The following is a 57,501-nucleotide window of genomic DNA, read 5'->3' as shown; positions in this document are numbered from 1 at the left end:
CGATCTGGTGCCGATTCGCGAGGAGCGCTCGACGGACGTCGTGTTTGCCGGGGTGAAAAAGCCGGCGCTCAGCGCAGAAGGCCGCGTCAGCGCGCAAAAGCTGATTGAGACCGCCACCTCGCTGCTCGCCCACGGCAACCCAAACCTGTTCGGCGAGTGGTGCATTGCCGACGCCGACCTGGCGCTGATGCTCAACCGCCTGATCCTCAACGGCGATGCGGTGCCGCAGCTGCTGGTGGATTATGCCGCGTTCCAGTGGCAGCGCGCCTCCGTGCAGCGCTATGTGGCACTCTCGGCCAAGCGCGCGGGCTGATAAGCCCCGACGCTTCAGGTATGATGGGGGCAGTCTGTTTTCCCGAGGAGTGACTGATGAAACTGATGTTTGCGTCGGATATCCATGGATCCCTGCCCGCGACCGAGCGCGTCCTCTCCCTGTTTGTACAAAGCGGCGCGCAGTGGCTGATTATTCTGGGGGATGTGCTCAATCATGGCCCGCGTAACGCGCTGCCGGAGGGCTACGCGCCTGCGCAGGTGGCGGAAAAGCTTAACCCGTTTGCCTCGCGCATTATCGCCGTTCGCGGCAACTGCGACAGCGAAGTGGACCAGATGCTGCTGCATTTCCCCCTTACCGCGCCGTGGCAACAGGTGCTGCTCGAACAACACCGGCTGTTTCTGACCCATGGGCACCTTTATAGCCCGGATAATCTCCCGCCCCTCGCGGCTGGCGATGTCCTGGTTTACGGTCATACTCATATTCCGGTTGCGGAAAAACGCGGTGAGATTTATCACTTTAATCCGGGCTCCGTCAGTATCCCGAAGGGGGGCTATCCTGCGAGCTACGGCATGCTGGATGAAAATACCCTGAGCGTTTTCGCACTTAATGATCAGCAAGTTATTGCGCAGATAGCGATTAATCCGTAAGTTACACCACAACTGCAAACGCGCCGAAAGAGCGCTTAGAAGAGAAGGTTTCCCGATGGTGGAGCAGAGTCATTTGGCAAGTACAGAGTGGGTTGACATTGTCAGCGAAGAGAATGAAGTGATCGCGCAGGCCAGCCGCGAACAAATGCGGGCGGAGCGCCTGCGTCACCGCGCAACGTACATCGTCGTGCATGACGGTATGGGCAAAATTCTGGTGCAGCGCCGCACGGACACCAAAGATTTTCTCCCGGGGATGCTGGATGCCACCGCGGGCGGCGTCGTCCAGGCGGATGAAGTGCTGCTGGATTCCGCCCGGCGTGAAGCGGAAGAAGAGTTAGGCATTGCCGGCGTGCCGTTTGCCGAGCACGGGCAGTTCTACTTCGAGGATGAACACTGCCGCGTCTGGGGCGGGCTGTTTAGCTGCGTTTCCCACGGCCCGTTCGCCCTGCAGGAAGAAGAGGTGAGTGAAGTCAGCTGGATGACGCCGGAAGAGATCACCGCGCGCTGCGACGAGTTCACGCCGGATTCATTAAAAGCGCTGGCGCTGTGGATGACCCGCAACGCCAAAAACGAATCGACTAAATCAGAGAAAGAGGAAGAGGCCGAGTAAGCCTCAGCAACTCTCCCTCAGACACAGACTGGACGCGATGGGCTTTTGATCGCGCCAGTCTCCGCCATTCAGGCGCTCCAGCAGCGCTTTCCCGGCCTCAATACCAATCTTGCGGTGCGGTACCGCCATCGTCGTCAGCGGCGGCTGACAGACGCTGCTCACATCGCTATCGCCAAAGCCAACCACCGCCAGATCGTCCGGCACTTTGATTCGCCTGCGCTGGCACTCGTACAGCGCGCCGCAGGCCAGCTCGTCGGAGACGCACACCAGCGCATCCAGCTCCGGCCACGCCAGCAGGAACTCGGGCAGCTGCGCCGCGCCGGTTGAGAAGCTCGGCGGCATCGCCGCGTTAATGACCCGGTTCGGCGACATATGGTGGCGAAGCATGGCTTTGTACCAGCCCTGCAGATGCTGCTGGAAAATCCACTGCTCCTGGTTGGCGCACAGCAGGCCTATATTTTGATAGCCGCGCTTAATGACCATTTCCGTGAGCTCATACATCGCCGCCACGTTATCAATCCCGATATTCATATCAATCGGATCGGCGCGCATGGCGCCCATCTCCATCACCGGAATAGAGGCATTTTTCAGCCAGTGGCGAACGGTGTCGGTATGTTCAACGCTGAGCAGGATTGCGGCCGCAATGTTCGACGCCAGCAGCGTCTCCAGCAGCTTTTCCTCCTGCTCCAGACGGTGCTGGGATTCAGCCAGCATGATCTGGTATCCGGCAGGCTGCAGCACCTGCTGTAGCCCGGCGAACATCTCCGAGCAGCCGGCTTCGGAGAGGTTGGGCACGACCATGGCTATCGTCCATGACGAGGCCGAGGCCAGCGCGCTGGCGGCAAGATTAGGCATATAGCCCAGCGCCTGCACGGCAGCGTCAATTTTTTCACGTAGTTTATCGGAAACCTGTTCGGGCGTGCGGAGTGCACGGGACACGGTCATCGTGCCCACACCGGCAAGCTGTGCGACATCGGCGAGTGTCACTTTACCGGTACTGCGCCGTTTTCGGGTTAGAGACATACACCTTCCTGCTGACCAGACGCGTTCTTCTTTTCCTTCGCTTCACGTGACAGGCAGTATACGCCTTAAATCCCTTTTTTTGCTGTGATTTAGCAACGTGATTGCAATTTGATAGCGCTATCACATTTCTGCATGTTAAGCATTGGTAGCGCTATCTTTGTGATCGCGATCGCAGTCAATCATCGACGCGTTGAATAAAGTTTGCTCATCTTAAGCGTGTCGCGGGAGTGAAAAGTGCTCAAAAAATGGATATATGATACAACCATCACGCTGCAGGAGAGCGTGGAAGACTGGCCGCAGGCGCTGGAGCTGTGCGCGAAGCCGCTGCTGGATCTGCAGGTGATTGCGCCTGAATACGTCACGGCCATTATCCAGCAGCACCACGCGTTAGGACCCTATTATGTGCTGGCACCAGGGCTGGCGATGCCGCACGCGCGGCCGGAGGAAGGTGCCAAAGGACTGGGGCTGTCGTTATTAAAACTAAAACAGGGCGTCTCGTTTGGTGCCGGTGAGTTTGACCCTGTCGACGTCATTGTTATGCTCGCGGCACCCGACAAAAATAGCCATATCGAGATGATCTCATCGCTGGCTGAATTATTTTCCAGCGACGAAGATATGGAAAAACTGCATCAGGCGAATACCCTGGAGGAAATTAAAACGATTATTGACCGCTTCTGATTTAATTCTTTAATCCGATTATTCACAACATTACGCGTCGGCGTGATGGGGCGTGCTCTACTCAAAATAAGGGGACAACAATGAAAATCATGGCTATTTGCGGCTCCGGCCTGGGCAGCAGTTTTATGGTCGAAATGAATATTAAAAAGGTGCTCAAAAAGCTGGAGATTAGCGCAGAGGTTGAACATTCCGATCTCTCCTCGGCCACGCCGGGCGCGGCGGATCTGTTCGTGATGGCAAAAGACATTGCGGCCAGCGCCAGCGTCCCGGAAAGCCAGCTGGTGGTGATCAACAACATCATCGACATCAACGAGCTTGAAGCGCAGCTGCGCGCCTGGTTCGAAAGACAATAACCCTGATAAGGCGAGGTGGATATGTTTATCCTTGAAACGCTGAATTTCGTTGTTGATATTTTAAAAGTCCCTTCGGTGCTGGTCGGTTTAATTGCGCTTATTGGACTGGTTGCGCAGAAAAAAGCTTTTTCGGACGTCGTGAAGGGAACCATTAAAACCATTCTGGGCTTTATTGTGCTGGGCGGCGGTGCCACGGTACTGGTGGGGTCGTTAAATCCTTTGGGTGGCATGTTTGAGCACGCCTTTACGATTCAGGGCATTATTCCAAACAATGAAGCGATTGTGTCCATCGCGCTGGAAAAATACGGTGCAGCGACCGCGCTGATTATGGCCTTCGGCATGGTGGCGAATATTATCGTCGCGCGCTTTACCCGCCTGAAGTACATCTTCCTCACCGGGCACCACACGTTTTATATGGCGTGCATGATTGGCGTGATCCTGACGGTCGCGGGCTTTGAGGGCGTGGGGCTGGTCTTTACCGGCTCGCTGATCCTCGGCCTGATCATGGCCTTCTTCCCGGCAATTGCGCAGCGCTATATGAAGCGCATTACCGGCAACGATGAAATTGCCTTCGGCCACTTCGGCACGCTGGGCTACGTGCTCTCCGGCTGGATTGGCAGCAAGGTCGGCAAAGGCTCTCGCTCAACCGAAGAGATGAACCTGCCGAAAAACCTGAGCTTCCTGCGCGACAGCTCGATCTCCATCTCCCTGACCATGATGATTATCTACCTGATCATGGCGGTGAGCGCCGGGCGCGAGTACGTTGAAGCCACCTTCAGCGGCGGCCAGAACTACCTCGTCTACGCCATCATCATGGCGATCACCTTCGCGGCAGGCGTCTTCATCATCCTGCAGGGCGTGCGCCTGATTCTGGCAGAAATCGTTCCGGCCTTTACCGGATTCTCGGAAAAGCTGGTGCCCAATGCGCGTCCCGCGCTGGACTGCCCGGTGGTGTATCCGTATGCGCCGAACGCGGTGCTGATTGGCTTCCTGTTCAGCTTCCTCGGCGGAATTGTGGGGCTGTTCATCTGCGGTCAGTTTAGCTGGGTGCTGATCCTCCCGGGCGTGGTGCCGCACTTCTTCACCGGCGCAACGGCGGGCGTATTCGGTAACGCCACCGGCGGACGTCGCGGGGCCATGATTGGCGCCTTTGCTAACGGCCTGCTGATCACCTTCCTGCCCGTTCTGCTGCTGCCGGTGCTGGGCGCCATTGGCTTTGCCAACACCACCTTCTCGGACGCCGACTTCGGCGCGGTCGGGATTGTCCTTGGCAACCTGGCGCGCTTCCTGTCGCCGCTGGCCATCACCGGGCTGGTTGTGGCGTTGTTCGTGCTGCTGGTGGCGTACAACGTCTTCGCAAAAAACAAACCTGCTGGCGGTAACGCGCAGGAAAACACCGGAGCCAAATTATGAATGAGAAAGAGATAACCGAACTCGCGCGACAGATCCGCCTTGAGACGCTGAAATCGCTCACGCAGCTCGGCTTTGGCCACTACGGCGGCAGTATGTCGGTGGTTGAAACCCTGGCCGTGCTGTACGGCGCGGTGATGAAGATCGACCCGGCGGATCCGGACTGGCCGGAGCGAGACAACTTCGTCCTGTCGAAAGGCCATGCGGGCCCGGCACTGTACAGCACGCTGGCGATCAAGGGCTATTTCCCGGTGGAGGAGCTGAGCACCCTGAATCAGAACGGGACGCGTCTGCCGAGCCACCCGGACCGCCTGAAAACGCGCGGCGTGGATGCCACCACCGGTTCGCTGGGGCAGGGGATCTCCATTGCCGGCGGGATGGCGCTCTCGCACAGGCTGGCAGGAAGGCCGAATCGGGTATTTTGCATCGTCGGTGACGGCGAGCTGAACGAGGGGCAGTGCTGGGAGGCATTTCAGTTTATCGCCCACCATCGTCTGAACAACCTGACGGTGTTTGTGGACTGGAACAAACAGCAGCTCGACGGCGAGCTGGACGAGATCATCAGCGCGTTTGACCTGGAGGGGAAATTCCGCGCCTTTGGCTATGACGTCGCCACGGTGAAGGGGGATGACATCCCGACGCTGCTGGCGGTGACGTCCCGCGTGCCCGAAGCCGATGCGCGCCCGCTGGTGGTGATCCTCGACAGCATCAAAGGGCAGGGGGTGCCGTACCTGGAACAGCTCAGCAATTCGCACCACCTGCGGTTAACCCCGGAGAGCAAAGCGGCCCTCAACGAGACGATTCGCCAATTGGAGGCTTCACATGATTAAGGTTGCACCGGCAGGACAGAAAGACGCCGTTGAGATGCGTAAGGTGTACGCGGGCTTCGTGGCAAAACAGATTGAGGCCGGAAGCGAGATTATCGCCCTGGAAGCGGATCTGATGAGCTCGATGGCGATGGACGGCGTGGCGCGCGATTATCCGCAGCACGTGATCAACTGCGGCATTATGGAGGCCAACGTCATCGGCACCGCGGCGGGGCTGTCGCTGACCGGACGTAAGCCCTTTGTTCACACCTTCACCGCCTTTGCCAGCCGCCGCTGCTTCGACCAGCTGTTTATGTCCCTGGACTATCAGCGCAACAACGTGAAGGTGATCGCGTCGGATGCGGGCGTGACGGCCTGCCACAACGGCGGGACGCATATGTCGTTTGAGGATATGGGCATCGTGCGCGGCCTGGCGCACTCGGTAGTGCTGGAGGTTACCGACGCGGTAATGTTCGAAGACGTGCTGCGCCAGCTTATCGACCTCGAAGGTTTCTACTGGGTACGCACCATCCGTAAGCAGGCGCCGAGCGTGTATGCGCCAGGCTCCACCTTCACCATTGGTAAAGGCAACGTGCTGCGCGAAGGCTCCGATATTACCCTGATTGCCAACGGCATCATGGTGGCGGAAGCGCTGGAAGCGGCGCGACAGCTGGAGCAGGAGGGGGTCAGCGCGGCGGTCATCGACATGTTTACCCTCAAGCCCATCGACCGGATGCTGGTGAAAAACTACGCCGAGAAAACCGGGCGCATCGTGACCTGCGAAAACCACAGCATTCACAACGGGCTGGGATCGGCGGTGGCGGAAGTGCTGGTGGAAACCTGCCCGGTGCCGATGCGGCGGGTCGGGGTCAAGGAGCGTTACGGCCAGGTGGGAACGCAGGATTTTCTGCAGAAAGAGTATGGCCTGACGGCACATGACATTGTGTCGGCGGCGAGAGAGCTGCTGTAAATAAAAAAGGCGACCCTTTGTGGTCGCCTTTTTGTTGCCCGGTGGCGCTCACGCTTACCGGGCCTACGGTCCTGTAGGCCGGATAAGCGAAGCGCCATCCGGCAAGACCTTACAATTACTGCTGCTGCGAAGACTGGATCGCCGTCAGCGCGATGGTGTAGACGATATCGTCTACCAGTGCGCCACGAGACAGGTCGTTCACAGGTTTGCGCATGCCCTGCAGCATCGGCCCGATGGAGATCAGGTCGGCAGAACGCTGTACCGCTTTGTAGGTGGTGTTACCGGTGTTCAGATCCGGGAAGATGAACACGGTAGCGCGACCCGCAACCGGCGAGTTCGGCGCTTTGGATTTCGCAACGTCAGCCATAACCGCGGCGTCGTACTGCAGCGGGCCGTCGATCATCAGGTCAGGACGTTTTTCCTGCGCAATACGAGTCGCTTCACGCACTTTCTCTACGTCGCTACCTGCACCCGAGGTGCCGGTGGAGTAGGAGAGCATCGCAACGCGCGGCTCGATACCGAAAGCGGTGGCCGAGTCTGCGGACTGGATAGCGATTTCAGCCAGCTGTTCAGCGGTTGGATCCGGGTTGATCGCGCAGTCGCCGTAAACGTAAACCTGTTCAGGCAGCAGCATGAAGAACACGGATGAAACCAGAGAGCTGCCCGGTGCGGTTTTGATCAGCTGAAGCGGTGGACGAATGGTGTTTGCGGTGGTGTGAACCGCACCGGAAACCAGACCGTCAACTTCGTCCTGCTCGAGCATCAGCGTGCCGAGAACCACGTTGTCTTCCAACTGCTCGCGCGCAACGGCTTCGGTCATGCCTTTGCTCTTACGCAGCTCAACCAGACGGGCAACGTAGCTTTCGCGAACCACTTCAGGGTCAACGATTTCGATGCCCGCGCCCAGCTCCACGCCCTGAGACGCCGCCACGCGGTTGATCTCGTCCGGGTTACCCAGCAGTACGCAGGTCGCGATGCCGCGCTCTGCACAGATAGCGGCCGCTTTAACGGTACGCGGTTCGTCGCCTTCTGGCAGAACAACGCGTTTGCCCGCTTTACGCGCCAGCTCGGTCAGCTGGTAGCGGAAGGCTGGAGGCGACAGACGACGGCTACGCTCGGAGGTCGCGGTCAGGGATTCGATCCAGTCTGCGTTGATGTAGCCCGCAACGTATTCCTGAACTTTCTCGATACGCTCGTGGTCATCAACCGGCACTTCCAGGTTGAAGCTCTGCAGGCTCAGGGAGGTCTGCCAGGTGTTGGTGTTCACCATGAAGACCGGCAGGCCGGTGGCGAACGCGCGTTCGCACAGCTTGCTGACGCGTGGGTCCATCTCGTAGGCACCGGTCAGCAGAATCGCACCGATTTCCACGCCGTTCATCGCGGCCAGGCAGGCTGCAACCAGCACGTCTGGACGGTCTGCGGAGGTTACCAGCAGGGAACCTGCGCGGAAGTGTTCCAGCATGTGCGGAATGCTGCGCGCGCAGAAGGTCACGGACTTCACGCGGCGGGTGTTGATGTCGCCTTCGTTAACGATGGTCGCGTTCAGGTGACGCGCCATGTCGATGGCACGGGTGGCGATCAGATCGAAGCTCCATGGCACCGCGCCCAGAACCGGCAGCGGGCTGGATTCCTGCAGCTTAGCCGGGTCAACTTTGATCACTTTCGCTTTGGAAGAGTCGTCGAAGATCTCGGACAGGTCAGGACGAGTACGGCCCTGCTCATCCACCGGTGCGTTCAGCTTGTTCACGATCACGCCGGTGATGTTGGTATTTTTTGCGCCGCCGAAGCTGCTGCGCGTCAGTTCGATACGCTCGTTCAGCTGCTCTGGGGTATCAGTACCCTGAGACATCACGAACACGATCTCTGCGTTCAGGGTTTTCGCGATTTCAAAGTTCAGAGACTGGGCAAACTGGTGTTTGCGAGTCGGGACCAGACCTTCAACCAGCACCACTTCCGCGTCCTGCGCGTTAGCGTGGTAGTTGGCGATGATCTCTTCCATCAGCACGTCTTTCTGGTTGCTGGACAGCAGCGACTCAACGTGGCTCATCTTCAGCGGTTCAGCCGCTGGCAGATTGGAGTTCTTGCGAACGATGGTGGTGGTCTGGTCTGGCGCATCGCCACCGGCACGTGGCTGGGCGATTGGCTTAAAGACGCTCAGACGAACGCCTTTGCGTTCCATAGCACGGATAACGCCAAGGCTGACGCTGGTCAGGCCGACGCTGGTTCCGGTAGGGATCAGCATAATAGTACGGGACACGGTTTATCCTCTTTCGTTACCGCCCAAATGGGGCGGGTTACAAAACAGCACCGCCAGCATTGCTGGCGGTGTGGAATCAGGCAGTCAGGCGGTGCGCGTCTTGCGCAATGACCAGTTCTTCGTTAGTTGGAATAACGAGAGCAGGACGGGTGCCTTCTTTGTTGATGAAGCCAGACTTGCCGAAGCGGGCAGCCAGGTTACGCTCGTGATCAACCTCGAAGCCCAGAACGCCCAGTTTGCCCAGGGACAGTTCACGGACCATTGCCGCGTTCTCACCGATACCACCGGTGAAGATAACCGCGTCCAGGCGGCCTTCCATCAGCGCAGTGTAAGAGCCGATGTACTTCGCCAGACGGTGGCAGTAAACGTCCATTGCACGTTTCGCGTCAGCTTTCTCTGCGTAGTTGTCTTCAACGTAACGGCAGTCGCTGGTGACTTCGGTCAGACCCAGCAGGCCAGACTCTTTGGTCAGCATTTTGTTGATCTGGTCAACGCTCATGCCCAGGGTGTCGTGCAGATGGAAGATGATCGCCGGGTCGATGTCGCCGGAACGGGTACCCATCACCAGACCTTCCAGCGGGGTCAGACCCATAGAGGTATCAACACATTTACCGTTGCGGATAGCAGAAACGGAACCACCGTTGCCCAGGTGGCAGGTGATGATGTTCAGTTCTTCAACCGGCTTGTTCAGGACTTTTGCGGCTTCCTGCGTCACATAGAAGTGGCTGGTGCCGTGCGCGCCGTAACGACGTACGCCGTGTTCTTTGTACAGGCTGTATGGCAGGGCATAGAGGTAAGACTCTTCCGGCATGGTCTGATGGAACGCGGTGTCGAATACGGCCACGTTTTTGTCTTTCAGATTCGGGAAGGATTTCAGCGCTTCAGCGATACCGATCAGGTGCGCCGGGTTGTGCAGCGGTGCAAAAGAGGCGGAGTCTTTGATGCCCTGGATCACAGATTCGTCGATGACGACGGAGCTGGTGTATTTTTCGCCGCCGTGGACGATACGGTGACCAATCGCAGTCAGCTGAGCAGACAGTTCTGGTTTTTGTGCCAGAATAGTGTTAACGATAAAGTTCAGCGCTTCACTGTGAGCGGCGCCTGCACCTAAAGCCGCTTCTTGTTTGCTGCCGTCCATCTTCCACTTGATACGTGCTTCAGGCAGATGGAAACATTCGGCCAAACCAGAGAGGTATTCGTCACCGTTGAGCGCATCGATGATGGCGAATTTCAGTGAGGAGCTACCGCAGTTCAGAACCAGTACTAACTTACTCGACATGGAAGTACCTATTATTGATACGTGGCTAAAAAAACGTCAGTGAGTCTAACAGCGTAACGCAGGATGACTCAGACATTTATGATTAACATCATGCCAAACGAACATTGTGGCATGATGGAAGAAATAACTATGATTTTATGCCATTTTGCACAATTTTCAGCCAATGGCATAATGTGCAATAATTTGACGAGTTAATGTTTCTCGTCTATGGCCCTATCAGGCTGGCACAGGATACCTGATACGGGGTAGGGATGACAAAATATTTTGAACGTTGTCATAGCCTGTTGTGGTTTTGCACGAAAATTTTAATTTTTATATGTGAAGTTGAGGTACAGCCATGTCGACACCAGAGAACCCGTCCGTCAATTTCTTCAGTCTGTTTCGTCGGGGACAGCATTACGCAAAGACGTGGCCGATGGAAAAGCGCCTTGCGCCAATGTTCATTGAGAATCGCACGATTCGCGCCACGCGCTATGCGATTCGCTTTATGCCGCCCGTCGCTGTCTTTACCTTATGCTGGCAAATTGCGCTGGGTGGCCAGCTTGGCCCTGCGGTAGCGACGGCGCTCTTCGCGCTAAGCCTGCCGATGCAGGGCCTGTGGTGGCTAGGAAAACGCTCCGTCACGCCACTTCCCCCTTCTATTTTACACTGGTTTTATGAAGTGCGCGGAAAACTGGAGGAGGCCGGGCAGGCGCTGGCTCCGGTTGAAGGCAAGCCCGATTACCAGGCGCTGGCGGACACGCTGAAGCGTGCTTTTAAGCAACTGGATAAAACATTCCTCGATGACTTGTGATTGATCATCGAAACGACGACGAAAAGAGGGCACAGTAACAATCAGTTACCGTGTCTTTTTTTTAAGTGCAATGCGCTACAGGAGTCGAAAGATGGAAATGACCCATGCTCAACGTCTGATTTTGTCCAACCAGTACAAGATGATGACTATGCTTGATCCCGATAACGCTGCGCGCTACAGCCGCCTGCAGACCATCGTTGAACGCGGTTTTGGTTTGCAAATGCGCGAACTGGACCGCGAGTTTGGCGAGCTGAAAGAAGAAACCTGCCGCATCGTGATCGACATTATGGAGATGTACCACGCCCTGCACGTGTCCTGGACGAATCTCAAAGACCAGCAGTCCATCGACGAGCGCCGCGTGACCTTCTTAGGCTTTGATGCGGCAACGGAAGCGCGCTATCTGAGCTATGTTCGCTTTATGGTGAATACCGAAGGGCGCTATACCCATTTTGATGCGGGCACTCACGGCTTTAACGCGCAGACCCCAATGTGGGATAAATATCAGCGCATGCTGAGCGCGTGGCACGCCTGCCCGCGTCAGTACCATTTAAGCAGCAACGAAATTCAACAAATCATTAATGCCTGACGGAGGTGCGTGTGCAGTGTAGAGGTTTTCTGTTTGATCTGGACGGTACGCTGGTGGATTCGCTGCCGGTTGTGGAGCGCTCATGGTGCCATTGGGCTGACAGGCATGGCATCGACCATCAGGACGTGCTGAATTTCATCCATGGCAAACAGGCCATCACCTCATTGCGGCACTTCTTAGCGGGGCGTTCTGAGGAAGAGATTCAGGCGGAGTTCAGATACCTGGAGCAGATTGAAGCCACCGATACCGAAGGCATCACCGCGCTGCCCGGCGCACGCGAGCTGCTTGAGCACCTTAATGAAGCGCAGATCCCGTGGGCTATCGTCACCTCCGGCTCTGTTCCGGTTGCGCATGCCCGTCATAAGGCGGCCGGTTTACCGAAGCCTGAAGTGTTCATCACCGCAGAGCGCGTCAAGCGCGGCAAGCCAGAGCCGGATGCGTTTTTGCTCGGCGCTGAACTGCTGGGCCTCGCGCCCGCAGAGTGCGTGGTGGTGGAAGATGCGGCGGCAGGCGTACTGGCCGGGCTGAACGCCGGGAGTCACGTCATTGCTGTTAACGTTCCTGCCGGGTCTCCCCGGCTGAATGAGGCGGACTTTGTGCTGGATTCCCTGACGGCGCTGGCGGTGTCAAAAGCGCCGGACGGCGTGGTTACCGTCTCGCTAAAAATGTAATCCCATGATTTAGCCCCACATTGCTGGGGCTTTTTTATGGCAAAATTCCTCATCTTCCACTGACAAGGATAGGTTGTGAACGGTGAACTGATTTGGGTCCTGAGCCTGCTTTTAATCGCCATTATTCTCTTCGCCTCAGGCAAGGTACGCATGGACGCCGTCGCCTTGTTTGTGATCGTCGCGTTTGTGCTAAGCGGCACGCTGACGCTGCCGGAAGCCTTCTCCGGATTCAGCGACCCCAACGTGATCCTGATTGCCGCCCTGTTTATTATTGGCGACGGCCTGGTGCGCACCGGCGTGGCGACCATTATGGGGTCGTGGCTGGTGAAGGTGGCGGGCAGCAGCGAAACCAAAATGCTGATCTACCTGATGGTGACCGTCGCCGGGCTGGGCGCGTTTATGAGCTCCACGGGCGTGGTCGCCATCTTTATCCCTGTGGTGCTGAGCGTCTCCATGCGGATGCAGAGCTCGCCGTCACGCCTGATGATGCCCCTGAGCTTTGCCGGTTTGATCAGCGGCATGATGACGCTGGTGGCCACCCCGCCGAACCTGGTGGTGAACAGCGAGCTGCTCCGGGAAGGCTTTCAGGGCTTCAGCTTTTTCAGCGTCACTCCGCTGGGTCTGGTGATTCTGGTGCTGGGCGTGGTCTACATGCTGCTGACCCGTTTTGCCCTGAAAGGTGAAAAGCAGGATAAAAATAAAGAAGGGTGGAAACGACGCACCTTCCGCGATCTGATTAAAGAGTACCGACTTACCGGGCGAGCGCGCCGTCTGGCCATACGCCCCGGCTCGCCGATGGTGGGGCAGCGGCTCGATGACCTGAAGCTGCGCGAGCGCTATGGGGCGAACGTGATCGGCGTGGAGCGCTGGCGCCGTTTTCGCCGGGTGATCGTCAACGTCAACGGTGTATCGGAATTTCGGGCGCGTGACGTCCTGCTGATCGATATGTCCACCGCGGACGTGGATCTGCGCGAGTTCTGTAGCGAACAGCTGCTGGAGCCGATGGTGCTGCGCGGAGAGTATTTTTCCGACCAGGCGCTGGACGTGGGCATGGCCGAAGTGTCGCTGATCCCGGAGTCGGAACTGCTGGGTAAAACCGTGCGGGAGATGGGGTTCCGCACCCGCTACGGCCTGAACGTTGTGGGGCTGAAGCGCGACGGCGTGGCGATGGAAGGGGCCGTCGTGGATGAGCCGATCCTGTTAGGCGACATCTTCCTTGTGGTCGGTAACTGGAAGCTGATTAGCCAGCTCGGGCAAAAAGGGCGTGATTTTGTGGTGCTCAACATGCCGGTTGAGGAGAGCGATGCTTCCCCGGCGCACAGCCAGGCGCCGCATGCGATTTTTTGTCTGGTACTGATGGTCGCGCTGATGCTGACCGATGAAATTCCAAACCCCATAGCCGCCATTATTGCCTGTTTGCTGATGGGCAAATTCCGCTGCATTGACGCCGAAAGCGCCTATAAAGCCATTCACTGGCCGAGCATTATTCTCATTGTCGGGATGATGCCCTTCGCCCTGGCGCTGCAAAAAACCGGCGGGGTGGATCTGATCGTTAAAGGCTTAATGGACGTGGGCGGCGGTTATGGGCCATACATGATGCTGGTCTGCCTGTTTATCATGTGCGCCACCATCGGCCTGTTTATCTCCAACACCGCGACGGCGGTGCTGATGGCGCCGATTGCGCTGGCGATGGCGAAGTCAATGGGCGTATCGCCGTACCCGTTTGCGATGATGGTGGCCATGGCGGCATCCGCGGCATTTATGACGCCGGTTTCATCCCCGGTCAATACGCTGGTGCTGGGGCCGGGGAATTATAGGTTCAGCGATTTTGTGAAGATTGGCGTGCCGTTCACCATCCTGGTGATGGTGGTGTGCGTGGTATTCATACCGATCCTGTTCCCGTTTTAAGCGTGAGTGCAGAAACGTAGGCCGGGTAAGGCGAAGCCGCCACCCGGCGAAAAATTACAACGGCGAATCCTGACTGATCTCATCCAGCGATAAATGGAAGCTCGGTACAAACACCTGCATAAAGTAATCCATCTCTTCGCTGCGGCGGGATTCCAGCGTTTTTTCCAGACGCGTTTTCGCCAGTAAAAATTCGTTATTGCCCGCAGACAGCTCTTCCAGACACTTCAGATAGGCGCACAGCGCGTCGGCCTGTTTCACCAGCAACTTTTCCTCTTCCGTGTACTGATGCTCATTGATGAGCGGCTCGAAGATGTCGCGCAGCTCTTCGGGCACCATCTCAATCAGCTTCTGCTGGGCAATCTTCTCGATGGCCTTATATTCCTGCGCAATCTGCGAGTTGAAATATTTCACCGGTGTGGGCAGGTCGCCGGTCAGCACTTCTGACGCATCGTGATACATCGCCAGCAGGGCGATGCGCTCTGCATTGACCTGACCGTTGAATTTGCGGTTTTTAATCGCCGCAAGCGCGTGAGCGACCATCGCAACCTGCAGGCTGTGCTCTGACACGTTTTCCGTGCGCACGTTGCGCATCAGCGGCCAGCGGTTGATGAGCTTCAGGCGGGAGAGGTGGGCAAAGAAATGACTCTGACTCATAGGTTACCTTATGTCTTCACTGCGACAGGCGTTCATTGTGCGGGGAGGGAAGGGAAGATGCAAATTTGCGGATTATGTAGGCCGGGCAAGCGAAGCGCCACCCGGCAGAAAGGCAACGTTACTGATGGTATCCAGAGAGGAAGCGACCAAAGCGGCTGATGGCCATTTCGAGGTCATCTTCGCGCGGCAGCGTCACGATACGCACGTGATCCGGCCACGGCCAGTTAAACGCCGTCCCCTGAACCAGCAGCACTTTTTCCTGCAGCAGGAAATCAAGCACCATTTTCTGATCGTCATGGATATTGAAGCGCTTCGCGTCAATTTTCGGGAACATATAGAGCGCCCCATTCGGCTTCACGCAGGAGACGCCCGGGATATCGTTGATCAGCTCCCACGCGCGGTTACGCTGTTCATACAGGCGACCGCCGGGAACGATAAACTCGCTGATGCTCTGGTAGCCACCGAGCGCCGTCTGGATCGCGTGCTGCGCCGGAACGTTGGCGCATAAACGCATGGAGGCCAGCATCTCCAGCCCTTCAATATAGCCTTTGGCGTGCTTTTTCGGACCGTTTAACACCATCCAGCCCTGGCGGAAACCGGCCACGCGGTAGGTTTTAGACAGGCCGTTAAAGGTGACGGTCAGCAGATCCGGGGCCAGCGCGGCGATGGAGTGATGTTGCGCCGCGTCGTAGAGGATCTTGTCGTAAATTTCGTCAGCGAAGATGATCAGATTGTGCTGGCGGGCGATCTCAACGATCTCCATTAGCAGTTCTTTTGAGTACACCGCGCCCGTCGGGTTGTTTGGGTTAATGATCACGATGCCGCGGGTGCGGGGCGTGATTTTCGCGCGAATGTCATCGAGATCCGGGAACCAGTCAGAGGACTCATCGCACAGATAGTGCACGGCTTTACCACTGGAGAGTGATACCGCGGCCGTCCACAGCGGATAGTCCGGCGCGGGTACCAGCATTTCGTCCCCGCTGTTCAGCAGCGCCTGCATCGCCTGCACGATAAGCTCGGAGACGCCGTTGCCGATATAAATATCTTCCACGGTAACATCACGCATGCCGCGTGCCTGGTAGTGCTGCATGATGGCTTTACGCGCGGAGTAAAGTCCTTTTGAATCGCAATAGCCCTGTGCAGTAGGAAGGTTGCGGATCACATCAACCAGAATTTCATCCGGCGCTTCAAAACCAAATGGCGCAGGGTTACCAATGTTGAGTTTCAGAACCTTATTGCCTTCTTCTTCAAGACGTTTTGCCTCTTTCAGAACCGGGCCGCGGATGTCATAACAGACGTTATCTAGCTTGCTGGATTTTTCGATAGGGGACATGAACCTTTAACCTTTTCGCTATTATTGCCACTCCCTGCCGTGGAAGTCAGCACGGAATAATGTACTCCCCCCTCGCTTCGTTTTGAAGGGTATGCAGTAGAAGATTTTGTGTCAGCGGGGGAATGATGATTAATCTTTTTCGCTATGCGTGCGCTTTTTTACTGTCTTAAAGTTGTGCATAAAGCGCGAGGGTAGGTTAAATGTGCTGTTGTGTTGTAAAAAAGGTGTATATTGTGCTGGAAAAAATAGGGGGTATGCAGGACAACGGTGGCAATCACCCTGAGTGACATTTCGTTAAACCTGAATGCTCAATGCATGTTTTTGTAATAGCATGCTGTGGCTAAAAGTTAATCATGTGAAATTAATGTTAAGTGCCATTAATGAATGGTCTTAATCTAAATTAAATTTTATTTATTATTAACCCATAAAATGCAACTTTAGTTAATTTTAATAAAATTAGTTGAGAAGCTTAACATTCTTCTTTAATCCCCAATATTGCAATAAGACTTATAAATAAAGTGGATTTGGGTTAAGATGTCTTCCAGGAAAGCAGAGGGCAGAGGCACATTTTTTGTATATCTGGCACTGCTTTTCCGAATTAATTGATTGTTATTGTTGGAGTTATCTCTGGCTGGAATGTGTCGAACATCTCCTGCTACGTTGACAGCGCTGCGATAAAGATGGCAGAAAAGGTGTTACACCTTTAATGTAATTTACATAAACCTGCGAACATCTAAATATCCTGAACGTTTAAGAGAATAAAAATAACGTCATGAAACGTGCTTTCTGACTGTTGATATAAAGCAGCACAATAACTATCTGTCAGGCAGTCTGCCGGGCCGGGATGCGAGGGAAAATCTTCAGAGGGAATTGCTTAACGGTACACACACAGCTTCAACCCGGGCAGCTCCGCACGAGCAACCTGAAAGTGAATAGATATGATAAATGCAAATCGTCCGATAATGAATCTCGACCTCGATCTGCTGAGAACGTTTGTTGCGGTCGCCGATCTCAACACTTTTGCAGCAGCTGCTGCCGCCGTTTGCCGAACTCAGTCCGCCGTCAGCCAGCAAATGCAGAGGCTGGAGCAGCTGGTTGGTAAAGAGCTTTTTGCGCGTCATGGGCGTAATAAGCTCTTAACGGAACACGGTATTCAGCTTCTGGGTTATGCCAGGAAAATTCTTCGCTTTAATGATGAAGCATGTATGTCATTAATGTTTAGCAACCTTCAAGGGGTGCTAACGTTAGGCGCATCTGATGAGTCAGCGGATACAATATTGCCGTTTCTTCTCAATCGTATTAGTTCGGTTTATCCGAAGCTTGCGCTGGACGTTAGCGTAAAGCGTAATGCCTTTATGGTTGAGATGTTAAATGAGAACAAAGTCGATCTGGTGGTGACGACGCATCGTCCCGGGCAGTTTGATTGCCTGACGCTGCGTACATCGCCCACGCACTGGTATTGCGCAGCCGAATACGTGCTGCAAAAAGGGGAGCCGGTTCCGCTGGTCTTACTGGATGACCCAAGTCCGTTCCGCGATATGGTGCTCACGGCGCTAAATGAAGCCAACATTCCGTGGCGTCTGGCGTATGTGGCGTCCACGCTGCCGGCGGTTCGCGCCGCCGTGAAGGCCGGCCTGGGCGTAACGGCCCGTCCGGTAGAGATGATGAGCCCCGATCTGCGCGTTCTGGGGAAATCCGATGGCCTTCCTGCGCTGCCGGATACCGAGTATCTGCTTTGCCACAATTCGTCCAGTCATAACGAATTGGCCAAAGTGGTGTTCGAGGCGATGCAAAACTACCACAACCCGTGGCAGTTCGAGCAGGTTACCTCCGAAGGGGGCGATGATTCCCTGATCGTTGAGGGGGATTTTGAGTGATCGATAGCTCAAAATTCTGGTAACAAAATGTAAGTGTAAAAAAAAGCCACTCGTGTGATTTTCACATGCAGTGGCTTTTTTTTCGCAATAATACCCGTTTATGGCGCGTGGGTTTTCAGGCGACTTCCTATTTATCAATAAGATAAATGTGTTTGCTTAAAACTCGTCCGTTTTACGTTCTAACTTCATCCATATCCCCCTCATGTTAAAAAAACAGGAAATATGTTGCCGTTTTCCAGGCTGAATTAACAAAAGCGTGTCGCAGATCAAGAAAATACTCCTATTTGGGGGGAGGAATCGTTGGCAAATCCTGTCAAAATAGGAGGGTTATTTTTTTTACTTCCGAAACGGACACGATTCAACAACATACATTTGACGGAAAGTCATGTACCCACCAGGGTTAAAGGGCACCAAATGTTAATGAGAATCGCTCGATGTAATTTAATGTGAAGAAACCTTTGTTAAAGTTGACAATAGGTTATAGAAAGGAGTAAAAAACCCCATCATTTTGCTGTCTACGTCTCATTTCTGACAGTTAGTGTAAGGTTATTTGTTCCTCCCCATGAATCGATGTGATGCCCATCTGCCAGCAAGAGCAGTGTCGTCGGTATCACTTTTGATGAGTAAGCAATGAGTATGTCAACATCCACAGAAGTCATCGCTCATCACTGGGCATTCGCAATCTTTCTTATTGTAGCCATTGGCCTGTGCTGCCTGATGTTAGTCGGCGGCTGGTTCCTGGGCGGTCGCGCCCGTGCAAGGCACAAAAACACACCTTTCGAATCAGGTATTGATTCAGTAGGTACCGCTCGCTTACGCCTGTCTGCCAAGTTCTATCTGGTAGCCATGTTCTTCGTCATCTTTGACGTGGAAGCGCTTTACCTTTTCGCATGGTCAACGTCCATTCGCGAAAGTGGTTGGGTGGGCTTTGTCGAGGCCGCAATTTTCATTTTAGTGCTACTGGCCGGTCTGGTTTATCTGGTGCGTATTGGCGCGCTTGACTGGACGCCTGCGCGTTCACGTCGTGAACACATCAACCCGGAAAACAGTATCTCTAATCGTCAGCAGTAACAGCGAGGCAATAAGATGGATTATACGCTCACCCGCATAGATCCTAACGGTGAGAATGACCGTTACCCCCTGCAAAAACAGGAGATCGTAACCGACCCCCTGGAGCAAGAAGTCAATAAAAGCGTGTACATGGGCAAGCTCGAGCATGCCATGCACGATATGGTCAACTGGGGTCGTAAGAACTCTATCTGGCCGTACAACTTTGGCCTTTCTTGCTGCTACGTTGAAATGGTGACGTCATTCACTGCGGTGCATGACGTTGCGCGTTTTGGGGCCGAGGTACTGCGTGCTTCCCCGCGTCAGGCTGACCTGATGGTGGTAGCCGGTACCTGCTTTACCAAGATGGCGCCTGTTATTCAGCGTCTTTATGACCAGATGCTGGAGCCTAAATGGGTTATCTCCATGGGCGCATGTGCTAACTCTGGCGGTATGTACGACATCTATTCCGTCGTGCAGGGCGTAGATAAATTTATCCCAGTGGATGTGTACATCCCGGGTTGTCCGCCACGTCCGGAGGCCTACATGCAGGCGCTGATGCTGCTGCAGGAATCTATCGGTAAAGAACGTCGCCCACTGTCGTGGGTGGTTGGCGATCAGGGTGTGTATCGCGCGAACATGCAGTCTGAGCGCGAGCGTAAACGTGGTGAACGTATTGCCGTCACCAATCTGCGTACGCCTGACGAAATTTAATTTGCGCCTGTAGGCCTGGAGAACACCTTCGCATATCACTACTCAAATAGCGCGAAGCCAGGCTCAACAGTCACCACGGACCATTTGCAATGGTGAACAATATGACCGACTTAACCGCGCAAGAAGCCGCCTGGCAGACCCGGGATCATCTGGATGACCCAGTCATTGGCGAACTGCGCAACCGTTTTGGGCCGGATGCCTTTACCGTTCAGGCGACCCGCACCGGGGTACCCGTTGTTTGGGTGAAGCGTGAACAATTGCTGGAAGTTGTCGATTTCCTCAAGAAATTGCCAAAGCCGTACGTCATGCTGTTTGATTTACACGGCATGGATGAACGTCTGCGTACCCACCGCCAGGGTCTCCCTGCTGCGGATTTTTCCGTTTTCTACCACCTGATCTCAATAGACCGCAACACGGATATCATGCTCAAGGTGGCATTGTCTGAAAACGACATGCATCTGCCGACCATCACCAAACTTTTCCCGAACGCGAACTGGTACGAGCGTGAAACCTGGGAAATGTTCGGCATGACCTTCGACGGCCACCCGCACCTGACGCGCATCATGATGCCGCAGACCTGGACCGGCCACCCGCTGCGTAAAGACTATCCGGCACGTGCCACCGAATTCGATCCGTTTGAGCTGACTAAAGCCAAGCAGGATCTGGAGATGGAAGCGCTGACCTTCAAGCCGGAAGACTGGGGCATGAAGCGCGGTACTGAGAACGAGGACTTCATGTTCCTCAACCTCGGTCCAAACCACCCGTCTGCGCACGGTGCATTCCGTATTATTCTTCAGCTTGATGGCGAAGAGATTGTCGACTGCGTGCCGGACATCGGCTACCACCACCGTGGTGCTGAGAAGATGGGCGAGCGTCAGTCCTGGCACAGCTACATTCCGTATACCGACCGTATCGAGTATCTCGGCGGCTGCGTCAACGAGATGCCGTACGTGCTGGCCGTTGAGAAACTGGCGGGTATCGTTACGCCGGATCGCGTTAACGTGATTCGCGTTATGCTGTCCGAGCTGTTCCGTATTAACAGCCACCTGCTGTACATCTCCACGTTTATTCAGGACGTCGGCGCGATGACGCCGGTCTTCTTCGCCTTTACCGACCGTCAGAAAATCTACGATCTGGTGGAAGCGATTACCGGTTTCCGTATGCACCCGGCCTGGTTCCGTATCGGCGGTGTGGCACACGATCTGCCGCGCGGCTGGGATCGTCTGCTGCGTGAGTTCCTCGACTGGATGCCGAAACGTCTGGCCTCTTACGAGAAAGCCGCGCTGCGTAACACCATCCTGAAAGGCCGTTCCCAGGGCGTTGCTGCCTACGGCGCGAAAGAGGCGCTGGAGTGGGGCACGACAGGTGCAGGTCTGCGCGCAACCGGTATTGATTTCGACGTGCGTAAAGCCCGTCCTTACTCTGGCTACGAGAACTTCGACTTTGAAGTCCCGGTGGGCGGCGGCGTGTCCGACTGCTACACCCGCGTGATGCTGAAAGTGGAAGAGCTGCGCCAGAGTCTGCGCATCCTTGAGCAGTGCCTCAACAACATGCCGGAAGGCCCGTTCAAGGCGGATCACCCGCTGACGACGCCGCCGCCGAAAGAGCGCACGCTGCAACATATCGAAACCCTGATCACCCACTTCCTGCAGGTTTCCTGGGGTCCGGTCATGCCGGCGCAAGAATCCTTCCAGATGATTGAAGCGACCAAGGGTATTAACAGTTACTACCTGACCAGTGACGGTAGCACCATGAGCTACCGTACCCGCGTGCGTACGCCGAGCTTTGCGCACCTGCAGCAGATCCCGTCCGCCATCCGCGGCAGTCTGGTCTCTGACCTGATTGTGTATCTGGGTAGTATCGATTTTGTTATGTCAGATGTGGACCGCTAATTATGCACGAGAATCAACAACCACAAACCGAGGCTTTTGAGCTGAGTGAAGCAGAACGTGCCGCCATTGAGCACGAGATGCACCACTACGAAGACCCGCGTGCGGCGTCCATTGAAGCGCTGAAAATCGTACAGAAACAGCGTGGTTGGGTGCCGGATGGGGCGATTTATGCGATCGCGGAAGTGCTGGGTATTCCGGCAAGTGACGTAGAAGGCGTGGCCACGTTCTACAGCCAGATCTTCCGTCAGCCGGTAGGCCGCCATGTGATCCGCTACTGTGACAGCGTTGTCTGCCACATTACCGGCTATCAGGGCATTCAGGCTGCGATTGAGAAGAAGCTCAATATCAAGCCGGGCCAGACCACGTTCGATGGACGATTTACCCTGCTGCCAACCTGCTGCCTGGGTAACTGCGATAAGGGGCCGACCATGATGATTGATGAGGACACTCATAGCCATCTGACGCCGGAAGCAATTCCTGACCTGCTGGAGCAGTACAAATGAAAACTGTAATTCGTACTGCTGAGACGCATCCGCTGACCTGGCGTCTGCGCGATGACAAACAGCCGGTATGGCTCGACGAATACCAGAGCAAAAACGGCTATGCCGGCGCGCGTAAAGCCCTTGGCGGCATGGCGCCGGACGACATCGTTAACGCTGTCAAAGAATCCGGCCTGAAAGGGCGCGGCGGTGCGGGCTTCTCCACCGGTCTGAAGTGGAGCCTGATGCCGAAAGACGAATCCATGAACATCCGTTACCTGCTGTGTAACGCCGATGAAATGGAGCCGGGCACCTATAAAGACCGCCTGCTGATGGAACAGCTGCCGCACCTGCTGGTGGAAGGCATGCTGATCTCCGCGTTTGCGCTGAAAGCGTACCGCGGCTACATCTTCCTGCGCGGCGAGTACATCGAAGCGGCAGAAAACCTGCGTCGCGCGATTGCCGAAGCCACCGAAGCGGGTCTGCTTGGCAAAAACATCCTGGGCACCGGCTTTGACTTCGAGCTGTTCGTGCATACCGGTGCCGGGCGTTATATCTGCGGTGAAGAAACCGCGCTGATTAACTCCCTGGAAGGCCGCCGCGCGAACCCGCGTTCTAAGCCACCGTTCCCGGCAAGCTCCGGCGTATGGGGTAAACCGACCTGCGTCAACAACGTTGAAACCCTGTGTAACGTTCCGGCTATCCTCGCCAACGGCGTGGAGTGGTATCAGGGCATCTCTTCAAGCAAAGATGCCGGTACCAAGCTGATGGGCTTCTCCGGTCGCGTGAAAAACCCTGGCGTCTGGGAACTGCCGTTCGGTACTACCGCACGCGAAATTCTTGAAGACTACGCGGGCGGCATGCGCGATGGCCTGAAATTCAAAGCCTGGCAGCCGGGTGGGGCAGGGACAGACTTCCTGACCGAAGCCCACCTTGACCTGCCGATGGAATTCGAAAGCATTGGTAAAGCAGGCAGCCGTCTGGGTACGGCGCTGGCGATGGCCGTCGACCACGAGATCGGCATGGTTTCGCTGGTGCGTAACCTGGAAGAGTTCTTCGCCCGTGAGTCCTGCGGCTGGTGTACACCGTGCCGTGATGGTCTGCCGTGGAGCGTGAAGATCCTGCGCGCGATCGAACGTGGCGAAGGCCAGCCTGGGGATATCGAGACGCTTGAGCAACTGTGTCGATTCTTAGGCCCGGGTAAAACCTTCTGTGCCCACGCACCGGGTGCCGTCGAACCGCTGCAGAGCGCGATTAAATATTTCCGCGACGAATTCGAAGCAGGCATCAAGCAGCCGTTCAGCAATACCCATTCAATCAATGGGATTCAGCCGAACCTGCTGAAAGCACGCTGGTAAAGACAGAATTTTGATTAACGCTCGAAGCAATTCGAGCCAACTGGAAGCATGCTAATGGCTACGATTCATGTAGACGGCAAAGAATACGAAGTCAACGGGGCGGACAACCTGCTAGAAGCTTGTCTGTCTCTGGGCCTCGATATTCCGTACTTTTGCTGGCATCCGGCGCTGGGCAGCGTCGGTGCTTGCCGCCAGTGTGCGGTGAAGCAATATCAAAACGCGGAAGACACGCGTGGTCGCCTGGTGATGTCCTGTATGACGCCAGCCACCGAAGGCACCTTTATTTCGATTGATGACGAAGAAGCCAAACAGTTCCGCGAAAGCGTGGTGGAGTGGTTGATGACCAACCACCCGCACGACTGTCCGGTTTGTGAAGAGGGCGGTAACTGCCACCTTCAGGATATGACCGTAATGACCGGTCACAGCTTCCGTCGCTATCGCTTTACCAAGCGTACCCACCGTAACCAGGACCTGGGGCCGTTCATCTCTCACGAAATGAACCGCTGCATCGCCTGCTACCGCTGCGTGCGTTACTACAAAGACTACGCGGACGGTCAGGATCTGGGCGTGTACGGCGCGCATGACAACGTCTACTTCGGTCGTCCGGAAGACGGTACGCTTGAGAGCGAATTCTCCGGTAACCTGGTAGAAATCTGCCCGACCGGCGTCTTCACGGATAAAACCCACTCCGAGCGTTACAACCGTAAATGGGACATGCAGTTTGCGCCAAGCATCTGCCAGCAGTGTTCCCTCGGCTGTAACACCAGTCCGGGTGAGCGTTACGGCGAACTGCGTCGTATCGAAAACCGTTACAACGGTACCGTTAACCACTACTTCCTCTGCGACCGCGGTCGTTTCGGCTATGGCTATGTGAACCTGAAAGACCGTCCGCGTCAGCCGGTTCAGCGCCGTGGCGACGACTTCATCACCCTGAACGCCGAACAGGCAATGCAGGGCGCGGCAGATATTCTGCGCCAGTCGAAGAAAGTTATCGGTATCGGCTCCCCGCGTGCCAGCGTTGAAAGCAACTTTGCGCTGCGCGAGCTGGTTGGGGCTGAAAACTTCTACACCGGTATCGCCCAGGGCGAGCAGGAACGTCTGCAGCTGGTGCTGAAAGTGCTGCGTGAAGGCGGTATTCATACCCCTGCGCTGCGCGAAATTGAATCCTACGATGCGGTCCTGGTGCTGGGTGAAGACCTCACCCAGACCGGCGCACGCGCGGCTCTGGCGGTTCGTCAGGCGGTGAAGGGTAAAGCACGTGAAATGGCAGCGGCGCAGAAAGTGGCTGACTGGCAAATTGCGGCGATCCTCAACATCGGCCAGCGCGCGAAGCATCCTCTGTTTGTGACCAACGTCGACAACACCCGTCTGGACGATATCGCGGCGTGGACCTACTGCGCGCCGGTTGAAGATCAGGCTCGTCTTGGCTTTGCCATTGCCCACGCGCTGGACAACAACTCCCCGGCTGTAGAACTGGATCGCGACCTGCAGAACAAGGTTGACGTGATTGTTCAGGCGCTGGCGGGGGCGAAGAAGCCGCTGATCATTTCCGGTACCAACGCCGGCAGCGCGGAGATCGTTCAGGCCGCTGCAAACGTTGCTAAAGCCCTCAAAGGCCGCGGCGCGGACGTGGGGATCACCATGATTGCCCGTGCGGTGAACAGCATTGGCCTGGGGATGATTGGCGGCGGCTCGCTGGAAGAAGCGTTAAGCGAACTGGAGTCCGGTGCCGCTGACGCCGTCGTGGTGCTGGAAAACGACCTGCATCGCCACGCCTCAGCCGCGCGCGTTGACGCCGCGCTCTCGAAAGCGCCGCTGGTGATGGTCATCGACCATCAGCGCACCGCGATCATGGACAAAGCGCACCTGGTGCTCTCTGCGGCAAGCTTCGCAGAAAGCGACGGTACGGTTATTAACAACGAAGGCCGCGCGCAGCGTTTCTTCCAGGTTTATGACCCGGCGTACTACGACAGCAACACCGTGATGCTGGAAAGCTGGCGCTGGCTGCACTCCCTGCACAGCACCGTGCAGAGCCGTGAAGTGGACTGGACGCAGCTTGACCACGTTATCGACGCGGTGGTGGAAAAACTGCCTCAGCTGGCAGGCATTAAAGATGCCGCACCTGAAGCAAGCTTCCGCATTCGCGGCCAGAAGCTGGCGCGTGAACCGCACCGCTACAGCGGCCGCACCGCCATGCGCGCCAACATCAGCGTACACGAACCGCGCCAGCCGCAGGATAAAGACACCATGTTCGCCTTCTCCATGGAAGGGAACAACCAGCCGTCTGCGCCGCGTTCGCAAATTCCGTTCGCATGGGCACCGGGCTGGAACTCCCCGCAGGCATGGAACAAGTTCCAGGCTGAAGTGGGTGGCTCCCTGCGCCACGGCGATCCGGGCGTGCGTCTGATTGAACCCTCTGAAACCGGTCTGGACTTCTTCACCACCGTACCGGCGAGCTTCCAGGCGCAGGACGGTAGCTGGCGCATCGCGCCGTACTACCATCTGTTCGGTAGCGACGAGCTGTCCCAGCGTTCACCGGTCTTCCAGACCCGTATGCCGCAGCCTTACATCAAGCTCAACCCGGCGGATGCCGCGAAGCTTGGCGTTAACGCGGGCGCGAACGTTGCCTTTAGCTATGACGGCCAGACCATCAGCCTGCCGCTGATTATTTCTGAAAGTCTGACAGCAGGGCAGGTCGGTCTGCCGATGGGTATGCCTGGCATCGCGCCGGTTCTGGCGGGTGCGCGTCTTGATAATCTGCAGGAGGCAAAAGCATGAGTTGGTTAACGCCGGATCTTATCGACATCCTGCTGAGCATTCTGAAAGCGATTGTTATTCTGCTGGTGGTGGTCACCTGCGGCGCGTTCATGAGCTTTGGTGAACGTCGTCTGCTCGGCCTGTTCCAGAACCGTTACGGACCGAACCGCGTGGGCTGGGGTGGTTCACTCCAGCTGGTTGCGGACATGATCAAGATGTTCTTTAAAGAGGACTGGATCCCGCGCTTCTCTGACCGCGTGATCTTTACTCTGGCACCGATGATCGCCTTCACCTCGCTGCTGCTGGCGTTTGCTATCGTGCCGGTCAGCCCGACCTGGGTGGTCGCTGACCTGAACATCGGCATTCTGTTCTTCCTGATGATGGCAGGCCTCGCGGTGTACGCGGTCCTGTTCGCAGGCTGGTCCAGTAACAACAAATACTCGCTGCTGGGTGCGATGCGTGCTTCCGCGCAGACCCTGAGCTACGAGGTGTTCCTGGGGCTCTCCCTGATGGGCGTGGTGGCGCAGGCCGGTTCATTCAACATGACCGACATCGTCAACAACCAGGCCGACATCTGGAACGTGATTCCGCAGTTCTTTGGGTTTATTACCTTTGCCATCGCGGGCGTGGCGGTGTGCCACCGTCATCCGTTTGACCAGCCAGAAGCCGAACAGGAACTGGCCGACGGTTACCACATTGAATATTCCGGTATGAAGTTCGGTCTGTTCTTCGTGGGCGAGTACATCGGTATCGTCACCATTTCCGCGTTGATGGTAACGCTGTTCTTCGGTGGCTGGCATGGCCCGTTCTTACCGCCGTTCATCTGGTTCGCGCTGAAAACCGCGTTCTTCATGATGATGTTCATTTTGATTCGCGCAGCGTTACCGCGTCCACGTTATGACCAGGTAATGTCCTTCGGCTGGAAAGTGTGCCTGCCGCTGACGCTCGTCAACTTGTTGGTAACGGCAGCTGTCATTCTCTGGCAGCAGCCATAAGGGGCTATAGACCATGACCTTAAAAGAATTACTGGTAGGCTTCGGTACCCAGGTACGCAGTATCTGGATGATCGGCCTGCACGCGTTTGCCAAACGCGAAACCCGGATGTACCCGGAAGAGCCGGTATATCTGCCGCCGCGCTACCGTGGCCGTATCGTGCTGACGCGCGACCCGGACGGTTCCGAGCGCTGCGTTGCCTGTAACCTGTGTGCGGTAGCGTGTCCGGTAGGCTGTATCTCTCTGCAGAAAGCTGAGACGGTAGACGGCCGCTGGTACCCTGAGTTCTTCCGCATCAACTTCTCACGCTGCATCTTCTGCGGTCTGTGTGAAGAAGCGTGCCCAACCACGGCGATTCAGCTGACTCCAGACTTCGAGCTGGGTGAGTACAAGCGTCAGGACCTGGTGTACGAGAAAGAGGATCTGCTGATTTCCGGTCCGGGCAAATACCCGGAATATAACTTCTACCGGATGGCGGGTATGGCAATCGACGGCAAAGATAAGGGCGAAGCAGAGAACGAAGCTAAGCCTATCGACGTCAAGAGCCTGTTACCGTAAGGAGAGGGCAATGGAATTCGCTTTTTATATCTGTGGCCTTATCGCCATCCTGGCTACGCTGCGAGTGATCACGCACACCAATCCGGTGCATGCGCTGCTGTACTTAATCATCTCGCTGCTGGCCATTTCAGGGGTGTTCTTCGCACTGGGCGCGCACATCGCCGGTGCGCTGGAAATCATCGTCTACGCCGGGGCCATTATGGTGCTGTTCGTGTTCGTGGTGATGATGCTGAACCTGGGCGGCTCTGAAATTGAGCAGGAACGTCAGTGGTTAAAACCGCAGGTGTGGATTGGCCCGGCAATTCTGTCGGCCATCATGCTGGTGGTGATCGTTTACGCCATTCTGGGCGTCAACGATCAGGGCATCGACGGCACGCCGATTGGCGCGAAAGAGGTGGGTATCACGCTCTTTGGCCCATACGTTCTGGCGGTGGAACTGGCCTCAATGCTGCTGCTGGCAGGCCTGGTTGTTGCTTTCCACGTCGGCCGCGAAGAACGTGCTGGCGAGGTGCTGAGCAACCGCACTGACGACCGCGCGAAAAGAAAAATGGAGGAGCGCGCATGATCCCCTTAACACATGGACTGATCCTCGCGGCGATTTTATTCGTTCTGGGTCTGACCGGTCTGGTTATCCGCCGAAATCTGCTGTTTATGCTGATCGGGCTGGAAATCATGATTAACGCCTGCGCGCTGGCCTTCGTGGTCGCCGGAAGCTACTGGGGCCAGACCGATGGTCAGGTGATGTACATTCTCGCCATCAGCCTCGCGGCTGCTGAAGCGAGTATTGGCCTGGCGCTGTTGCTGCAGCTCCATCGTCGCCGCCAGAATCTGAACATCGATTCAGTAAGTGAGTTGCGTGGATGAACATGCTTGCCTTAACCATTATTTTTCCGCTGATTGGCTTCGTGCTGCTGGCGTTTTCTCGCGGCCGCTGGTCCGAGAATCTGTCTGCGACCGTGGGCATGGGCTCTGTCGGTCTGGCTGCGCTGGTGACAGCGTATGCGGGTATCGACTTCTTTAACAATGGACGCCAGCCGTTCAGCGTGCCGCTGTGGACCTGGATGTCGGTGGGTGACTTCAACATCGGCTTCAACCTGGTGCTGGACGGTCTCTCGCTGACCATGCTCTCCGTGGTCACCGGCGTCGGCTTCCTGATCCACATGTTCGCCTCCTGGTACATGCGCGGTGAAGAGGGTTACTCCCGCTTCTTCGCCTACACCAACCTGTTTATCGCCAGCATGGTGGTTCTGGTGCTGGCCGATAACCTGCTGCTGATGTACCTGGGCTGGGAAGGCGTGGGGCTCTGTTCTTACCTGCTGATCGGCTTCTACTATACCGATCCGAAGAATGGCGCAGCGGCCATGAAAGCGTTCGTCGTGACCCGCGTGGGTGACGTCTTCCTCGCCTTCGCGCTGTTCATTCTCTACAACGAACTGGGCACGCTGAACTTCCGCGAAATGGTGGAACTGGCGCCAGCGCACTTCGCCGCAGGCAACAACATGCTGTGGTGGGCAACGCTGATGCTGCTGGGTGGTGCCGTGGGTAAATCCGCGCAGCTGCCGTTGCAGACCTGGCTGGCCGACGCGATGGCGGGTCCAACCCCTGTCTCCGCGCTGATCCACGCCGCGACCATGGTCACCGCCGGTGTTTACCTGATTGCGCGTACCCATGGCCTGTTCCTGATGACCCCGGAAATTCTGCATCTGGTGGGTATCGTCGGTGCGGTTACGCTTGTGCTGGCAGGCTTTGCCGCGCTGGTGCAAACCGACATCAAGCGCGTTCTCGCGTACTCCACCATGAGCCAGATTGGCTACATGTTCCTGGCGCTGGGCGTTCAGGCGTGGGACGCGGCCATTTTCCACCTGATGACGCACGCGTTCTTTAAAGCGCTGCTGTTCCTCTCATCCGGTTCCGTGATTCTGGCCTGCCACCACGAGCAGAACATCTTCAAGATGGGCGGACTGCGTAAGTCTATCCCGCTGGTCTATGTCTGCTTCCTGGTAGGCGGCGCGGCGCTGGCGGCACTGCCGCTGATTACCGCGGGCTTCTTCAGTAAGGACGAAATCCTTGCGGGTGCCATGGCGAATGGTCATATCAATCTGATGGTTGCGGGTCTGGTCGGTGCGTTCATGACCTCCCTGTATACCTTCCGTATGATTTTCATCGTATTCCACGGTAAAGAACAAATTCACGCTCACGCAGGGAAGGGGATTACCCATCACCTGCCGCTGATTGTGCTGCTGGTACTGTCTACCTTCGTTGGCGCGATGATAGTGCCGCCGCTGCAGGGCGTACTGCCGGACACCACCGAGCTTGAGCACGGTCGCGTTCTGACGCTTGAAATCACCTCCGGTGTGGTCGCTATCGCGGGCATCCTGATTGCCGCATGGCTGTGGCTGGGTAAACGTACGCTGGTGACGGCCGTTGCCAACAGCGCGCCAGGCCGTCTGCTGGGTACCTGGTGGTATAACGCGTGGGGCTTCGACTGGCTGTACGACATGATCTTCGTTAAGCCGTTCCTGGGCATTGCGTGGCTGCTGAAGCGCGATCCGTTGAACAGCCTGATGAATATCCCGGCGATCCTCTCCCGCTTTGCAGGGAAAGGTCTGCTGTACAGCGAGAACGGTTACCTGCGCTGGTATGTGGCGTCCATGAGCATCGGTGCGGTTGTCGTACTGGCGCTGCTGATGGTGTTGCGATAGTGGTTTTGCCCGGTGGCGCTGCGCTTACCGGGCCTACAATACCGTAGGTCGGGCAAGCGTGAGCGCCACCCGACACCACATACCGCACTAACGCGTGAATTTGTTGAAAATCGGTCCTTTAGGGACTTTAACAAGGAATAAAAATCGCCATGTTACTACCCTGGCTAATATTAATTCCCTTTATCGGTGGCTTCCTGTGCTGGCAGACTGAACGCTTTGGCGTGAAGATGCCGCGCTGGATCGCGCTGATCACCATGGGATTGACGCTCGCGCTTGGCCTGCAACTGTGGTTGCAGGGCGGTTACTCACTGACCCAGTCTGCGGGCATTCCGCAGTGGCAGTCTGAGTTCATCCTGCCGTGGATCCCACGTTTCGGCATTACGATTCACCTGGCGATTGACGGTCTGTCGCTGCTGATGGTGGTGCTGACCGGTCTGCTCGGCGTTCTGGCGGTACTCTGCTCCTGGCGAGAAATCGAAAAATACCAGGGCTTCTTCCACCTGAACCTGATGTGGATCCTGGGCGGCGTTATCGGCGTGTTCCTTGCCATCGACATGTTCCTGTTCTTCTTCTTCTGGGAGATGATGCTGGTGCCGATGTACTTCCTGATCGCGCTGTGGGGCCACAAGGCGTCCGACGGTAAAACGCGTATCACGGCGGCAACCAAGTTCTTCATCTATACCCAGGCGAGCGGTCTGGTGATGCTGATTGCCATTCTGGCGCTGGTGTTTGTTCACCACAACGCGACCGGCACCTGGACCTTCAACTACGAAGACCTGCTGAAAACGCCAATGTCGTACGGCGTGGAATACCTGCTGATGCTGGGCTTCTTCATCGCGTTCGCGGTGAAAATGCCGGTGGTTCCGCTGCACGGCTGGCTGCCAGACGCGCACTCTCAGGCGCCAACGGCGGGTTCCGTTGACCTGGCGGGCATCCTGCTGAAAACCGCGGCCTACGGTCTGCTGCGTTTCGCGCTGCCGCTGTTCCCGAACGCCTCCGCAGAGTTCGCGCCTATTGCCATGTGGCTCGGCGTGATCGGTATCTTCTACGGTGCCTGGATGGCCTTCACGCAGTACGACATCAAGCGTCTGATTGCCTACACCTCCGTTTCCCACATGGGCTTCGTGCTGATTGCTATCTACACCGGCAGCCAGCTGGCGTACCAGGGCGCGGTGATCCAGATGATTGCGCACGGCCTGTCCGCAGCCGGCCTCTTCATCCTGTGCGGCCAGCTGTACGAACGTCTGCACACGCGTGATATGCGCATGATGGGCGGTCTGTGGAGCAAAATTAAGTGGCTTCCAGCGCTGTCTATGTTCTTCGCGGTGGCGACGCTGGGGATGCCGGGCACCGGTAACTTCGTCGGCGAATTTATGATTCTGTTTGGCAGCTTCAAAGTGGTGCCGGTGATTACCGTGATCTCCACCTTTGGTCTGGTGTTCGCTTCCGTCTACTCGCTGGCGATGCTGCACCGCGCTTACTTCGGTAAAGCGAAGAGCGAAATTGCCGCACAAGAACTGCCAGGGATGTCGCTGCGCGAGCTGTTCATCATCCTGCTGCTGGTCGTACTGCTGGTGCTGCTGGGCTTCTTCCCGCAGCCGATTCTGGATACCTCGCACAGCGCGATGGGTAACATCCAGCAGTGGTTTGTTAATTCTGCTTCTACTACAAGGCCGTAAATCGCCATGACAATAACTCCACAACAACTGATTGCGCTGCTACCGCTGCTGATCGTCGGATTGACGGTGGTGGTTGTAATGCTCTCCATTGCGTGGCGACGCAATCACTTCCTGAATGCCACGCTGTCGGTCATCGGCCTGAACGCCGCGTTAGTCTCTCTCTGGTTTGTTGGTCAGGGCGGGGCGATGGACGTCACCCCGCTGATGCGCGTTGACGGTTACGCTATGCTGTATACCGGTCTGGTGCTGCTGGCGAGCCTGGCGACCTGTACCTTTGCGTACCCGTGGCTCGAAGGCTACAACGACAACAAAGAAGAGTTTTACCTGCTGGTTCTGATTGCCGCGCTGGGCGGCATTCTGCTGGCGAATGCCAACCATCTGGCCGCGCTGTTCCTCGGCATTGAGCTGATCTCTCTGCCGCTGTTCGGCCTGATTGGTTACGCCTTCCGCCAGAAGCGCTCCCTGGAAGCAAGCATCAAGTACACCATCCTGTCTGCTGCTGCCTCCTCGTTCCTGCTGTTTGGTATTGCGCTGGTTTACGCACAGTCCGGTAACCTCTCCTTCATGGCGCTCGGCAAGAGCCTCGGCGACGGCATGCTGCACGAGCCGCTGCTGCTGGCGGGTCTGGGCATGATGATTGTTGGCCTTGGCTTCAAACTCTCTCTGGTGCCGTTCCACCTGTGGACGCCAGACGTCTACCAGGGCGCTCCTGCGCCGGTGTCCACCTTCCTGGCGACGGCGAGCAAAATCGCCATCTTCGGGGTGGTCATGCGTCTGTTCCTGTACGCACCGGTGGGTGACAGCGAAGCGGTTCGCGTGGTGCTGGGCATTATCGCGTTCGTCTCCATCATCTTCGGTAACCTGATGGCGCTGAGCCAGACCAACATCAAGCGTCTGCTGGGCTACTCGTCCATCTCTCATCTGGGCTACCTGATGGTGGCGCTGATTGCGCTGCAGAGCGGTGAGATGTCGATGGAAGCCGTGGGCGTGTATCTGGCCGGTTACCTGTTCAGCAGCCTCGGCGCCTTCGGCGTGGTGAGCCTGATGTCCAGCCCGTACCGTGGTCCGGACGCTGATTCACTGTTCTCCTACCGTGGTCTGTTCTGGCACCGTCCGATCCTGTCCGCAGTGATGACCGTGATGATGCTCTCTCTGGCAGGTATCCCGATGACGCTCGGCTTTATCGGTAAGTTCTACGTGCTGGCCGTCGGTGTGCAGGCGCACCTGTGGTGGCTGACCGCGGGCGTGGTTATCGGCTCCGCGATTGGTCTCTACTACTACCTGCGCGTTGCCGTGAGCCTGTACCTGAGCGCGCCTCAGCAGCTCAACCGCGATGCGCCATCCAACTGGCAGTACAGCGCCGGGGGGATCGTGGTACTCATCTCCGCGCTGCTGGTGCTGATCTTCGGTATCTATCCGCAGCCGCTGATTGATATCGTGCAGCGAGCGATGCCATTGATGTAAAAACAAAAAACCCGCCTCGGCGGGTTTTTTTATGGTTTGCCTGGCGGCGCTACGCTTGCAGGGCCTGCGGGTTTTGTTGGTAGGGTAAGCGAAGCGCCACCCGACTACGCCAGCTGCTTGCGGCTAATCAACGGCCCGTCAATCTTCTTCATCGAGCGGTCCAGCACCTCCTCGATCACCGACGACAGCTCGTTCAGCTCGAACTTTGCCACGTAGCCATCCGCCTTCACCTTGCGGATATGGTCTTCGTTGGCGTTGCCAGAAAGCGAAGAGTGGATCACCACCGGAATATCCTTCAGTACCGGGTCGGTTTTGATTTTGCGCGTCAGCGTAAAACCGTCCATCTCCGGCATTTCGAGGTCGGTCAGCACCAGGGCAATCTTATCGGTGATGGGCACGCCCTCTGCCTGCGCCTGAGCGGCCAGCACGCCAATTTTCTCCCACGCGTCTTTGCCGGTAATGTGCAGCTGCGCCGGGATCTCCATTGCCTGCAAACCCTTCTCCAGCATCGAGCGCGCCACTTTGGAGTCTTCTGCGACGATGGCGACCGCGCCTGGCTTAATATTGAACTTGGTGGTCTTCAAATCCGTGGCGTGCAGATCGTGATTGGCCGGCGTGATGTCGTACAGGATCTGCTCAACGTCCAGCACCATCGCCAGATCGTTGGTATCGGTCTTCTCGTCAAGACACGCAATACTGGTAATGTAGCGGCCGCTGACGGCGGTTTCCGCCGCGTGCACCTGCTTCCAGTCCAGACGCATAATGTTCTCAACCGACTCCACGGCAAACGCCTGCACGCTGCGCGCGTATTCGGTGATCAGCAGAATGTTCAGCCCGGTGGTGGGCTTACAGCCCGCCACGGCGGCCAGGTCAATCACCGGGATCACCTGATCGCGAATATTCACCATTCCCATCAGCGGCGATTTCATCCCGGCGGGTTTTGTGAACTCCGGCATCGGCACAATTTCACGCAGCTTAAAGACGTTAATGCCAAACAGCTCGGATTTATTTTCGTTAAGAGAGGTGCCAAGACGGAACAGCAACAGTTCAAAACGGTTCGACAGGGTCAGATTCGCCCTGTCATCAATATCTTTCTGGAAATTATCCATTCTACCCTCGAGAGAAATGCTGACCTTTTAATCGTTATCGGCATCCTGAGGGAAAAGTGAAGGGCTAAACGCTGACCTGAGCGAAATCTTCGGCCAGCTCACATTCCGGGAACAATGCGCGGCACTCTGCCAGCAGCTTTTCACATCCTCGCGCGTCGTAGCGCGAGCTGACGTGGGTGATGATGAGCCTCCCGACGCCCGCGTCACGGGCAAGCCGCGCCGCCTGACGCGTAGAGCTATGGCCCCGGCCGTTGGCTTTCTCTTCCATTGCCGTTTCAAGCGTCGCTTCATGCACCATCACGTCCACGCCCCGGGCAAGGTCAAGCGCCGCCGGGCACGGGGCCGTGTCGCCAAAAATCACCAGCTTCTTGCCGGGCTGCGGGGCGGCGAGATAGTCCTGGCCGTTGATGACGCGCCCGTCCTCCAGCGTGACGCTCTCGCCGTGCTTCAGGCGCTGGAACAGCGGCCCGGGTTTTACGCCATCGGCCATCAGCGCGGCAGCGTCCAGCGCGCCGGGCTTGTCATGCGCGTCAATACGGTAGCCATAGCACTCTACCGGATGACTGAGCGGCCGAGCGCTTACCTTAACGTCACCGTCATCGAAAACCTGGCCTTCGGAGATCTCAACGATCTCCAGCGGATAATCCGTCCACGAACCGCTGAGGCGCAGGGTGGTTTCAACAAATTCCCGGATTCCCGCGGGTCCGTAAATCGTCAGCGGATTGGGGTTACCGGCCATCGAGCGGCTGCAAAGCAGGCCGGGAAGGCCAAACAGATGGTCGCCATGCAGATGGGTGATAAAAATTTTATCCAGCTTGCCGGGGTGGTATGCGGTATGCAGCAGCTGATGCTGCGTCCCTTCACCGCAGTCAAACAGCCACAGCCCGCCGCGGGTGGGGTGCTTAAGATCCAGCAGGATCGCCGTCACGTTTCGTGAGCGGGTTGGCACGCCAGCGGACGTACCCAGAAAAATCAGTTCCATAACGCAATCAGCCCTTTGCCGAACGGGGAGGGGTTTAGTATAACGTCATGAACCCCAGGAAGGAGACTGACATGATCCAGTGGCAAGATTTACATCATAGTGACCTTACCGTCCATTCACTCTACGCCCTGCTGAAGCTGCGCTGCGAGGTATTTATTGTAGAGCAGACCTGCCCGTATCAGGACATCGACGGCGACGATCTGGTCGGCGAGAACCGCCATATCCTCGGCTGGCGGAATAACGAGCTGGTGGCGTATGCGAGGATTCTGAAAAGCGAAGACGAATTCGAGCCCGTCGTGATTGGTCGGGTCATCATCAGCGGCAGCGCGCGCGGTGAAAAGCTGGGCTATCAGCTCATGGAGAAAACGCTGGAAGCGTGCCAAAAACGGTGGCCGGACAAGGCGTTATACCTGGGCGCGCAGGCGCATCTGCAGTCGTTCTATGCGCACTTTGGCTTCACGCCGGTAACGGAAGTGTATGACGAAGATGGCATTCCCCACATCGGCATGGCGCGGGAAACGAAACAGGCATAATGGCGGCGCGTTGGCTATAGTTAGCGGACTGGTGCACTAACATGGAGAAAAATATGTCATTTCAATCCTGGGATACCCGTATCGACGACGACCTGGCCTTGCTGAGCGAAACGCTGGAAGAGGTGCTACGCTCCTCGGGCGACCCTGCCGATCAGAAATATATTGAGCTAAAAGCCCGTGCGGAACAGGCGCTGCATGAAGTGAAAAACCGCGTCAGCCATGCGTCGGACACCTACTACTACCGCGCTAAAAAAGCGGTGTATCGTGCCGATGACTACGTGCATGAGAAACCGTGGCAGGGTATTGGCGTGGGGGCTGCCGTAGGGCTGGTGCTGGGTCTGCTCTTAGCCCGTCGTTAACAGCGTTTTGAACGCTTAACCACTCCCTATACGTGGGTACTGATATTTCTTATGGTACCCCGTATAATATGCGGTTTTAACAGGGAGAGGTTCGCGTGAATTCGATTTTCCTCGCGCTGGAGCAACTGCGTACCCAGCTTACGCAGGCGTTACCCGCAGCACCCGGCCTGCGTCATTTCGACGTTACTTTCCCGTTAAACGACGCCTTCGATCCCCTTGCCTGGCTGGGCGCGCAGCAGTGCTATCCCCAGTTTTACTGGCAGCAGCGTAACGGCGACGAAGAGCTGGCCGCGCTGGGGGCCGTTGCCCACTTTTCCTCTCTGGCATTAGCCTCGCAGTTTCTACGTGACCAACGTGCGCCTGGCGATACCCGTATCTGCGGCCTGAACGCCTTTAATCCGGAGCAGGGCAGCCTCTTTTTGCCGCGCCTGCTCTGGCGACGCACCGCCGGTAACGCTACGCTGCGCCTGCAGCTGTGGGGCAATAGCTCGCTTCAGGATGATGCCCGCGCCGCGCAGGTATTCTTACAGGCGCTGCTTGCGGCCAAACCGATCCGTCCGCTGTCCGTGCAGGTAGAGCATGAAACGCATCTGCCGCAAAAATCGGCGTGGCTGAGCCTTATCAACAAGGCGACAGAGACTATCGCGCGCGGCGATTTCGAAAAGGTGGTCCTCGCCCGGGCCACCGATTTACAGTGTAAACAGCGGGTTAACCCTGTCGCGCTGATGGCCGCCAGCCGCGCCCTGAATCTCAATTGCTATCATTTCTGCATGGTTTTCGACGCCCGCAACGCGTTTCTCGGCTCTACGCCCGAGCGCCTCTGGCGGCGGCGCGGCGCGCTGCTGCGCACGGAAGCGCTGGCGGGCACCGTTGCCAGCCACGCGGACGATAGCCAGGCGCAGCGGCTGGGCGAGTGGCTGCTGAACGATGATAAAAACCAGCGTGAAAATATGCTGGTGGTGGAGGATATCTGCCAGCGTCTTCAGCACCATACGCAGACGCTTGAGGTGTTGCCTGCCCAGGTCGTCCGCCTGCGTAAAGTCCAGCACTTACGACGCTGTATCTGGACCGAGCTAAAGCAGCCAGACGACGCGCTGTGCCTGCACGTACTCCAGCCGACAGCCGCCGTTGCCGGGCTCCCGCGCCAGCCCGCGCGCGAGTTTATCCAGACCGTAGAACCGTTCAACCGCGAATGGTACGCCGGTTCGGCCGGGTATTTATCGCCCGATCAAAGCGAATTCTGTGTGGCGTTGCGCTCGGCTCGGGTCCAGGATGACGCCCTGCGGCTCTACGCCGGGGCGGGCATCGTCAGCGGATCTGACCCGGAGCAGGAGTGGCAGGAGATTGAAAATAAAGCGGCCGGATTGCGCTCCCTGCTCCTAAGGGATTAATACTGAATCGCGCAATCCCGATTCATATCAAAATTCCATTTTTTTCTATTCTTTATACTGTGTCGCATTCTTGATACCGGACAATCTCATGTCAGTAAGTTCTTTTAACCGACGCTGGGCGGCGGTGATCCTTGAAGCCCTGACCCGCCACGGCGTCAGGCACGTGTGTATTGCACCGGGTTCTCGTTCTACGCCGCTGACGCTGGCGGCCGCCGAAAACCGGGCGTTGATTCACCACACCCACTTTGATGAGCGCGGTCTCGGCCATCTGGCGCTCGGGCTGGCGAAGGTCAGCAAAGAGCCCGTGGCGGTGATCGTCACCTCCGGTACCGCCGTGGCGAACCTCTATCCGGCCCTGATTGAAGCCGGTTTAACCGGTGAAAAACTGATCTTACTGACGGCCGACCGTCCTCCTGAACTGATCGACTGCGGCGCCAATCAGGCCATTCGCCAGCCGGGCATCTTTTCTTCGCACCCTTCGCAGACGGTTTCGCTCCCGCGCCCCACCCAGGATATTCCGGCAAGCTGGCTGGTCTCCACCGTCGATCACGCGATGGAGACGTTGCGCGGCGGGGCGCTGCACATCAACTGCCCGTTTGCCGAACCGCTCTACGGTGAGCTGGACGACACGGGCCATGACTGGCAGCAGACGCTCGGCGACTGGTGGCAGAGTGAAAAACCGTGGCTGCGCGAGCAAACGCATCTTGAGAGCGCGAAGCAGCGCGACTGGTTCTTCTGGCGGCAGAAGCGCGGCGTGGTTATCGCCGGGCGCATGAGCGCCGCCGAAGGCAAGCGGGTCGCCGAATGGGCGCAAACGCTGGGCTGGCCGCTGATTGGCGACGTGCTGTCCCAGACCGGTCAGCCGCTGCCGTGCGCCGATCTCTGGCTCGGCAATGCCAAAGCGGTCACCGAGCTGTCGCAGGCGCAGATTGTGGTCCAGCTTGGATCGAGTTTAACCGGCAAACGGTTACTGCAGTGGCAGGCCACCTGCACGCCGGAAGAGTACTGGCTGGTCGACCCGCTGGAAGGGCGGCTTGACCCGGCGCACCATCGCGGTCGTCGTCTGGTGAGCGACATTGAGAGCTGGCTGGAACTGCATCCGGCGGAAAAACGTCAACCCTGGGCGGTGGCGATCCCGGACCTGTCGCGCCGGGCCTGGGAAATCACCAAAGCGCACTGTGAGGCCTTCAGCGAAGCCGGGCTGGCGCACCGAATTCGCCAGTATCTGCCTGAACAGGGGCAGCTGTTTGTCGGCAACAGCCTGGTCGTGCGTCTGATAGACGCCTTTTCGAAGCTGCCCGCGGGCTACCCGGTTTACAGCAACCGCGGCGCCAGCGGCATCGACGGGCTGATCTCCACGGCGGCGGGCGTGCAGCGCGCCAGCGCGAAATCGACGCTGGCTATCGTGGGCGATCTCTCCGCGCTCTACGATCTCAACGCGCTGGCGCTGCTGCGCCAGGCTTCCGCACCGTTTGTGCTGATTGTCGTGAATAACAACGGCGGACAGATTTTCTCCCTGCTGCCAACGCCCCAGAGCGAGCGCGAGCGCTTCTATCTGATGCCGCAGAACGTGCAGTTCGAACATGCCGCGGCGATGTTCAGCCTGAAATACCATCGCCCGGAGAGCTGGGAACAGCTGGACGCTGCGCTAAGCAATGCCTGGAAGCAGCCGGGCGCGACGCTGATCGAGCTGGTGGTGAACGATGCCGACGGGGCGCATGCCCTGCAAAGCCTGCTGGCGCAGGTGAGCCAGCTGTGATCCTCTCGGGCGTGCAGCAGGCCGGAAAGCCAGGCTATCCCTGGCTGGTTTTTTTGCACGGTTTTTCCGGAGATTGCCGCGAGTGGCAGCCTGTTGGCAAGACGCTGAGCGATTATCCCCGGCTGTATCTGGATCTGCCGGGGCACGGTGGATCCCAAAATCTGGACGTGGCGGGCTTTGACGAGATGAGCGCGCTGCTCGCCCATACTCTTATTAGTTACAACATACTGAACTTCTGGCTCGTCGGGTACTCCCTCGGCGGCCGCATTGCGATGTTCCATGCCTGCCAGCGGCCAAAGGGGCTGCTGGGCGTGGCGGTAGAAGGCGGACATCCGGGCCTGCAGGATGCCGGGGCGCGACAGGCGCGGCGGGCATCCGATTACCGCTGGGCAGCGCGTTTTCGCCGCGAACCGCTGGAGAACGTGTTCAGTGACTGGTATCGCCAGCCCGTGTTCGCCTCACTCACGGACGCCCAGCGCGACGCGCTGATTACCCTGCGCAGCCAGAACAGCGGCGTAGCGCTGGCAAAGATGCTTGAGGCGACCTCGCTGGCCGTGCAGCCCGACCTGCGTGCCGCGCTCGGCGAACGCGATTTCTCTTTGGATTATCTCTATGGCGAACGTGATGAGAAGTTCGCGGCCCTTGCCGCTGAGCTAAACGCCGCTCGTCATGCAATTCCCAACGCCGGACACAACGCCCACCGGGAAAACCCCGATGCGGTTGCGGCGAGTCTGGCTCAGATACTGCGTCTTCGAACAAAGGACACTCTATGATCTATCCTGATGAAAACATGCTTTATGCCCCGGTTGAATGGCAAGACTGCTCCGAAGGCTACACCGACATTCGTTACCACAAATCCACCGACGGCATTGCCAAAATCACCATTAACCGTCCGCAGGTACGCAACGCCTTCCGCCCGCTGACGGTGAAAGAGATGATTCAGGCCCTGGCGGATGCGCGCTACGACGACAACATCGGGGTGATTGTCCTGACCGGCGAAGGCGATAAAGCGTTCTGCTCCGGCGGGGATCAGAAGGTGCGCGGCGACTACGGCGGATACCAGGACGATGCGGGCACGCACCATCTGAACGTCCTTGATTTCCAGCGTCAAATCCGCACCTGTCCTAAACCGGTGGTGGCGATGGTAGCGGGCTACTCCATCGGCGGCGGCCACGTGCTGCACATGATGTGCGATCTGACCATTGCCGCCGAGAACGCCATCTTTGGCCAGACGGGTCCGAAAGTGGGCTCCTTCGATGGCGGCTGGGGCGCTTCCTACATGGCGCGCATCGTCGGGCAGAAAAAAGCGCGTGAAATCTGGTTCCTGTGCCGTCAGTACAACGCCCAGGAAGCGCTGGATATGGGCCTGGTGAACACCGTGGTGCCGCTTGCCGAGCTCGAAAAAGAGACCGTGCGCTGGTGCCGTGAAATGCTGCAAAACAGCCCGATGGCGCTGCGCTGCCTGAAGGCCGCGCTCAACGCCGACTGTGACGGTCAGGCGGGTCTGCAGGAGCTGGCGGGTAACGCCACCATGCTGTTCTACATGACCGAAGAGGGTCAGGAAGGGCGTAACGCGTTTAACGAAAAACGCCAGCCGGACTTCAGCAAATACAAACGGAACCCGTAATGCGTCGCGCGCAGGTTTACCGCTGGCAGATACCGATGGACGCGGGCGTGGTGCTGCGTGAACGGCGGTTAAAAACCCGTGACGGCTTCTTCGTGCATTTGCAACTGGGCGAGCGGGAAGGCTGGGGCGAGATTTCACCGCTGCCGGGCTTTAGCCTGGAGTCGCTGGAAGACGCGCAGGCTGCGGTGCTGGCGTGGGCAGACGCGTGGCGCGAAGGTGCGGATCCGGCTTTGCCGGACGTGCCGTCCGCGGCGTTTGGCATCAGCTGCGCGCTGGCGGAGCTGGACGGTAGCCTGCCTGAAGAGGCTAGCTACCGCGCGGCACCGCTCTGCACAGGCGATCCTGACGAGCTGTTCGCGCTGCTCTCCGCCATGCCGGGCGAGAAGGTGGCGAAAATTAAGGTCGGCCTCTACGAAGCGGTGCGCGACGGCATGGTCGCTAACCTGCTGCTGGAGGCGATCCCCGACCTTCATCTCCGTCTGGACGCCAACCGCGCCTGGACGCCGCTTAAGGCGCAGCAGTTTGCGAAATACGTCAATCCGGCGTACCGCAGCCGCATTGCCTTCCTCGAAGAGCCGTGTAAAACCCGCGATGATTCGCGCGCGTTTGCCCGCGAAACGGGGATCGCCATTGCCTGGGATGAAAGCCTGCGCGAGGACGATTTTGAATTTGTCTCAGAGCCGGGCGTCAGCGCGGTGGTGATTAAACCGACGCTGACCGGCAGCCTGGCGAAAGTACGCGAGCAGGTCGCGGCGGCGCACGCCTCGGGGCTGACGGCGGTGATCAGCTCGTCGATCGAGTCCAGCCTTGGGCTGACCCAGCTGGCGCGCATTGCCGCCTGGCTAACGCCGGATACCATTCCTGGCCTCGACACGCTGAACCTGATGCAGGCCCAGCTTATCCGCCCGTGGCCGGGCAGCGCGCTGCCGTGCCTCGACGTCGCGGCGCTGGAGCCGCTGCAATGAGGTTTACCGACTGGCCGTGGCGGCACTGGCGCGCGCAGTGTGCCGATAAACCGGCCCTGAGGCTGAACGACGAGGTGCTCAGCTGGCAGCAATTGTGCGACCGCATCGACCGCCTTGCGGCAGCATTTCACCAGCAGGGCGTGACGGAGGGCAACGGCGTGCTGCTGCTGGCCCACAATCATCCGCAAACCCTGCTGGCGTGGCTGGCGCTGCTCCAGTGCGGGGCACGGATTCTTCCCGTGAATCCCCAGCTGCCGCGTCCGCTGCTGGACGTGTTGCTCCCGCAGATGACGCTGCGCTTCGCGCTGGTGCTGGACGGCAGCTACGACGGACTTCCTGCCCTGAACATGCGCGAGTCAGCCGATGCGTATTGCGCTCCGTGGCAACCGGCGCGGCTGGCCTCCATGACGCTGACCTCCGGCTCCACCGGGCTGCCGAAAGCGGCGGTGCATACCTGCGAGGCCCATCTTGCCAGCGCGCGCGGCGTGTTGTCCCTGATGCCCTACGGTGAAGACGACGACTGGCTGCTTTCGCTGCCGCTGTTTCACGTTTCCGGCCAGGGGATTTTATGGCGCTGGCTGCAGGCCGGCGCGCGGTTAACCGTGCGCGAGAAGCAGCCTCTGGAACAGGCGCTGTGTGGCTGCACCCACGCCTCGCTGGTGCCGACCCAGCTCTGGCGTCTGCTTCATGCCCACCAGCCCGTCGCACTGAAAGCGGTGCTGCTGGGCGGGGCCGCCATCCCCGTGGAATTGACGCAGCGGGCGCGCGAGCAGGGGATTCGCACCTTCTGCGGCTACGGCCTGACCGAGTTTGCCTCTACCGTCTGCGCGAAAGAGGCGGACGGCGAGCCGGACGTGGGCCATGCGCTGCCGGGCAGAGAGGTGCAGGTCGTCGACGGGGAAGTGTGGATCAGGGCGCAGAGCATGGCCTCAGGCTACTGGCGAGAGGGCGAACTGATTCCGCTGACCAACGCTCAGGGCTGGTTCGCCACCCGCGACCGCGGGGAATGGCATGAAGGCCGCCTGACGATCCTGGGCCGCATGGACAACCTCTTTTTTAGCGGCGGCGAAGGGATCCAGCCGGAATCGCTGGAGCGCGTTATCGCCACGCACCCGCAGGTTAACCAGGCGTTTATCGTCCCGCTGGACGACGCCGAGTTTGGCCAACGGCCGGTGGCGGTGGTGGAGTGCGAGCCGGGAGCGGATATCACCTGCTTGCCTGACTGGGTGAGGGATAAGCTGGCGCGTTTTGAGCAGCCCGTCCGCTGGCTGCTGTTGCCGACCGAACTCAAAAATGGCGGCATTAAAGTCTCGCGCCGCGCGCTGCAGGCGTGGGTGAACGCAACGCTGAAGGGATAATAGCGGTTTCAAATAGTTACAATCTACCGACCTGCCGCACGCAGAGTGCTTGATCCCCGGAAGACTCCGGTTAAAATCTCGCGGTTTTGGGACTTCTCTATAAAAATTGTGCGGGATCACGACAATGAAAAAAGTGGCATTACTGGGCTTAGGCCTGATGGTTGTATCTGCGGCGGCTAACGCCATCAGCTTTAACGGCTCGGCGGGTCAGGATTATACCCACCTGGGCTTCGGCATGGGGACCGAGACCTCCGGTCTGGCGATGACCGGCGGCTGGACGCATAACGATGACGACGGCGACGCGGCCAGCCTTGGCCTCGGCCTGAACGTGCCCCTGGGCCCATTCCTGGCCACCGTCGGCGGTAAAGGGGTTTATACCAACCCTAACGACGGCAGCGAAGGCTACGCGGCGGCCGTGGGCGGCGGCCTGCAGTGGAAAATTGGCGACAGCTTTGGCCTGTTTGGCGAGTATTACTACTCTCCGGACTCCCTCTCCAGCGGTATTGAAAGCTACGAAGAAGCCAACGCGGGCGCACGCTGGACCATCATGCGTCCCGTTACTATCGAAGCAGGCTATCGCTATCTGAACCTGGCGGGCAAAGACGGTAACCGCGACAACGCGCTGGCCGATGGCCCGTACGTGGGCGTGAGCGCAGGCTTCTAATCCTGTCGGCGCGGCGTTCCGTCGCGCCAGTTTCTCTCTTCTCCCTTCCGCGTTTGCGCTATAGTGTTTTCACCAAATAAGCGGGAGAACACAATGATTAACGTGGAGATGTTATCCACCGGCGACGAAGTGCTGCATGGACAAATTATTGATACCAATGCGGCCTGGCTTGCCGATCTTTTCTTTGAGCAAGGATTACCGTTAACGCGCCGCAATACGGTGGGCGACAATCTTGAGTCGCTGGTCAGCGTGCTGCGCGAGCGGAGCGAACAGTGCGACGTGCTGATTGTGAACGGCGGGCTCGGCCCCACCGGTGACGATCTCAGCGCGCTGGCCGCCGCAACCGCAAAAGGCGAAGAGCTGGTGCTGCATGAGGCCTGGCTTTCGCAGATGGAACGCTTTTTCTCCGAGCGTGGCCGCGTTATGGCCCCCAGCAACCGCAAGCAGGCTGAAATTCCCGCCAGCGCCGAGCTGGTCGATAACCCGGTCGGCACCGCGTGCGGATTTGCCATGCAGCTGAACCGCTGCCTGATGTTCTTTACCCCGGGCGTGCCCTCAGAATTTAAGGTGATGGTCGAGCAGCAGATCCTGCCGCGCCTTCGCGATCGTTTTACCCTGCCGGAGCCGCCGCTGTGCCTGCGTCTGACCACCTTTGGCCGCTCGGAAAGCGATCTGGCCCAGAGCCTCGATCATCTCCCGCTGCCGCCGGGCGTCTCTATGGGCTACCGCTCCTCCATGCCGATCATTGAGCTTAAGCTGACGGGCCCGGCCGAGCAGAAAGCGGCGATGCTGGCCCTGTGGCCCGAGGTGCAGCGCGTGGCGGGCGAAAGCCTGATTTTCGAAGGGACGGAAGGATTGCCCGCGCAGATTGCGACGCATCTCCAGACTCGCCAGCTGAGCGTGACCTTAAGCGAGCAGTTCACCGGTGGCCTGCTGGCGCTGCAGCTGTCGCGCGTCAACGCGCCGCTGCTGGCAAGCGAGGTGGTGCCGTTCCAGCAGGAGACCCTCGCGCAGACCGCCCGCTGGGCCTCCGAGAGAAGGGTGAAGCATTTTGCCGGTCTGGCGCTGTTTGTCGGCGGGCTGGACGAAGAATACCTCAATTTCGCACTGGCCACGCCGGAAGGCACCTGGGCGCTGCGGGTAAAAATGAGCATTACCCGCCACAGCCTGGCGGTGCGTCAGGAGGTGTGCGCCATGATGGCGCTGAACATGCTGCGCCGCTGGCTGAACGGCAAAGAGGTGGCCAGCGAGCACGGCTGGATTAACGTTGTCGAGTCGCTGTTCGTGGAGTAACGCCTGTGCCGGGGCCTTTCGCCCCGGCCATCTTTACCCCAGCGCCTTGGCCAGCAGGGTAATCGGATGCTCGCAGCGCTTGCTGGTGGACATCTCAATCTGCCACCTGCAGGTTTCACAGTCGGTCACCACGATATCCGCGCCGCTCTCTTCAATCTGACGGAACAGCGGGGCGCCAATCGCCTGTGACGTTTCGTAGTTTTCACGCTTAAAGCCGTAGGTTCCCGCAATCCCGCAGCAGCGTGAATCCAGCACCGTCAGCTCCAGGCCCGGGATTAGCCGCAGCAGCTCCAGCGTATAGAGCGACCAGCCCATCTTCTCCATATGACACGGGGTGTGATACACCACTTTCAGCGGTAATCTCCCCAGCGGCAACGTCTGCCCGCTGTCCAGCTTGCGCCACAGGAAGCGTGTTGCCAGCTCGATGTGCTCGCGCAGGCCGGTATTATCTACGTCCAGCAGATGCGGATACTCATCGCGCAGGGTGAAGGTACAGGTGGACGAGGTCGCCAGCACCGGAATACCTTTATCGATAATCGCTTCGCGCAGGGAGGTGACATTGCTTTGAGCCTGCCTGCGCGCTTTATCGGTAAACCCGTTGGCAATCAGCGGTACGCCGCAGCACTTCTCTTTATTCAGTAGCTGAACGCCCGTTCCCATGGCGTTCAGCACCTTCAGCAGATCTTTTCCCAACTGCGGGTGGTTGTAATTCACGTAGCAGCCGTGGAAAAAGGCCACCTGGTCTGCATACTGCGCCTGCTGTGCTGCGACGGATTTATACCAGCGGCGATAGGTACCGTGAGAATATTTCGGCAGGCTGCGGTGATGGTCTATCTTCAGCGTGGCATCCAGCAGCTGGCGCACCGGCCTGAGTGCGGTGGCGGCATTCACCAGCGGGGCAAACGGCGTCGAGACGCTGCCCATCAGATCGGTATGGCTCAGGATCGCGTCCCGCAGCGTCGGCTTTTGCGTGCCGTAGCGCGCCCGGGCGCGCTGGATGATATCGCCGATTTTCACATCCGACGGGCAGGCGACTTCGCAGCGTTTGCAGTTGATGCAGTATTTCAGCGCCTCGTCGTACAGCTTGCCGTCCTTCAGACGCAGACGCTCGCCGTCCGGGCCAGCCTGCTTTGGTCCCGGATAGCGCGGGTTCACGCCGCTGACCGGGCAGACGGTGGTACAGACCGTGCATTTAATGCAGCTTTCAAATCGGGTGTCATTCATTGTTCAGCCTCCATGCGCTGGCTAATCTGCTCTGCCACATACAGCGCCGTGACGGCGCAGACCCCGCCACCGCATCCCTGAGCAATGGGATCGTACCCGCCCAGCAGCGAGCCGATGGCAAAGAGATCCCTGACGGGCTTGCCGGAAAGCTGCGGATGCAGCTGGCTGTCGACAATCACGCCAAACTGCTGCCACGGCTGCGGCGAGAAGAAATCGCTCTGATACCAGTCCGCGCGGGAGGAACGCTGGCGGACATCCAGCCCCATAATGGCTTCCCGGATGCCCTCCCGGCTGCTCAGCAGCCCGTTGCTGAAGAAGCTGCCGCTTGCCAGCACCGTATAGCGGGCGCGCAGCGGAATATCGTCGTGGTTGCGGGTCCAGATTTCGCTTACTTTGCCGTCGGTCATGGTGATTTTTTTCACCTCGTCACCCGCCATCCACACGCCGCCCTGTCCCACAAACTGACGCTGAAGCTGAGTATGCAGGCGAATGCCGGGGACGGAAGGGGGCAGCGTAGGCAGCAGGTAGAGCGAGCAGGGCAGACGGTCCGACAGCCAGCGCCAGAGCCGGTTGTCGCGTAAGCCGAAGCAGGCGGGCATCAGCAGCGCGTCGCACGTCTCGCCGATCGGCCTGAGCGCGTCGTACAGCAGCGGCCATTTGTCCTCGTTATCCAGAAAGCGGGCGATATTCACCGCGCGAAACTCGCTCGGGTTATCGCGCAGGACATCAAGCTCGGGCAGCTCTATCTCTGCCGTTTCGGCGTTAACGCCCTGGCGACAAAGCGACGCCGCCGCGAGATGGGGCTGAAAATCCAGAAAGCCGCTAATGCCCACCACCCGCACACGGGCGGCAGCGAAGGGGGCAACGGGCACTTCTTCCGGGCTGAGCCAGGCGGAACGCAGGGTGCCCAGCGGCGTGACGCGCTGATGATTGAGCCGGGCGCTCCCCTTCAGGCGCGCGCCGCAGTCTGCCAGCAGCGCTTCGGTTTCCAGCGCAAAGCGGTCAATATGCTGCGCGCCGATCAGGTGATACGGGTGCTCCGGCGGCAGCTTATCGCGGTACGCTTCGTCCACCAGATCCAGGGATCCGGACGAAAAGTGCAGGGCGCTCTGGCCCCGGGTGATAATGGCGCAGCGCAGACCCTGCTTCGTGAGCCTGATGCCACAAAGCAGGCCCGCCAGCCCGCCGCCGACAATCACGGTGTCAAATTTCATCGCGCTGCTCCTTCTCAAGACCGCAAAGCCCCTGATAGACCCAGCGGGTAAATTCGCTTTCGCGCAGGGCGTCGCCCCAGGCGACAGGCTGAATGCCTTTCCAGCGCTCGTTTAAAAAGGCGCTGAGCTGATCGAGCGACTGGGTGGCGGTGGTGGTGTGAAAACGCTGCAGTAGCCCGGCGGCACGGCAGGCGCAGAGCTCGCCCTGGCAGGTGCCCATGCCGACGCGGGTGCGGCGGCGAAGATCGAGCAGGCTGGTGACCGTCAGGTTCTCTACCGCATACTGCACCTCACCGGCGGTGACGGCTTCGCACTCGCACACCAGGCTGCGGCTCAGCCGGCCTTCTCCAAGCCAGACCGGCGTTCTGTCGCCGTGGCGGTAAATCGCGGATCCGCGCAGCGGCGCGGGCAGGGAGATAATTTTTTGCAGCGTTTTTTCCGTGGACTGACGCGAGCCGGGCAGGGGCTGTTCTGCCGTGACGCACGGCTCGGTATTGCCCAGCTTGCGGCAGACGGCATCGGTCGCCCATTCGGCCATCAGGCGGTAGGTCATTAGCTTGCCGCCGGTGATGGTGATAAACCCGTCCATGCCGTCGCGCTCGGCGTGATCGAGCAGCACGATGCCCCGGCTGACGTTACGTCCGCTCGGATCGTTGTCGCTGGCGACCAGCGGACGCACGCCCGCATAGGCGCGCAGAATACGCGTCTGGGCCATCACCGGGGCCAGCTTCTCGCCTTCACGCAGCAGAATATCCACCTCTTCGGCGGTCACGCGGTTGTAGTCAATCTCGCTGTAGTCCACGTGGGTGGAGGTCGTGCCGATCAGCGAAATGGTATCGCCCGGAACGAGAATATCGGCGTCGGACGGTTTGCGGCAGCGGTTGATGACATGGTTATTGATGCGGTGATCGAGGATCAGCAGCGAGCCTTTCGCCGGGAACATGCGCACCTGCAGGTCGGCGTATTCCGCGATGCGCTGCCCCCAGATCCCCGCGGCATTAATGACCACGGAGGCATACAGCTCGCTGTGTTCATGGTATTGCGTATCAAACACCCGCACGCCGCAAACGCGATGGCCTTCGCGGATAAGCCCGGTCACTTCGTGCCCGGTCAGGATGTGCGCGCCGTGCTCGCGGGCGTCCAGCATATTGGCGGCCGTCAGGCGGAACGGATCGACGGTGCCGTCAGGGACTTTCACCGCTCCGATAAGCGCCGGGTTAACCGACGGTTCCAGCCGCCGCGCCAGCGCCGGATCCATGGCCTCAGCCTGAATGCCCGCTGCAGTGCAGGCGGTGATAAAGGTGTCCTGAAAGGCGAGGTCATCTTCAGGAAGGGTAATAAAGAGGCCGTCGGTCGGCTCAATGCAGTGGGGGGCGATACGCTTGAGGATCTGATTTTCGGCAATACATTCGCGCGCGGATTCACCGTCGGTGACCGCATACCGCGCGCCGCTGTGCAGCAGGCCGTGGTTACGTCCGGTTGCGCCCGTGGCAATATCGTGGCGTTCCAGCAGCGTGACGCTTAAGCCGCGAAGGGCGCAGTCGCGCGCGATCCCGGCACCGGTGGCGCCACCACCAATGATTATCACATCGCTGTAACGAGGATCGTGACTGGTCATTGTTTACCCTCTATGTTCGTTTTTTATCATTTAGCCATATTAATTTTGTGGTTTGTTTGATTTCGAACATAAACGCGCGAAATTCGAAAGTGAAACGTGATTTCATGCGCTTTTTTGCGCATTCTGTCATATTTCTGTAACAATCTGTGCGTTGATTCACAGTAACAATCACCGTGATTTCTTAACATCCCCGCCTCTGGAATCCAGGTGCGAGCCACCTGCTCATTCATTTCAAGGCCACGGAGGCTGTTATGCTCAGTATCTTCAAACCTGCGCCGCACAGGGCGCGTCTGCCAGAGGCAGAAATAGATCCGCTCTATCGCCGTCTGCGTTGGCAAATTTTCCTGGGGATCTTCTTCGGGTACGCGGCGTACTACCTTGTACGTAAAAACTTCGCGCTCGCCATGCCGTACCTGGTGGAGCAGGGCTTTTCCCGCGGCGATCTGGGGTTCGCGCTGTCGGGGATCTCCATCGCCTACGGTTTTTCCAAATTCATTATGGGTTCCGTGTCGGATCGCTCGAATCCGCGCGTGTTCCTGCCCGCCGGTCTGATTCTGGCGGCCGCGGTCATGCTGTTCATGGGCTTTGTGCCGTGGGCAACCTCAAGCATTGCCGTCATGTTTGTGCTGCTGTTCCTCTGCGGCTGGTTCCAGGGGATGGGGTGGCCGCCGTGCGGGCGTACCATGGTGCACTGGTGGTCGCAGAAGGAACGCGGCGGCATCGTGTCGGTGTGGAACTGTGCGCATAACGTGGGTGGCGGTATTCCGCCGCTGCTGTTCCTGCTGGGGATGGCCTGGTTCAACGACTGGCACGCGGCGCTCTACATGCCTGCGTTTGGCGCCATTCTGGTGGCGATTATTGCCTTCGCGCTGATGCGCGATACGCCGCAGTCCTGCGGCCTGCCGCCGATTGAAGAGTACAAAAATGACTACCCGGACGATTACAGCAAGGAGCATGAAGAAGAGCTGACCGCGAAACAGATCTTCATGAAGTACGTGCTGCCGAACAGGCTGCTGTGGTACATCGCGGTGGCGAACGTGTTTGTATACCTGCTGCGCTACGGCATTCTGGACTGGTCTCCGACCTACCTGAAAGAGGTGAAGCACTTCGCGCTGGATAAATCCTCCTGGGCCTACTTCCTGTATGAGTACGCGGGGATCCCGGGCACGCTGCTGTGCGGCTGGATGTCGGACAAGGTGTTTAAAGGTAACCGCGGGGCGACGGGCGTCTTCTTTATGACCCTGGTGACCATCGCCACCGTGGTGTACTGGCTCAACCCGCCGGGTAACCCATCAGTAGATATGGCCTGCATGATCGTCATCGGCTTCCTGATTTATGGGCCGGTGATGCTGATCGGTCTGCACGCCCTGGAGCTGGCGCCGAAAAAAGCGGCGGGCACGGCGGCAGGCTTTACCGGCCTGTTCGGCTACCTGGGCGGTTCGGTCGCGGCGAGCGCCATCGTGGGCTACACCGTTGACTTCTTCGGCTGGGACGGCGGCTTTATGGTGATGATCGGCGGTAGCGTGCTGGCGGTACTGCTGCTGATTGTCGTGATGATCGGGGAAAAACGTCACCACGCTGAAGTGCTGGCACGTCGTCAATAAGGAACATTACGATGAAATTAACTCAGTTAGCGACGGGCCTGCTGCTGGCGGGCCTGATGACCGGATCCGCGCTGGCGGCGGATAAAATCGTGATTGCCCACCGCGGCGCCAGCGGCTATCTGCCGGAGCACACGCTGCCGGCAAAAGCGATGGCCTATGCGCAGGGTGCGGATTACCTGGAGCAGGATCTGGTGATGACGAAGGACGACCAGCTGGTCGTCCTGCACGACCACTATCTTGACCGCGTGACGGACGTGGCGGAACGTTTCCCGGACCGCGCGCGTAAAGATGGCCGCTTCTACGCCATCGACTTCACCCTGGCGGAGATCCGCTCCCTGAAGTTTACCGAAGGCTTCGAAATTGAGAACGGTAAAAAAGTGCAGGTCTATCCGGGGCGCTTCCCGATGGGCAAATCTGACTTCCGGATCCATACCTTCCAGGAGGAGATTGAGTTTGTTCAGGGGTTGAATCACTCAACCGGCAAAAACATCGGCATCTACCCGGAAATCAAAGCGCCGTGGTTCCACCATCAGGAAGGGAAAGACATTGCCGCGAAGACGCTGGAGGTGCTGAAACAGTACGGCTACACCAGCAAGAAGGACAAGGTTTACCTGCAGTGTTTTGACGCCGCCGAGCTGAAGCGCATCAAAACCGAGCTGGAGCCGAAGATGGGGATGGATCTCAATCTGGTACAGCTGATTGCCTATACCGACTGGAATGAAACCCAGGAGAAGCAGCCTGACGGGAAGTGGGTGAACTATAGCTACGACTGGATGTTCAAGCCGGGCGCGATGAAGCAGATTGCGCAGTACGCCGACGGCATCGGGCCGGATTACCACATGCTGGTGGCGGAAGGCTCAGCGCCGGGTCACGTGAAGCTGACGGCGATGGTGAAAGAGGCGCATGAGAGCAAGATGCAGGTCCATCCGTATACCGTGCGAGCAGACCAGCTGCCGCCGTATGCCGCGGACGTGAATCAGCTTTATGAGGTGCTGTACAATCAGGCGGGCGTGGACGGGCTGTTTACGGATTTTCCGGATAAAGCGGTGAGCTTTTTGAAGGATTAACGCTGAAATTGCCGGGTGGCGGCTGCGCCTTACCCGGCCTACGAACTGCGGTTTTGTAGGTCGGGTAAGCGAAGCGCCACCCGACACAATCACATCTCGATTTCGATATCGCCTTTTGCCCGGCAGCAGCAGGGCAAAATTTCCCCTTCGTTGATAAAGGCCAGCGGCTCGGTCAGCCAGTCTACCTGGCCTGTGACCAGACGGCAGCGGCAGGAGCCGCAGTAGCCGGAACGACACTGGTACTCTACTTCTACCTGATGCGCCTCAAGCGCCACCAGCAGAGAAGGGTGCTCCTCCCGACACAGTACCTCGGTGCCGGAAAGACTTAGCGTGACGCGTGACATCAGAGCTGGAAATCGCTCAGGTCGTCGGTGTTGACTTCAGAATCAATCTGACCGACCAGGTAAGAACTCACTTCCACTTCCTGCGGCGCGACCTGGACGTTATCGGACACCAGCCAGGTGTTGATCCACGGAATCGGGTTAGAGCGCGTCTGGAACGGCAGATCGAGACCGACAGCCTGCATACGGATGTTGGTGATGTACTCAACGTACTGGCACAGAATATCTTTGTTCAGGCCGATCATGGAGCCGTCGCGGAACAGATAGTCTGCCCACTCTTTCTCCTGCTGCGCGGCCAGCACGAACAGGTCGTAGCACTCCTGCTTGCACTCTTCGGCGATTTCCGCCATCTCCGGGTCATCCGTGCCGCTGCGCAGAAGGTTCAGCATGTGCTGGGTGCCGGTCAGGTGCAGGGCCTCGTCGCGGGCGATCAGGCGGATGATTTTTGCGTTGCCTTCCATCAGCTTGCGCTCGGCAAAGGCGAAGGAGCAGGCGAAGCTCACGTAGAAGCGGATCGCCTCCAGCGCGTTGACGCTCATCAGGCACAGGTACAGCTGTTTTTTCAGCGCGCGCAGGTTCACGGTAATGGTTTTACCGTTCACGCTGTGGGTGCCTTCGCCCAGCAGATGCCAGTAGCTGGTCATCTCGATGAGCTCGTCGTAATAATGGGCAATGCCTTCCGCGCGCTTCTGGATCTGTTCGTTGGTGACGATATCGTCAAACACCACCGCCGGATCGTTCACGATGTTGCGGATGATGTGGGTGTAAGAGCGGGAGTGGATCGTCTCGGAGAACGCCCAGGTTTCCACCCAGGTTTCCAGCTCCGGAATGGAGATCAGCGGCAGCAGCGCCACGTTCGGGCTGCGGCCCTGAATGGAGTCCAGCAGCGTCTGGTACTTCAGGTTGCTGATGAAGATATGCTTTTCGTGATCCGGCAGCGACTGGTAGTCAATACGGTCGCGGGAGACGTCCACTTCTTCCGGGCGCCAGAAGAAGGAGAGTTGCTTTTCGATCAGCTTTTCGAAGATGTCATATTTTTGCTGGTCGTAGCGTGCCACGTTGACCGGCTGGCCGAAGAACATCGGCTCTTTGAGCTGGTCGTTTTTCGTCTGTGAAAAGGTGGTATATGCCATGAGTGTGTCCTGTGAGAGATTTTGTCGGTTGGGCAAACAAAATCGTAGGCCGGGTAAGCGGAGCGCCACCCGGCATTTACATTAGATCTTACATGCGCCGCTTTCGCAGCCATCGTCCTGAATGGACGGAGCCAGGTCGTCCTGGGCATCTTCCGCGCCATCACGGGTGTTGTGATAGTACAGCGTTTTCACGCCAAATTTATAGGCGGTCAGCAGGTCTTTCAACAGCTGCTGCATTGGCACCTTGCCGGACGGGAAGCGCGTCGGGTCGTAGTTGGTATTAGCAGAGATCGACTGGTCGATAAACTTCTGCATGATACCCACCAGCTGCAGGTAGCCGTCGTTGTTTGGCATTTCCCACAGCAGCTCGTACTTGTCACCCAGGGTCTCGTAATCCGGCACCACCTGACGCAGCACGCCGTCTTTCGACGCTTTAATGCTGACGTGGCCGCGCGGTGGTTCAATGCCGTTGGTGGCGTTAGAGATCTGCGAAGAGGTCTCGGACGGCATCAGGGCAGAGAGCGTGGAGTTACGCAGGCCGTGCGTTTTAATGGACTCGCGCAGGCCTTCCCAGTCGAGGTGCAGCGGCTCGCTGACGATCGCATCCAGGTCTTTCTTGTAGGTGTCGATCGGCAGAATGCCTTTCGCGTAGGTGGTTTCGTTGAACCACGGGCAAGCGCCTTGCTCTTTCGCCAGCTCGTTAGAGGCTTTCATCAGGTAATACTGAATCGCTTCGAACGTCTGGTGCGTCAGGTTGTTGGCGCTGCCGTCGGAGTAACGCTTGCCGTTTTTCGCCAGCCAGTAGGCGAAGTTGATCACGCCGATACCCAGGGTACGGCGGCCCATTGCGCCGCGTTTTGCCGCCGGGATTGGGTAATCCTGGTAGTCCAGCAGGGCGTCGAGGGCACGAACCGCCAGCACGGCCAGCTCTTCCAGCTCGTCGAGGCTCTTAATCGCGCCGAGGTTGAACGCGGACAGCGTGCACAGCGCGATTTCGCCGTTTTCGTCGTTCACGTCTTCCAGCGGTTTGGTCGGCAGGGCGATCTCCAGGCACAGGTTAGACTGGCGCACTGGCGCAACCACCGGATCGAACGGGCTGTGGGTGTTGCAGTGGTCAACGTTCTGGATGTAAATACGACCGGTAGAGGCACGTTCCTGCATCATCAGGGAGAACAGGTCTACCGCCTTCACGCGCTGCTTGCGGATGCTGTCGTCTTTTTCGTATTTGGTGTACAGACGCTCAAACTCGTCCTGATCGGCGAAGAACGCGTCATACAGGCCCGGGACGTCGGACGGGCTGAACAGGGTGATGTCTTCACCCTTCAGCAGACGGGTGTACATCAGCTTGTTGATCTGCACGCCGTAGTCCATGTGGCGCACGCGGTTGCCTTCGACGCCTCGGTTGTTTTTCAGGACCAGCAGGCTTTCTACTTCCAGGTGCCACATCGGGTAGAACAGGGTCGCTGCACCGCCGCGCACGCCGCCCTGAGAGCAGGATTTTACCGCCGTCTGGAAGTGCTTATAGAACGGGATACAGCCGGTGTGGAACGCTTCGCCGCCGCGGATCGGGCTGCCCAGCGCGCGAATACGACCGGCGTTGATGCCGATACCGGCACGCTGGGAAACGTATTTCACGATGGCGCTGGAGGTGGCGTTGATGGAATCCAGGCTGTCACCACATTCGATCAGCACGCAGGAGCTGAACTGACGGGTAGGGGTACGCACGCCGGACATGATTGGCGTCGGCAGAGAAATCTTAAACGTGGATACCGCATCGTAGAAACGCTTCACGTAGTCCAGACGGGTGTCACGCGGGTAGTTCGAGAACAGGCAGGCGGCCACCAGAATATAGAGGAACTGGGCGCTTTCGTAGATCTCACCGGTTACGCGGTTCTGAACCAGATATTTGCCTTCGAGCTGCTTCACCGCCGCGTAGGAGAAGTTCATGTCGCGCCAGTGATCGATAAACCCGTTCATCTGCTCGAACTCTTCTTCCGTATAGTCTTCCAGCAGATGCGTGTCGTATTTGCCCAGCTCAACCATTTTCACCACGTGATCGTAAAGCTTCGGCGGCTCAAACTGGCCGTAGGCTTTTTTACGCAGGTGGAAAATCGCCAGACGTGCAGCCAGGTACTGATAATCCGGTGCTTCGCGGGAGATCAGATCTGCCGCTGCTTTAATAATCGTTTCGTGGATATCAGACGTTTTGATGCCGTCGTAGAACTGAATGTGGGAACGCAGTTCAACCTGGGAGATAGATACGTTGTTCAGTCCTTCTGCTGCCCAGTCGAGAACTCGATGGATTTTGTCCAGATTGATACGCTCGGTAGTACCGTCGCGCTTTGTCACCAGCAGACTCTGATTCATGTGGGGTTTACCTGTCCGTGAAATAAAAAATATCCCCCGCTTATCCACAGATCCGTCTTGTGACTAACTCTGTGGATAAATACTACATATAGGGGGTTTGCGATAAGAAAAACGCTATATGGTGAGTATTCTAGTATCGAATCTTTTCAGCACAAGGGTTGATTTTGACGTTAAATTGAGGTTGTGAAAGGGTAAAAAAGGCTAAGTCCTCGTGCCGTAAGGCCTGGAAGACATGTCAATAATTAAGAAAAAAAATTCAAAATTTGATCGAGTGCTGATTTCTTCAACGGGAGGTCAGAATTGCGCAACATGATGTCGCGCAATCTTTATAAGAATAACGAATGACGTTAGTCGTTTTTGGCGGTTGTGTGCAACATATAGTTAACATCCACGCCCGGCGCGAGCTTGAATTTATCGGTCAGCGGGTTGTAGTGCAGACCGGTGATGTGCTGCTCTTTGAGCCACGTCTGGTCAACCCAGCTCAATAGCTCCGCAGGCTTGATGAATTTCTTCACGTCGTGCGTGCCTTTCGGCACCATGCGCAGCACATACTCCGCGCCGACGACGGCCATCAGCCAGGCTTTACCGTTGCGGTTGATGGTGGAGAAGAAGACCTGGCCGCCCGGTTTCACCAGTTTTGCACAGGCGTGCACCACCGACTGCGGATCGGGAACGTGCTCCAGCATCTCCATGCAGGTCACCACGTCGTACTGGTGGGCGTGTTTTGCCGCGTGCTCTTCCACGGTTTCCTGCACGTAGTCGACCTGAATGCCGGACTCCAGGGCGTGAAGGCGGGCAACCTGCAGCGGTTCAAAGCCCATATCCAGGCCTGTGACATTCGCCCCTTCGCGCGCCATGCTCTCTGCCAGGATACCGCCGCCGCAGCCGACGTCGAGCACTTTCTTACCGAACAGACCGCCGGAACGTTCCGCGATATAGCCCAGACGCAGCGGGTTAATGCGATGCAGCGGTTTGAACTCACCTTCGAGATCCCACCAGCGGGACGCCACCGCTTCAAATTTGGCAATCTCTTCGTGGTCAACGTTGTGGGCCACCGGGGATTTTTCGGCATTCATGGGCGCTTTTACTCCTTATTTAGCAAGACAAAGGAGTATATCAGG

At 57.9% G+C, this 57,501-nt stretch carries 52 protein-coding genes (1 of these 52 only partly in view); 38 read left to right on the top strand and 14 right to left on the bottom strand.

The genetic code is table 11. From position 1 onward, the window contains the following. The 3 genes in view from yfcF to yfcD are tightly spaced (at most 56 nt apart) and all read left to right on the top strand, a layout consistent with a single transcriptional unit that may run on beyond the window. Positions 1 to 313, top strand: the final stretch of a protein-coding gene (gene yfcF, locus ACJBF3_RS01515; protein ID WP_045327903.1) for a glutathione transferase. 332 nt of this gene lie to the left of the window's left edge; only the last 313 of its 645 coding nucleotides appear in the window; the start codon falls outside the window, past its left edge; it ends in the stop codon at positions 311 to 313. A gap of 56 nt (positions 314 to 369) precedes the next feature. Continuing rightward, positions 370 to 921 (top strand): phosphodiesterase, encoded by a 552-nt coding sequence (yfcE, locus tag ACJBF3_RS01510; RefSeq protein WP_045327905.1) that lies wholly within the window; start codon positions 370 to 372, stop codon positions 919 to 921. Between the two features lie 55 nt (positions 922 to 976). Then, positions 977 to 1,531 carry an NUDIX hydrolase YfcD gene (gene yfcD, locus ACJBF3_RS01505; RefSeq protein ID WP_045327907.1) on the top strand — a complete coding sequence of 185 codons (555 nt, stop codon included), beginning with the start codon at positions 977 to 979 and terminating at the stop codon, positions 1,529 to 1,531. A gap of 3 nt (positions 1,532 to 1,534) precedes the next feature. Here yfcD and ACJBF3_RS01500 read toward each other — a convergent pair whose 3' ends face one another. Then, on the bottom strand, positions 1,535 to 2,554 hold the full coding sequence (locus ACJBF3_RS01500; protein WP_045327908.1) for a LacI family DNA-binding transcriptional regulator: 1,020 nt from the start codon (positions 2,552 to 2,554) through the stop codon (positions 1,535 to 1,537). Between the two features lie 234 nt (positions 2,555 to 2,788). Between ACJBF3_RS01500 and ACJBF3_RS01495 the strand changes: the two genes are divergently transcribed. The 5 genes from ACJBF3_RS01495 to ACJBF3_RS01475 all read left to right on the top strand — a co-directional run bounded on the left by ACJBF3_RS01495 (position 2,789) and on the right by ACJBF3_RS01475 (position 6,771). Further along, a complete protein-coding gene (locus ACJBF3_RS01495) occupies positions 2,789 to 3,232 on the top strand; it encodes a PTS sugar transporter subunit IIA (RefSeq protein ID WP_045327909.1) in 444 nt (147 codons plus the stop codon). A gap of 80 nt (positions 3,233 to 3,312) precedes the next feature. Then, positions 3,313 to 3,585 carry a PTS sugar transporter subunit IIB gene (locus ACJBF3_RS01490; RefSeq protein WP_045327910.1) on the top strand — a complete coding sequence of 91 codons (273 nt, stop codon included), beginning with the start codon at positions 3,313 to 3,315 and terminating at the stop codon, positions 3,583 to 3,585. 21 nt (positions 3,586 to 3,606) lie between these two features. Continuing rightward, on the top strand, positions 3,607 to 4,998 hold the full coding sequence (locus tag ACJBF3_RS01485) for a PTS ascorbate transporter subunit IIC (RefSeq protein WP_045327911.1): 1,392 nt from the start codon (positions 3,607 to 3,609) through the stop codon (positions 4,996 to 4,998). Next, positions 4,995 to 5,825 (top strand): transketolase, encoded by an 831-nt coding sequence (locus tag ACJBF3_RS01480; RefSeq protein WP_045327912.1) that lies wholly within the window; start codon positions 4,995 to 4,997, stop codon positions 5,823 to 5,825. Before ACJBF3_RS01485 ends, ACJBF3_RS01480 begins: the two co-directional genes overlap by 4 nt. Then, positions 5,818 to 6,771, top strand: coding sequence for a transketolase family protein (locus ACJBF3_RS01475; protein ID WP_045259691.1), 954 nt, complete (start codon positions 5,818 to 5,820; stop codon positions 6,769 to 6,771). Before ACJBF3_RS01480 ends, ACJBF3_RS01475 begins: the two co-directional genes overlap by 8 nt. A 115-nt stretch (positions 6,772 to 6,886) precedes the next feature. On the opposite strand, the gene pta is transcribed toward ACJBF3_RS01475, so the two are convergent. Together pta and ackA are read right to left on the bottom strand one after the other, a co-directional pair. Beyond that, positions 6,887 to 9,028, bottom strand: a complete 2,142-nt coding sequence (gene pta / locus ACJBF3_RS01470) for a phosphate acetyltransferase (RefSeq protein WP_045327913.1) — start codon at positions 9,026 to 9,028, stop codon at positions 6,887 to 6,889. A gap of 76 nt (positions 9,029 to 9,104) precedes the next feature. Beyond that, on the bottom strand, positions 9,105 to 10,307 hold the full coding sequence (gene ackA, locus ACJBF3_RS01465) for an acetate kinase (protein WP_045327914.1): 1,203 nt from the start codon (positions 10,305 to 10,307) through the stop codon (positions 9,105 to 9,107). 337 nt (positions 10,308 to 10,644) lie between these two features. Between ackA and yfbV the strand changes: the two genes are divergently transcribed. From yfbV to ACJBF3_RS01445, 4 genes are all read left to right on the top strand, one after another. After that, a complete protein-coding gene (gene yfbV, locus ACJBF3_RS01460) occupies positions 10,645 to 11,100 on the top strand; it encodes a terminus macrodomain insulation protein YfbV (RefSeq protein WP_032641969.1) in 456 nt (151 codons plus the stop codon). Between the two features lie 91 nt (positions 11,101 to 11,191). Then, positions 11,192 to 11,686 carry a YfbU family protein gene (locus ACJBF3_RS01455; protein WP_008502874.1) on the top strand — a complete coding sequence of 165 codons (495 nt, stop codon included), beginning with the start codon at positions 11,192 to 11,194 and terminating at the stop codon, positions 11,684 to 11,686. An 11-nt stretch (positions 11,687 to 11,697) separates the two neighbouring features. Continuing rightward, complete coding sequence (locus tag ACJBF3_RS01450) at positions 11,698 to 12,357, top strand: sugar phosphatase (protein ID WP_045327916.1); 660 nt, start codon at positions 11,698 to 11,700, stop codon at positions 12,355 to 12,357. A 75-nt stretch (positions 12,358 to 12,432) separates the two neighbouring features. Continuing rightward, positions 12,433 to 14,265: an SLC13 family permease gene (locus ACJBF3_RS01445; RefSeq protein ID WP_045327918.1), complete on the top strand. Its 1,833-nt coding sequence runs from the start codon at positions 12,433 to 12,435 to the stop codon at positions 14,263 to 14,265. 54 nt (positions 14,266 to 14,319) lie between these two features. Here ACJBF3_RS01445 and yfbR read toward each other — a convergent pair whose 3' ends face one another. Together yfbR and alaA are read right to left on the bottom strand one after the other, a co-directional pair. Beyond that, positions 14,320 to 14,919: a 5'-deoxynucleotidase gene (yfbR, locus tag ACJBF3_RS01440; protein ID WP_045327921.1), complete on the bottom strand. Its 600-nt coding sequence runs from the start codon at positions 14,917 to 14,919 to the stop codon at positions 14,320 to 14,322. A 118-nt stretch (positions 14,920 to 15,037) separates the two neighbouring features. Beyond that, positions 15,038 to 16,252: an alanine transaminase AlaA gene (gene alaA, locus ACJBF3_RS01435; RefSeq protein ID WP_003861471.1), complete on the bottom strand. Its 1,215-nt coding sequence runs from the start codon at positions 16,250 to 16,252 to the stop codon at positions 15,038 to 15,040. Positions 16,253 to 17,190: 938 nt separating this feature from the next. Between alaA and lrhA the strand changes: the two genes are divergently transcribed. The 14 genes from lrhA to nuoN all read left to right on the top strand — a co-directional run bounded on the left by lrhA (position 17,191) and on the right by nuoN (position 33,772). Continuing rightward, positions 17,191 to 18,129 (top strand): transcriptional regulator LrhA, encoded by a 939-nt coding sequence (gene lrhA, locus ACJBF3_RS01430; protein ID WP_032641961.1) that lies wholly within the window; start codon positions 17,191 to 17,193, stop codon positions 18,127 to 18,129. A 630-nt stretch (positions 18,130 to 18,759) separates the two neighbouring features. Beyond that, on the top strand, positions 18,760 to 19,200 hold the full coding sequence (nuoA, locus tag ACJBF3_RS01425) for an NADH-quinone oxidoreductase subunit NuoA (RefSeq protein WP_006176516.1): 441 nt from the start codon (positions 18,760 to 18,762) through the stop codon (positions 19,198 to 19,200). Between the two features lie 15 nt (positions 19,201 to 19,215). Then, the gene (nuoB, locus tag ACJBF3_RS01420; RefSeq protein WP_003861482.1) at positions 19,216 to 19,890 is read left to right on the top strand and encodes an NADH-quinone oxidoreductase subunit NuoB; all 675 of its coding nucleotides are present in this window, start codon (positions 19,216 to 19,218) and stop codon (positions 19,888 to 19,890) included. Between the two features lie 89 nt (positions 19,891 to 19,979). Next, complete coding sequence (gene nuoC / locus ACJBF3_RS01415) at positions 19,980 to 21,782, top strand: NADH-quinone oxidoreductase subunit C/D (RefSeq protein ID WP_014884637.1); 1,803 nt, start codon at positions 19,980 to 19,982, stop codon at positions 21,780 to 21,782. A 2-nt stretch (positions 21,783 to 21,784) separates the two neighbouring features. Next, positions 21,785 to 22,285 (top strand): NADH-quinone oxidoreductase subunit NuoE, encoded by a 501-nt coding sequence (gene nuoE / locus ACJBF3_RS01410; protein WP_003861486.1) that lies wholly within the window; start codon positions 21,785 to 21,787, stop codon positions 22,283 to 22,285. After that, positions 22,282 to 23,619, top strand: a complete 1,338-nt coding sequence (nuoF, locus tag ACJBF3_RS01405) for an NADH-quinone oxidoreductase subunit NuoF (RefSeq protein WP_003861487.1) — start codon at positions 22,282 to 22,284, stop codon at positions 23,617 to 23,619. The genes nuoE and nuoF overlap by 4 nt, the downstream gene beginning before the upstream one ends. Before the next feature lie 54 nt (positions 23,620 to 23,673). Further along, complete coding sequence (gene nuoG, locus ACJBF3_RS01400; RefSeq protein WP_045327925.1) at positions 23,674 to 26,397, top strand: NADH-quinone oxidoreductase subunit NuoG; 2,724 nt, start codon at positions 23,674 to 23,676, stop codon at positions 26,395 to 26,397. Continuing rightward, entirely contained in the window at positions 26,394 to 27,371 is a 978-nt protein-coding gene (gene nuoH / locus ACJBF3_RS01395; protein WP_008500211.1) for an NADH-quinone oxidoreductase subunit NuoH, read from the top strand. Before nuoG ends, nuoH begins: the two co-directional genes overlap by 4 nt. 13 nt (positions 27,372 to 27,384) lie before the next feature. Continuing rightward, positions 27,385 to 27,927 carry an NADH-quinone oxidoreductase subunit NuoI gene (gene nuoI / locus ACJBF3_RS01390; protein ID WP_003861491.1) on the top strand — a complete coding sequence of 181 codons (543 nt, stop codon included), beginning with the start codon at positions 27,385 to 27,387 and terminating at the stop codon, positions 27,925 to 27,927. Between the two features lie 10 nt (positions 27,928 to 27,937). Further along, positions 27,938 to 28,492 carry an NADH-quinone oxidoreductase subunit J gene (gene nuoJ / locus ACJBF3_RS01385; RefSeq protein ID WP_406544632.1) on the top strand — a complete coding sequence of 185 codons (555 nt, stop codon included), beginning with the start codon at positions 27,938 to 27,940 and terminating at the stop codon, positions 28,490 to 28,492. Further along, a complete protein-coding gene (gene nuoK, locus ACJBF3_RS01380; RefSeq protein ID WP_045327927.1) occupies positions 28,489 to 28,791 on the top strand; it encodes an NADH-quinone oxidoreductase subunit NuoK in 303 nt (100 codons plus the stop codon). The genes nuoJ and nuoK overlap by 4 nt, the downstream gene beginning before the upstream one ends. Next, positions 28,788 to 30,629, top strand: coding sequence for an NADH-quinone oxidoreductase subunit L (nuoL, locus tag ACJBF3_RS01375; RefSeq protein WP_023325763.1), 1,842 nt, complete (start codon positions 28,788 to 28,790; stop codon positions 30,627 to 30,629). Before nuoK ends, nuoL begins: the two co-directional genes overlap by 4 nt. Before the next feature lie 149 nt (positions 30,630 to 30,778). Continuing rightward, on the top strand, positions 30,779 to 32,308 hold the full coding sequence (gene nuoM / locus ACJBF3_RS01370; RefSeq protein WP_045327930.1) for an NADH-quinone oxidoreductase subunit M: 1,530 nt from the start codon (positions 30,779 to 30,781) through the stop codon (positions 32,306 to 32,308). 6 nt (positions 32,309 to 32,314) lie between these two features. Beyond that, complete coding sequence (gene nuoN, locus ACJBF3_RS01365; protein WP_032641954.1) at positions 32,315 to 33,772, top strand: NADH-quinone oxidoreductase subunit NuoN; 1,458 nt, start codon at positions 32,315 to 32,317, stop codon at positions 33,770 to 33,772. Between the two features lie 104 nt (positions 33,773 to 33,876). Here the strand turns inward: nuoN and ACJBF3_RS01360 are convergent, their stop codons facing one another. Both ACJBF3_RS01360 and rbn read right to left on the bottom strand, forming a co-directional pair. Next, positions 33,877 to 34,881, bottom strand: a complete 1,005-nt coding sequence (locus tag ACJBF3_RS01360) for a chemotaxis protein (protein ID WP_045327932.1) — start codon at positions 34,879 to 34,881, stop codon at positions 33,877 to 33,879. Positions 34,882 to 34,945: 64 nt separating this feature from the next. Further along, positions 34,946 to 35,863, bottom strand: coding sequence for a ribonuclease BN (rbn, locus tag ACJBF3_RS01355; protein ID WP_406544630.1), 918 nt, complete (start codon positions 35,861 to 35,863; stop codon positions 34,946 to 34,948). A gap of 71 nt (positions 35,864 to 35,934) precedes the next feature. Here rbn and ACJBF3_RS01350 point away from each other — a divergent pair, with 71 nt between their 5' ends. From ACJBF3_RS01350 to ACJBF3_RS01305, 10 genes are all read left to right on the top strand, one after another. Then, the gene (locus ACJBF3_RS01350; protein WP_045327936.1) at positions 35,935 to 36,396 is read left to right on the top strand and encodes a GNAT family N-acetyltransferase; all 462 of its coding nucleotides are present in this window, start codon (positions 35,935 to 35,937) and stop codon (positions 36,394 to 36,396) included. 53 nt (positions 36,397 to 36,449) lie between these two features. After that, complete coding sequence (gene elaB / locus ACJBF3_RS01345) at positions 36,450 to 36,755, top strand: stress response protein ElaB (protein WP_008500219.1); 306 nt, start codon at positions 36,450 to 36,452, stop codon at positions 36,753 to 36,755. 95 nt (positions 36,756 to 36,850) lie between these two features. Then, a complete protein-coding gene (gene menF, locus ACJBF3_RS01340; RefSeq protein WP_045327938.1) occupies positions 36,851 to 38,146 on the top strand; it encodes an isochorismate synthase MenF in 1,296 nt (431 codons plus the stop codon). A gap of 88 nt (positions 38,147 to 38,234) precedes the next feature. Then, a complete protein-coding gene (gene menD / locus ACJBF3_RS01335; RefSeq protein ID WP_045327940.1) occupies positions 38,235 to 39,905 on the top strand; it encodes a 2-succinyl-5-enolpyruvyl-6-hydroxy-3-cyclohexene-1-carboxylic-acid synthase in 1,671 nt (556 codons plus the stop codon). Further along, positions 39,902 to 40,678, top strand: coding sequence for a 2-succinyl-6-hydroxy-2,4-cyclohexadiene-1-carboxylate synthase (menH, locus tag ACJBF3_RS01330; RefSeq protein WP_045327942.1), 777 nt, complete (start codon positions 39,902 to 39,904; stop codon positions 40,676 to 40,678). Before menD ends, menH begins: the two co-directional genes overlap by 4 nt. Further along, entirely contained in the window at positions 40,675 to 41,532 is an 858-nt protein-coding gene (gene menB / locus ACJBF3_RS01325; protein ID WP_045327944.1) for a 1,4-dihydroxy-2-naphthoyl-CoA synthase, read from the top strand. Before menH ends, menB begins: the two co-directional genes overlap by 4 nt. After that, entirely contained in the window at positions 41,532 to 42,497 is a 966-nt protein-coding gene (gene menC, locus ACJBF3_RS01320) for an o-succinylbenzoate synthase (protein WP_045327946.1), read from the top strand. Before menB ends, menC begins: the two co-directional genes overlap by 1 nt. Next, positions 42,494 to 43,855, top strand: a complete 1,362-nt coding sequence (menE, locus tag ACJBF3_RS01315; RefSeq protein WP_045327948.1) for an o-succinylbenzoate--CoA ligase — start codon at positions 42,494 to 42,496, stop codon at positions 43,853 to 43,855. Before menC ends, menE begins: the two co-directional genes overlap by 4 nt. Positions 43,856 to 43,979: 124 nt before the next feature. Continuing rightward, positions 43,980 to 44,519: a YfaZ family outer membrane protein gene (locus ACJBF3_RS01310; RefSeq protein ID WP_045327950.1), complete on the top strand. Its 540-nt coding sequence runs from the start codon at positions 43,980 to 43,982 to the stop codon at positions 44,517 to 44,519. Positions 44,520 to 44,612: 93 nt separating this feature from the next. Next, positions 44,613 to 45,812 (top strand): nicotinamide mononucleotide deamidase-related protein YfaY, encoded by a 1,200-nt coding sequence (locus tag ACJBF3_RS01305; protein WP_045327952.1) that lies wholly within the window; start codon positions 44,613 to 44,615, stop codon positions 45,810 to 45,812. A gap of 33 nt (positions 45,813 to 45,845) precedes the next feature. On the opposite strand, the gene glpC is transcribed toward ACJBF3_RS01305, so the two are convergent. Genes glpC through glpA form a run of 3 tightly spaced genes read right to left on the bottom strand, consistent with a single transcriptional unit; the run spans position 45,846 to position 49,868 of the window. Further along, positions 45,846 to 47,036 carry an anaerobic glycerol-3-phosphate dehydrogenase subunit GlpC gene (gene glpC, locus ACJBF3_RS01300; RefSeq protein WP_045327954.1) on the bottom strand — a complete coding sequence of 397 codons (1,191 nt, stop codon included), beginning with the start codon at positions 47,034 to 47,036 and terminating at the stop codon, positions 45,846 to 45,848. Continuing rightward, complete coding sequence (gene glpB, locus ACJBF3_RS01295) at positions 47,033 to 48,250, bottom strand: glycerol-3-phosphate dehydrogenase subunit GlpB (protein ID WP_045327956.1); 1,218 nt, start codon at positions 48,248 to 48,250, stop codon at positions 47,033 to 47,035. The genes glpC and glpB overlap by 4 nt, the downstream gene beginning before the upstream one ends. After that, a complete protein-coding gene (gene glpA, locus ACJBF3_RS01290) occupies positions 48,240 to 49,868 on the bottom strand; it encodes an anaerobic glycerol-3-phosphate dehydrogenase subunit A (RefSeq protein WP_045327958.1) in 1,629 nt (542 codons plus the stop codon). The genes glpB and glpA overlap by 11 nt, the downstream gene beginning before the upstream one ends. A gap of 251 nt (positions 49,869 to 50,119) precedes the next feature. Here glpA and glpT point away from each other — a divergent pair, with 251 nt between their 5' ends. Both glpT and glpQ read left to right on the top strand, forming a co-directional pair. After that, positions 50,120 to 51,472 (top strand): glycerol-3-phosphate transporter, encoded by a 1,353-nt coding sequence (gene glpT, locus ACJBF3_RS01285; RefSeq protein ID WP_045327960.1) that lies wholly within the window; start codon positions 50,120 to 50,122, stop codon positions 51,470 to 51,472. An 11-nt stretch (positions 51,473 to 51,483) separates the two neighbouring features. After that, positions 51,484 to 52,539: a glycerophosphodiester phosphodiesterase gene (gene glpQ, locus ACJBF3_RS01280; protein WP_045327962.1), complete on the top strand. Its 1,056-nt coding sequence runs from the start codon at positions 51,484 to 51,486 to the stop codon at positions 52,537 to 52,539. 89 nt (positions 52,540 to 52,628) lie between these two features. Here glpQ and yfaE read toward each other — a convergent pair whose 3' ends face one another. The 4 genes from yfaE to ubiG all read right to left on the bottom strand — a co-directional run bounded on the left by yfaE (position 52,629) and on the right by ubiG (position 57,456). Beyond that, a complete protein-coding gene (gene yfaE / locus ACJBF3_RS01275) occupies positions 52,629 to 52,883 on the bottom strand; it encodes a class I ribonucleotide reductase maintenance protein YfaE (protein ID WP_032641917.1) in 255 nt (84 codons plus the stop codon). After that, entirely contained in the window at positions 52,883 to 54,013 is a 1,131-nt protein-coding gene (nrdB, locus tag ACJBF3_RS01270; protein ID WP_045327964.1) for a class Ia ribonucleoside-diphosphate reductase subunit beta, read from the bottom strand. The genes yfaE and nrdB overlap by 1 nt, the downstream gene beginning before the upstream one ends. Positions 54,014 to 54,094: 81 nt before the next feature. Beyond that, positions 54,095 to 56,380 carry a class 1a ribonucleoside-diphosphate reductase subunit alpha gene (gene nrdA / locus ACJBF3_RS01265; protein WP_032641913.1) on the bottom strand — a complete coding sequence of 762 codons (2,286 nt, stop codon included), beginning with the start codon at positions 56,378 to 56,380 and terminating at the stop codon, positions 54,095 to 54,097. Between the two features lie 347 nt (positions 56,381 to 56,727). Further along, positions 56,728 to 57,456 (bottom strand): bifunctional 2-polyprenyl-6-hydroxyphenol methylase/3-demethylubiquinol 3-O-methyltransferase UbiG, encoded by a 729-nt coding sequence (ubiG, locus tag ACJBF3_RS01260; RefSeq protein ID WP_045327966.1) that lies wholly within the window; start codon positions 57,454 to 57,456, stop codon positions 56,728 to 56,730. Positions 57,457 to 57,501 lie beyond the last annotated feature (45 nt).

The organism is Enterobacter sp. PP-008-ECC_S150, from assembly GCF_045257065.1.
GTDB classification, from domain to species: Bacteria; Pseudomonadota; Gammaproteobacteria; order Enterobacterales; family Enterobacteriaceae; genus Enterobacter; species Enterobacter chengduensis.
Note: the sequence above shows the minus strand (reverse complement) of the source record. Positions and strands in the feature narration are given on the sequence as shown.

Coding starts and splice junctions, on each gene's coding strand:
- ACJBF3_RS01350 (WP_045327936.1), top strand. CDS start 35,935: ATGATCCAGTGGCAAGATTTACATCATAGTGACCTTACCGTCCATTCA.
- nuoJ (WP_406544632.1), top strand. CDS start 27,938: ATGGAATTCGCTTTTTATATCTGTGGCCTTATCGCCATCCTGGCTACG.
- yfbR (WP_045327921.1), bottom strand. CDS start 14,919: ATGAGTCAGAGTCATTTCTTTGCCCACCTCTCCCGCCTGAAGCTCATC.
- menB (WP_045327944.1), top strand. CDS start 40,675: ATGATCTATCCTGATGAAAACATGCTTTATGCCCCGGTTGAATGGCAA.
- nuoF (WP_003861487.1), top strand. CDS start 22,282: ATGAAAACTGTAATTCGTACTGCTGAGACGCATCCGCTGACCTGGCGT.
- nuoA (WP_006176516.1), top strand. CDS start 18,760: ATGAGTATGTCAACATCCACAGAAGTCATCGCTCATCACTGGGCATTC.
- glpQ (WP_045327962.1), top strand. CDS start 51,484: ATGAAATTAACTCAGTTAGCGACGGGCCTGCTGCTGGCGGGCCTGATG.
- glpA (WP_045327958.1), bottom strand. CDS start 49,868: ATGACCAGTCACGATCCTCGTTACAGCGATGTGATAATCATTGGTGGT.
- nuoK (WP_045327927.1), top strand. CDS start 28,489: ATGATCCCCTTAACACATGGACTGATCCTCGCGGCGATTTTATTCGTT.
- ACJBF3_RS01490 (WP_045327910.1), top strand. CDS start 3,313: ATGAAAATCATGGCTATTTGCGGCTCCGGCCTGGGCAGCAGTTTTATG.
- ACJBF3_RS01305 (WP_045327952.1), top strand. CDS start 44,613: ATGATTAACGTGGAGATGTTATCCACCGGCGACGAAGTGCTGCATGGA.
- ACJBF3_RS01500 (WP_045327908.1), bottom strand. CDS start 2,554: ATGTCTCTAACCCGAAAACGGCGCAGTACCGGTAAAGTGACACTCGCC.
- ACJBF3_RS01475 (WP_045259691.1), top strand. CDS start 5,818: ATGATTAAGGTTGCACCGGCAGGACAGAAAGACGCCGTTGAGATGCGT.
- nuoI (WP_003861491.1), top strand. CDS start 27,385: ATGACCTTAAAAGAATTACTGGTAGGCTTCGGTACCCAGGTACGCAGT.
- menC (WP_045327946.1), top strand. CDS start 41,532: ATGCGTCGCGCGCAGGTTTACCGCTGGCAGATACCGATGGACGCGGGC.
- nuoN (WP_032641954.1), top strand. CDS start 32,315: ATGACAATAACTCCACAACAACTGATTGCGCTGCTACCGCTGCTGATC.
- nrdB (WP_045327964.1), bottom strand. CDS start 54,013: ATGGCATATACCACCTTTTCACAGACGAAAAACGACCAGCTCAAAGAG.
- ackA (WP_045327914.1), bottom strand. CDS start 10,307: ATGTCGAGTAAGTTAGTACTGGTTCTGAACTGCGGTAGCTCCTCACTG.
- ubiG (WP_045327966.1), bottom strand. CDS start 57,456: ATGAATGCCGAAAAATCCCCGGTGGCCCACAACGTTGACCACGAAGAG.
- nuoG (WP_045327925.1), top strand. CDS start 23,674: ATGGCTACGATTCATGTAGACGGCAAAGAATACGAAGTCAACGGGGCG.
- menD (WP_045327940.1), top strand. CDS start 38,235: ATGTCAGTAAGTTCTTTTAACCGACGCTGGGCGGCGGTGATCCTTGAA.
- menE (WP_045327948.1), top strand. CDS start 42,494: ATGAGGTTTACCGACTGGCCGTGGCGGCACTGGCGCGCGCAGTGTGCC.
- rbn (WP_406544630.1), bottom strand. CDS start 35,863: ATGGAACTGATTTTTCTGGGTACGTCCGCTGGCGTGCCAACCCGCTCA.
- ACJBF3_RS01310 (WP_045327950.1), top strand. CDS start 43,980: ATGAAAAAAGTGGCATTACTGGGCTTAGGCCTGATGGTTGTATCTGCG.
- ACJBF3_RS01360 (WP_045327932.1), bottom strand. CDS start 34,881: ATGGATAATTTCCAGAAAGATATTGATGACAGGGCGAATCTGACCCTG.
- yfbV (WP_032641969.1), top strand. CDS start 10,645: ATGTCGACACCAGAGAACCCGTCCGTCAATTTCTTCAGTCTGTTTCGT.
- alaA (WP_003861471.1), bottom strand. CDS start 16,252: ATGTCCCCTATCGAAAAATCCAGCAAGCTAGATAACGTCTGTTATGAC.
- yfcD (WP_045327907.1), top strand. CDS start 977: ATGGTGGAGCAGAGTCATTTGGCAAGTACAGAGTGGGTTGACATTGTC.
- nrdA (WP_032641913.1), bottom strand. CDS start 56,380: ATGAATCAGAGTCTGCTGGTGACAAAGCGCGACGGTACTACCGAGCGT.
- glpT (WP_045327960.1), top strand. CDS start 50,120: ATGCTCAGTATCTTCAAACCTGCGCCGCACAGGGCGCGTCTGCCAGAG.
- glpC (WP_045327954.1), bottom strand. CDS start 47,036: ATGAATGACACCCGATTTGAAAGCTGCATTAAATGCACGGTCTGTACC.
- elaB (WP_008500219.1), top strand. CDS start 36,450: ATGTCATTTCAATCCTGGGATACCCGTATCGACGACGACCTGGCCTTG.
- nuoM (WP_045327930.1), top strand. CDS start 30,779: ATGTTACTACCCTGGCTAATATTAATTCCCTTTATCGGTGGCTTCCTG.
- nuoB (WP_003861482.1), top strand. CDS start 19,216: ATGGATTATACGCTCACCCGCATAGATCCTAACGGTGAGAATGACCGT.
- yfcE (WP_045327905.1), top strand. CDS start 370: ATGAAACTGATGTTTGCGTCGGATATCCATGGATCCCTGCCCGCGACC.
- nuoH (WP_008500211.1), top strand. CDS start 26,394: ATGAGTTGGTTAACGCCGGATCTTATCGACATCCTGCTGAGCATTCTG.
- ACJBF3_RS01485 (WP_045327911.1), top strand. CDS start 3,607: ATGTTTATCCTTGAAACGCTGAATTTCGTTGTTGATATTTTAAAAGTC.
- ACJBF3_RS01480 (WP_045327912.1), top strand. CDS start 4,995: ATGAATGAGAAAGAGATAACCGAACTCGCGCGACAGATCCGCCTTGAG.
- nuoC (WP_014884637.1), top strand. CDS start 19,980: ATGGTGAACAATATGACCGACTTAACCGCGCAAGAAGCCGCCTGGCAG.
- nuoE (WP_003861486.1), top strand. CDS start 21,785: ATGCACGAGAATCAACAACCACAAACCGAGGCTTTTGAGCTGAGTGAA.
- yfaE (WP_032641917.1), bottom strand. CDS start 52,883: ATGTCACGCGTCACGCTAAGTCTTTCCGGCACCGAGGTACTGTGTCGG.
- glpB (WP_045327956.1), bottom strand. CDS start 48,250: ATGAAATTTGACACCGTGATTGTCGGCGGCGGGCTGGCGGGCCTGCTT.
- ACJBF3_RS01455 (WP_008502874.1), top strand. CDS start 11,192: ATGGAAATGACCCATGCTCAACGTCTGATTTTGTCCAACCAGTACAAG.
- nuoL (WP_023325763.1), top strand. CDS start 28,788: ATGAACATGCTTGCCTTAACCATTATTTTTCCGCTGATTGGCTTCGTG.
- lrhA (WP_032641961.1), top strand. CDS start 17,191: ATGATAAATGCAAATCGTCCGATAATGAATCTCGACCTCGATCTGCTG.